We start from the raw sequence: 57671 nt of genomic DNA, 5'->3' as shown, positions 1-57671 counted from the left end.
CGCGCTCGACCGCGTGCATCCGGGCCTCGATCCGCGGCCGGGCGTCGCGCGGCACGTGGCCGATGGCCTCCCAGCGCTCGTTGACCGCGCGGAACGCCGCCCGCGCCGCCTTGAGGTCCGTCACCGGCAGGAGCTTCTCGGCCTCGATGGCCAGCTCCTCCTTGAGCGCGAGGTTCTCCCGCTCCTGCGAGTCACGCTCGTTGAAGACCTCGGTACGGGCCTGGAAGAACTGGTCCTGCGCACCGCGGAAGCGGTTCCACAGGTCGTCCTCGGCCTCGCGCTGCGCGCGGCCCGCGGCCTTCCACTCCGTCATCAGCTCGCGGTAGCGGGCGGCCGTCGGACCCCAGTCGGTGGAGTTCGCCAGCGCCAGCGCCTCCGTGACCAGCTTCTCCTTGACGCGGCGGGCCTCCTCACGCTGCGAGTCCAGCGACGCGAAGTGCGCCTTGCGCCGCTTGGAGAAGACCGAACGGGCGTGGCTGAAACGGTGCCACAGCTCGTCGTCGGCCTTGCGGTCCAGGCGCGGCAGCGCCTTCCAGGTGTCCACCAGGGCGCGCAGCCGCTCGCCCGCGGTCCGCCACTGCTCGCTCTCGGCCAGCCCCTCGGCCTCCGCGACCAGCTCCTCCTTGGCCGCCTTGGCCTCGTCGGTCGCCTTCGCCTTGGCGATCTTGCGCTCCTCGCGGCGCGACTCGACCAGCCCGACGAGGGCGTCCAGCCGCGTGGCGAGTGCCGCCAGGTCGCCCACCGCGTGTGCCTCGGTGACCGACGCCCGCAGGTGCTCGATCGCGGTCAGCGCGTCCTTGGCCGCGAGGTCGGTGGTCCTCACCCGCCGTTCGAGGAGGCCGATCTCGACGACGAGCCCCTCGTACTTGCGCTCGAAGTAGGCCAGCGCCTCATCCGGAGACCCCGCCTGCCACGAACCGACCTCCCGCTCCCCGTCGGCCGTACGCACGTACACGGTCCCCGTCTCATCGACGCGGCCCCATGGGTCGCTGCTCACAGCGCCTCCTCCACGTGATGCCCGGCCGTTGTACGGCTCGCCGGCATCGTTCACAGTTTCCTCCGGTCGGGCTGCGCCCTGACCGGTCCAACGCCAACATAGGCGACCGGCGCCCCGGCTGTCCGCATCCAGCGCACGCGAAATTTACCTCCGGGGCCCGGCTCATCAGGGGTTCACGACTGCTTGACGACCGCCTTGTTGATCACCACGGTCGCGTTCGGCGCGGTGTTCCCCTGGGCGTCGGCGGCTGCCGCCCCCGCGCCCGCGATCTTCTCCAGCACCTTCATGCCGTCGGCGCCGATGGTGCCGAAGGGGGTGTAGGACGCCGGCAGCGGGCTGTCCTTGTAGACCAGGAAGAACTGGCTGCCGCCGGTGTGCGGCTTGCTGGTGTTCGCCATCGCGACGGTGCCCGCCGGGTAGGTGCCCTTCGCGACGGACGGGTCCTTGAGGTTCTCGTCCGGGATCGTGTAGCCCGGACCCCCCTGGCCGGTGCCGGTCGGGTCGCCGCACTGCAGGACGTAGATGCCCTCGGCGGTGAGCCGGTGGCACTTGGTGTGGTCGAAGTAGCCCTTGTCGGCGAGGAACTTGAACGAGTTCACCGTCGACGGCGCCTTCTCCGCGTTCAGCGCCAGCGCGATGTCACCGCAGGTCGTCTGGAGCGTGAAGGTGTACTTCGCGCTCTTGTCGATCGCCATCGCCGGCTCGGACTTCCACTGCTCCTTGCCCGGGGTGCCCGCACCGGGCTTGGCGCACGGGTCCGGTGCCTTGGCGGGCGTCGTGGCCGAGGGCGTGGCACTGGCGGCCGCGTCGGTCTTCGGCTTGTCCTTGCCGTCCAGGCTGCCGGTCGCGTACGCCGTGGCACCCGCGGCGACCACGACGGCCACCACGGCCGCGACCACGGCGTTGCGCCGGCGGGCCTTGGACTGCTCCACGGTCCTGCGCTGCTGCTGCCGCTCGAACTTCTCTCGGGCGAGCTGTCGCCGCCGCTGTTCCTTGGTGACCACTTCGCCGTCTCCCGGTCTTCTGCTTCAGTCTTGACGAAAACGTGTTCTCAACGTGAATCCGCGTGCGGCGAATCTTCGCGCCCCAGCGGGCCCGCAGTCCAGTACCCGCCCGCCACCCGTGCGGTACCCGCGGGCGCCCCTGCCGGGACGATACGGGTTCGCCCCGGCCGCTCCCGCGCCGGTAGGCTCGTGAGCTGCCGACACCTCCGCGGACGACAGAAGGACGAACGTGCTCATTGCCGGGTTCCCCGCCGGGGCCTGGGGGACCAATTGTTATGTGGTCGCCCCCGCCGCCGGTGAGGAGTGCGTGATCATCGACCCGGGTCACCAAGCGACCCAGGGCGTCGAGGACACGCTCGCCAAGCATCGCCTCAAGCCGGTCGCCGTCATCCTCACCCATGGGCACATCGACCATGTGGCGTCCGTCGTGCCGGTCTGCGGGGCCCACGACGTCCCGGCCTGGATCCACCCCCGGGACCGCTACATGATGAGCGACCCGGAGAAGGCCCTGGGCCGCTCCATCGGGCAGCAGCTGCTGGGCGAGCTGACGATCGGCGAACCCGACGACGTCCGGGAGCTGACCGACGGCGCCGCCCTCGGCCTGGCCGGCCTGGAGTTCACCGTCTCGCACGCGCCGGGCCATACGAAGGGGTCGGTGACCTTCAGGCTCCCCGAGTCCTCCGACGTGCCGTCGGTGTTCTTCTCGGGCGACCTGCTGTTCGCCGGCTCCGTCGGACGCTCCGACCTGCCCGGGGGCTCCCCGGACGAGCTGCTGGAGTCGCTGGCACGGGTGTGCCTGCCGCTCGACGACTCGACCGTGGTGCTCTCCGGCCACGGCCCCCAGACGACCATCGGCCGCGAGCGCGCCGCCAACCCCTACCTCGGGGAAGCGGCCCGCGGCTTCGGAGCCGGCTCGCCGGCTCCGCGACGAGGATTGTGACCAGGCTTGCTGTGAGTACCTTCCAGGCCCCTCGGGGCACCTATGACCTGCTGCCGCCGGATTCCGCGACCTTCCTCGCGGTGCGCGAGGCGATCTCCGCGCCGCTGCGCAATTCCGGCTACGGCTACATCGAGACACCCGGCTTTGAGAACGTGGAGCTGTTCGCCCGCGGTGTCGGCGAGTCCACCGACATCGTCTCCAAGGAGATGTACGCCTTCACGACGAAGGGCGGCGACGAGCTGGCGCTGCGCCCCGAGGGCACCGCGTCCGTGCTGCGCGCGACGTTGGAGGCCAACCTGCACAAGGCCGGATCGCTGCCGGTCAAGCTCTGGTACTCCGGCTCGTACTACCGCTACGAGCGCCCGCAGAAGGGCCGGTACCGGCACTTCTCGCAGGTGGGTGCCGAGGCGATCGGCATGGAGGATCCGGCGCTGGACGCCGAGCTGATCATCCTCGCCGACCAGGCGTACCGGACGCTCGGGCTGCGGAACTTCCGCATCCTGCTGAACTCGCTGGGCGACAAGGAGTGCCGTCCGGTCTACCGGGCCGCGCTCCAGGAGTTCCTGGCCGGGCTCGACCTGGACGAGGACACCGTGCGGCGGGCGGAGATCAACCCGCTGCGCGTGCTCGACGACAAGCGCGACGCGGTGCAGAAGCAGCTGGTCGGCGCTCCGGCGCTGCGCGACTACCTGTGCGAGGCGTGCAAGGCGTACCACGAGCAGGTGCGCGAGCTGCTGACGGCGGCGGGCGTGGTGTTCGAGGACGACGAGAAGCTGGTGCGCGGGCTCGACTACTACACCCGCACCACCTTCGAGTTCGTGCACGACGGACTCGGCGCGCAGTCCGCGGTCGGCGGCGGCGGCCGCTACGACGGCCTGTCCGAGATGATCGGCGGCCCCGCGCTGCCGTCCGTCGGCTGGGCGCTCGGCGTGGACCGCACGGTGCTGGCGCTGCAGGCCGAGGGGATCACGCTCGAACTGCCCGCCTCCACCAGCGTGTTCGCGGTGCCGCTCGGCGAGGAGACCCGCCGGGTGCTCTTCGGGGTGGTCACCGAGCTGCGGAAGGCGGGCGTGGCCACGGACTTCGCGTTCGGCGGCAAGGGGCTGAAGGCGGCGATGAAGGCGGCCAACCGCTCGGGCGCCACGTACGCGCTCATCGCCGGTGACCGCGACCTCGCCGAGGGCGTCGTCCAGCTCAAGGACATGGTGTCCGGAGAGCAGACCGCGGTGGCGCTCGACGGGATCGTCGCGGCAGTCCGGTCGCGGCTGGCCTGACGGAGGGCCGAGCACCCGGGCGGGTGCTCGGCCCCTCCACTCCCGCACGGGGGTGGAGCGGGCGGACTCCGGCGGCGTCGGGTCGCAGGTGCCCGGACCACCCCCCGCGTCGGCCGGGAGCACGGTTCGCCCGACGAGCGCGCGGCCCGTTCGGCACGGGTCAGATCAACCCGTGCCGCATCGCGCTGGTGACCGCCGCTGTGCGGTCGTCCACGCCGAGTCTGGCGAACGCGCGCAGCAGGTGGGTCTTGACGGTGCTCTCGCCGATGAAGAGGCGGCGGCCGATCTCCGCGTTCGTGCAGCCCTCCGCGACCAGGCGCAGGACCGCCGCCTCGCGGTCGGTCAGGCGGGGGCGTTCGGGGCGGGTGCGCAGCTGGTCCATGAGGCGGGACGCGACCGAGGGGGCGAGGACGGTCTCGCCGCGGGCGGCGGCGCGGACGGCGTCGGCGAGTTCGGCGCGGGAGGCGTCCTTGAGCAGGTAGCCTGCCGCGCCCGCCTCGACCGCGCGCAGGATGTCGCCGTCCGTCTCGTACGTGGTCAGCACGATCACCCGGCAGGGGAGTCCCGCGGCGGTGATGCGGGCGGTCGCGGCGACGCCGTCGCCGCCCGGCATCCGCAGGTCCATCAGCACGATGCCGGGGAGCAGCCGGGCCGCGAGCGCCTCGGCCTGCGGGCCGCTGTCGGCCTCGCCGACGACCTCCAGGTCGGGTTCGGCGTCGAGCATGCCGCGCAGGCCCTCGCGCACCACGGGATGGTCGTCGGCGAGCAGGACGCGGATCACGCGGGGCTCCTGGTGGCGGTGGCGGGCAGGGGGGCGGTGGGGAGGGTGATGACGACTTCCGTGCCGCTATCCGGCGCGCTGCGCACGTCGGCCGTGCCGCCGATCTCGCCGGCGCGGGCGCGGATCCCCGCCAGACCGTATCCGCCGGAACGGGTGCCGGTGCCGAAACCGCGGCCCTCGTCGCGGACCCGCAGGCACAGCGCCTCGGCCGCGTACTCCAGCGACACGGTGACCGGCGCGGCCGGTCCCGCGTGCCGGCGGGCGTTGGACAGGGACTCCTGGCAGCCGCGCAGGGCCACCACCTCCACGCCGGCGGGCAGCGGGCGGACGGCGCCGGTCACCTCGACGGTGGCCGCCGCGCCGGTCTGCTCGCGGTGGCGGGCCACCAGCCGGCGGACGGCGTCGGGCAGCGAGCTGCCGTCCAGGCCGGCGGGGCCGTCGCCGGTGACCAGGGCGCGGGCCTCGGCGAGGTTCTCGCGGGCGGTGCGGGCCATCAGCGCGAGGTGGCGGCGGGCCTCGTCCGGTGCGCCGGTCATCTCCGACTCGACGACCTGCACGAGCATCAGCAGGCTGGTGAAGCCCTGGGCGAGGGTGTCGTGGATCTCCCGGGACATCCGGGCCCGCTCGGCGAGCGCGCCGCGCTCGGCGGAGAGCCGGGCCACCTCCTCGCGGCTGGCGTCGAGTTCGGCGATGAGGTCGGCGCGCTCCGCGCTCTGCGTGATGATGCGGATGGTCCAGCCGCCGAACGCGGCGGAGAAGGCCAGGGTGACGACGGCGAAGACGGACTGGAAGAAGAGGTCGTGCGCGGCCGGCCGCCACAGCAGCCCCCAGCCCACCACCGGCACCAGGTTGACCACCAGCATCAGGGCCAGCGCCCGGCGCAGGTGCGTCCACAGCAGCATGAAGCACTGCGGGGCGAGGGCGAACGTGGCGAGCCGGGTCTCCCCGACGAGGAAGGCGGGCGGCAGGAACAGCGCCACCGCGCCGGTCAGGTAGAGCAGTGACCGGCGTTCGTCCGCGCCCTCGACGACCAGCGCGGGGCGCCCGACGGCGACGTACCAGGGCACGGAGGCGGTCAGCAGCACCGCGGCGACCGTCCGGAGGCCGGGGCCCGGGGTGGCCGCGCCCAGGATGAAGACGAGGGTGCAGAGGTACACCACCGCGAAGTAGGCGTCCCAGCGCAGGAACCGGTTGTTCCACTCGTCGCCGCCCCGGGCGCTGCCCGCGGTCATCCCTCGTCCCGGCTCTTCCAGCGGAAGGTCATCACACACAGCGCCAATCCTGCGACGCACCAGGCCCCCAGCACCAGGGCGGTCTTTCCGTACTCCCAGGCCCCGGCCTGCTCCAGCACCCGGGCGTGGTCGGGCAGGAACACCCCGCGAAAGCCCTGGCACATCCACTTGAGGGGGAAGAACGCGCCGACGGTGAGCATCCAGTCGGGCACGGTGTCGACCGAGATGTAGACGCCGGAGACGAACTGCAGGACCAGGAAGGGCAGGACGACCACCGAGGAGGCGCTGCGGGAGGACTTGGGGACGCTGCTGATCGCGATGCCGAGCAGGGAGCAGGCGACCACGCCGAGGACCAGGACCCAGCCGAAGGTCAGCCACTTGCCGGCGGAGGCCGGCAGGTCGAGGTCGAACAGGGTGGTGCCGGCGAGCAGCAGCAGGGCGGTCTCGGCGATGCCGGTGACCAGGACCAGCCAGAGCTTGCCGAGGAAGTACGCGGACTTCGGCATCGGGGTGCCGCGCAGCCGGCGCAGCGCCTTCTCGTCGCGCTCGATGGCGATGGAGATGCCCAGCGACTGGAAGCTGGTGGACATCAGGCCCGCGCCGATCATGGCCGACGCGTAGAGCTGGGAGGCGCTGACGCCAGAGCCGTGCAGGTCGTCGCGGAAGATCGACGCGAAGAGCGACATGAGGACGACGGGGAAGGCGAAGGTGAAGACCACCTGGTCGCGGACGCGGAAGAACTGCTTGATCTCCAGGGCGCCGCGGCTCAGGCCGATCCGCCAGGCGCCGGGAAGGCGGCCCGGTCCCGCCGCCGTGGTGGTGCCGGTCGCCGCCGTGGTGGTCATCGTGCGTCCTCCTGGCCGATCAGCCGCAAGTAGACGTCTTCCAGGGTGGTGCGGGTGACCCGCAGGGCGGGTATCTCGCCGTCGAAGCGCCGGATGAGCTCGGCGACGGTCCGGGTGGGGGTGTCGGTCTCGACGCTGCGCGGCCCCTCCCGCGGATCGGTCCAGTGCACGGTGGCCCGGTCCTGGGCCCGGCCGCCCAGGGTCGCCGGGTCGCCGTCCGCCACCACCCGGCCGCCGGCGATCACCGCGAGCCGCCCCGCCAGCGCCTCCGCCTCCTCCAGGTAGTGGGTGGTCAGCACGATCGTGGTGCCCTCCCGGGCCAGCATGCGGATCAGGTCCCAGAACTGCCGCCTGGCGGCCGGGTCGAACCCGGTCGTCGGTTCGTCGAGCAGCAGCAGGTCGGGGGAGCCGATCACCCCCAGCGCCACGTCGAGCCGCCGCCGCTGGCCGCCGGACAGGGCCTTGATGCGGCTGTCGCCCTTCTCCTCCAGGCCGACCAGCCGCACGACCTCCTCCGGGTCGCGGGGGCGCGGGTAGTACCGCGCGAAGTGCCGGACGATCTCGCGGACGGTCAGCTCCGCCGGGGCCGACTCGTCCTGCCAGACGATGCCGACCCGCGAGCGCCAGGCGCGGCCCGCGGTGCCCGGGTCCTCGCCCAGCACCGACACCTCGCCGCCGTCCCTCGTCCGGTGCCCCTGCAGGATCCCGACCGTCGTGCTCTTGCCCGCCCCGTTGGGGCCCAGGATCCCGAACACCTCGCCGCGCCCGATGTCGAGATCGACGCCGTCCACCGCGGTGACCTCGCCGTACCGCTTGCGAAGGCCCCGTACCCGCACCGCTTCGTTTCCCATGCCGCCCAGGCTCCTCCCGGCGGGAGCCGCGGGGGACGACCAGGAGGACACTTTTGTGTCCACCGTTCGATGGACCTCCGGGCACCTGCGGGCCATGTCGCTGGTGCACAATGAAAGTCGCGCGGGCTAACGACGGATCTACGGAACGGCGATATGACGACTTCGGCGCTCGACCAGACGCTCACCGACGGTGACCGCGATACCTCCCGGGGCACCATCGGCACGGGGCGCGCCTACGCGTGGCTGCTGATCATCTGTGGCGCGCTCGGGACGCTCGCGTCCTTCGTGATCACCGATGACAAGTTCAAGCTGCTGGAGGACCCGAACTTCGTCCCGGCCTGCAGCCTGAACCCGATCATCTCCTGCGGCAACATCATGAAGAGCGACCAGTCCCACGCGTTCGGCTTCCCGAACCCGATGATCGGCATGATCGCCTATCCGATCGTGCTCTGCATCGGCGTCGGGCTGCTCGCCGGGGCCCGCTACCGCGGCTGGTTCTGGCTGGGCCTGCAGGCCGGCACCGTGTTCGGCGTCGGCTTCGTGACGTGGCTGCAGTACCAGTCGCTCTACAGCATCAACTCGCTGTGCCTGTGGTGCTGCCTGGCCTGGGCCGTGACCATCGCGCTCTTCTGGTACACCGCCGTGCACAACATCAAGCACGACATCATCAAGGTCCCGGCCGGGGTGCGCTCGGCGGTCCTGGAGTTCCACTGGGTCGTGCCGGTGCTCTGGTACGGCATCATCGTGATGCTGATCCTGACCCGCTGGTGGTCGTACTGGAAGACGCTCGTCTGACCCTCCCGCGCCGCCCCGCCGCACCCGTCGCGGGGTGCGGCGGAGACATGGCCGCTACTGCGGGGTGACGTACGCGCCGCCGATACCGCCGTCCACGAGGAACTCAGCCGCGGTCATGAAGCTGGAGTCGTCGCTGGCGAGGAACGCCACCGCGGCGGCGATCTCCGTCGGCTCGGCGAAGCGGCCCACCGGGATGTGCACGAGCCGGCGGGCGGCGCGCTCCGGGTCCTTGGCGAACAGCTCCCGCAGCAGCGGGGTGTTGACCGGGCCCGGGCACAGCGCGTTGACGCGGATGCCCTCGCGGGCGAACTGCACGCCCAGCTCGCGGGTCATCGCCAGCACCCCGCCCTTGGACGCGGTGTAGGAGATCTGCGAGGTGGCCGCGCCCATCTTCGCCACGAACGACGCCGTGTTGATGATCGACCCCTTGCCCTGCCGCTGCATGTAGGGGAGCACGGCCTTGCAGCACAGGTACACGGAGGTCAGGTTGACGTCCTGGACCCGGCGCCAGGCGTCCAGGCCGGTGGTGAGGATCGAGTCGTCGTCCGGCGGCGAGATGCCGGCGTTGTTGAAGGCGATGTCGACCGAACCGTAGGTGTCGTACGCCGTCCTGAACAGCGCCTCGACCTGCTCGGGGTCGGTGACGTCGACCTTCACGAAGATCCCGCCGACCTCCTCGGCGGCGGCCTTGCCCGACCCCTCGTCGATGTCGGCGACGACGACGTTGGCGCCCTCGGAGGCGAGGCGGCGCGCGGTGGCCAGGCCGATGCCGCTGCCGGCGCCGGTGATGACCGCGGTGCGGCCGACGAGGCGGCGGCAGACTTCGGTGGTGGATGGCTCTGACATGCGCTGCTACTCCTCAGTGCTGATGAAGACGTTCTTGGTCTCGGTGAAGGCGGTGAGGGCGTCGGGGCCCAGCTCCCGGCCGAGGCCGGATTCGCCGAAGCCGCCGAACGGGGTCGCGTAGCGGACCGAACTGTGGCTGTTGACCGACAGGTTGCCCGCCGCGACCCCGCGTGACATGCGGATCGCGCGGCCGAGGTCGCGGGTCCAGATCGAGCCGGAGAGCCCGTAGCGGGTGGCGTTGGCGAGCCGCAGCGCGTCCGCCTCGTCCTCGAAGGGCAGCACGACGGCGACCGGGCCGAAGATCTCCTCGGTGGCGGCGGAGGCGGCGGCGCCGACCGGCGCCAGGACCGTCGGCGGGTACCAGAAGCCCGGCCCCTCGGGGGCGCTGCCGCGGGCCGCCACCGGCAGGTCGCCGGTGACCAGCGAGCGGACCCGCTCGCGCTGGACCGCCGAGATCAGCGGGCCCATCTCGGTGGCGGGGTCCGCCGGGTCGCCGACCCTGACGGCCTCGACCGCCGGGACCAGCAGCTCCAGGAACCGGTCGTAGACCTGCCGCTGGACCAGGATCCGGGTGCGGGCGCAGCAGTCCTGGCCCGCGTTGTCCAGGAAGGACATCGGGGCCGCGGCGGCGGCCCGCTCCAGGTCGGCGTCGGCGAAGACGATGTTGGGGCTCTTGCCGCCGAGTTCGAGGGTGACGCGCTTCACCCGGCGTGCGCACTGCTCCATGATCCGCTTGCCGACGGCGGTGGAGCCGGTGAACACGATCTTCCGCACGTCCGGGTGCTCGACGAGCCGGGCCCCGGCGACCGGGCCGGCGCCGGGCAGCACCTGGAAGAGCCCTTCGGGCAGGCCGGCGGACAGGGCGAGTTCGGCCAGCCGCAGGGCGGTCAGCGGGGTGGTCTCGGCCGGCTTGAGCAGGACGGCGTTGCCCGCCGCGAGTGCCGGGGCGGCGCCCCACGCGGCGATCGGCAGCGGGAAGTTCCACGGGGCGATGACGCCGACGACGCCGATCGGCTCGTGGAAGGTGAGGTCGATGCCGCCGGCGACCGGGATCTGCCGCCCGCTGAGCCGCTCCACCCCGCCGGCGGCGTAGTCGAGCAGGTCGCGGACGTTGCCGGCCTCCCAGCGGGCGTTGCCCAGCGTGTGGCCGGCCTCGCGGACCTCCAGCGCGGCCAGCTCCTCGACGTGCGCGTCGACCTCGGCGGCGAACCGGCGCAGGCCGCGCGCCCGGTCGGCCGGGGCCAGCGCGGCCCACTCCCGCTGGGCCTTGGCCGCCGCGGAGACGGCGGTGTCCACGCCTTCGGGGGTGGTCGCCGCGACGGTGGCGATCACTTCCTCGGTGGCGGGGTTCAGTACCTGGTGGTGCTCGGTCACGACTGCTTCCCTACATCCGCTCGAAGGAGCGGAACCGCTCCCAGTCCGTGACGGCGGTGTCGAACGCTTCCTGTTCGATCCGCGCCATGTTGCCGTAGTGGTCGACGACGTCCTGGCCGAAGGCCTCCCGCGCGATCGGGCTGGCCGCCCACAGCCCGGCCGCCTCCCGCAGAGTGGAGGGCACCTGCTCGTAGTCGGCGGTGTAGGCGTTGCCCGTGCAGGCCTCCGGCAGCTCCAGTTCGTGCTCGATGCCGTACAGGCCGGCCGCGACCATCCCGGCCACGGCCAGGTACGGGTTGACGTCGCCGCCCGGGACGCGGTTCTCCAGGCGCAGCGAGGCGCCGTGCCCGACGACGCGCAGCGCGCAGGTGCGGTTGTCGAGGCCCCAGGCGACCGCGGTGGGGGCGAAGGAGCCCGGCCGGAAACGCTTGTAGGAGTTGATGTTGGGCGCGTACAGCAGGGAGAAGTCGCGCAGGGCGGCGAGCTGCCCGGCCAGGAAGTGCCGCATGAGGGGCGACATCACGCCGTCCTCACCCGCCATGGCGGGGCGCCCCTCCGCGTCCCGCAGGGACAGGTGGATGTGGCAGGAGTTGCCCTCGCGCTCGTTGAACTTCGCCATGAAGGTGAGCGAGGCGCCCTCCTGGGCGGCGATCTCCTTCGCCCCCGTCTTGTAGACGGTGTGCTGGTCGCAGGTGACGAGCGCCTCGTCGTAGCGGAAGACGATCTCGTGCTGGCCGAGGTTGCACTCGCCCTTGGCGGACTCCGGGGTCAGGCCCGCCCCCGCCATCTCGTTGCGGATGCGGCGCAGCAGCGGTTCGACGCGGGAGGTGGCGAGCACCGAGTAGTCGGCGTTGTACTGGTTGGCGGGGGTCAGCCCGCGGTAGCCGCCGTCCCACGCCTGCTCGTAGGTGTCGCGGAAGACGATGAACTCCAGCTCGGTGCCGGCGTGGGCGGTCCAGCCGCGCTCCGCCAGCCGGCCCAGCTGCCGGCGCAGGATCTGCCGGGGCGCGGCGGCCACCGGCTTGCCGTCGTTCCACGCCAGGTCGGCGATGACCAGGGCGGTGCCGTCCTGCCACGGCACGTGGCGCAGGGTGCCGAGGTCGGGGTGCATGGCGAAGTCGCCGTAGCCGCGCTCCCAGGAGGACATCGCGTAGCCGTCGACGGTGTTGAGGTCGACGTCCACCGCGAGCAGGTAGTTGCACCCCTCGGTACCGTGGGCCAGCACCTCGTCGAGGAAGAACGGCGCGGCGAAGCGTTTGCCCTGCAGCCGCCCCTGCATGTCGGCGAAGCCGAGGATGACGGTGTGGACCGTCCCCGCCTCCACCAGGGTGCGCAGCGCGTCGACGGACAGAGGGGGTGTGCGATCTGCCACGAGGGAGTTCCTCTCGGATCGGACGGGAGTACTAAGGTATGGGCTGGAACCATTGATGGGGAAGGGGCCCACGCATGAGCGAGCGTCAAATCTCCGTCGATCCGCTGGCCCCGGTGCTGCGCCCGGTCCGCGGCGGCAACGGTTTCGAGGAGGCGCTGGAACAGCTGCTCCAGGTCGTCCGCCTCGGGCTGGTCCCCGGCGGTGAGCGGCTGCCCGCCGAGCGCGAGCTGGCCGAGCGGCTGCGGATCAGCCGCGTGACGCTGCGCGAGGTGCTGAAGGTCCTGCACGAACAGGGGCTGGTCGAGACCCGGCGCGGCCGGCACGGCGGCACCTTCGTCCGCGAGCGGCCGCCGTCGCACGGCGCGGGCCGGGCGGACGCGGAGCACGAGCTGCGCCGCCGGGCGGCCGGACTGGGCGCCGGCGGCCTGGACGACGTGCTGCGCTTCCGCGAGGTGCTGGAGGTCGGGGCGGCCGGGCTGTGCGCCCGTACCGAGCTGACCGGGGAGCAGGCGGAGCTGCTGCGCCGCCGGCTGCGCGAGACCGGGGACGCTCCCGCCGCCGACTACCGGCGCGCCGACACCCTGCTGCACCTGACCATCGCCGAGCTCTGCGGCTCCCCGTCGCTGGCCACGCAGTACGCGGCGGTGCGCGCCCAGGTCAACGAGCTGCTGGACTGCATCCCCGTCCTGGTGCGCAACCTCGAGCACTCGCAGGGCCAGCACGCGGCGCTCGTCGAGGCCATCCTCGGGGGCGATCAGGAGGCCGCCGCGGCGGTGATGCGCGAGCACGCCGAGGGCACCGCGGCCCTGCTGCGCGGCTTCCTCGCCTGACGCGGGCGGGGCTTGCATCCCGCCGCGCCAACCGAAAAGGTACGAACACAAACCTTTGCAGAAGTCCATGAAGTCCGTTGGGAGGACCGGTCCATGCCCGAGCAGCCGCTGGTCGGCGTCACGACCTACCTGGACACCGCCCGGTGGGGCGTCTGGGAGACCGCCGCCGCCCTCCTGCCGGAGGTCTACCCCCGCATGGTCCGCTCCGGGGGCGGCATCGCCGCGCTGCTGCCGCCGGACGACCCGGACGTCGCGGCCGCGGCCGTCGCCAGGATGGACGCCGTCATCGTCGCCGGGGGCCCCGACGTCGAACCCGCCCTCTACGGGGAGCCGCGCCATCCGCGCACCGGGCCCAGGGCGCACGAGCGCGACCGGTGGGAGCTGGCGGTGCTGCGGGCCGCGATCGACTCCGGCACCCCCGTCCTCGGCGTGTGCCGCGGGATGCAGCTGCTGAACGTGCTGTACGGCGGCACGCTCGTCCAGCACCTGCCGGACACGGTCGGCCACGACGGGCACGCCGTCGAGCCGGGGGTCTTCGGCGAGCACGTCGTGACCCCGGTGCCGGGCACCCTGCTCGCCCGCATCACCCCGGCCCCGTCCAGCGTGCCGACCTACCACCACCAGGCCGTCGGCGCCCTCGGCGCCGGGCTGACGGTGGGCGCGTACGCCGAGGACGGCACCGTGGAGGCGGTCGAGCTGCCGGGGCCGGGCTTCGCGCTGGGCGTGCAGTGGCACCCCGAGATGGGCACGGATCCGCGGCTGGTGCTGGCCCTGCTGGCGGCGGCAGGGGGCGCTGTCACACCCGTGCCATAGGCTCGGAGGAATGGAGCCCGACCTGTTCACCGCAGCCGCAGAGGACCGCCAGGAGAGGGAGCCGGGCAACAGCCCGCTCGCCGTGCGGATGCGTCCGCGCGTCCTGGACGAGGTGGTCGGCCAGCAGCACCTGCTCAAGCAGGGCTCACCGCTGCGCCGGCTGGTCGGGGAGGGCAGCGGCGGCCCGGCCGGACCGTCCTCGGTGATCCTGTGGGGCCCGCCCGGCACCGGCAAGACGACCCTCGCGTACGTGGTCAGCAAGGCCACCAACAAGCGCTTCGTCGAGCTGTCGGCGATCACCGCGGGCGTCAAGGAGGTCCGCGCGGTCATCGAGAGCGCCAAGCGCCAGTCCGGCGGCTACGACCGCGAGACGGTGCTGTTCCTGGACGAGATCCACCGCTTCAGCAAGGCCCAGCAGGACTCGCTGCTGCCCGCCGTCGAGAACCGCTGGGTCACCCTGATCGCGGCCACCACCGAGAACCCGTACTTCTCGATCATCTCCCCGCTGCTCTCCCGCTCGCTGCTGCTCACCCTGGAGCCGCTCAGCGACGACGACCTGCGCGGCGTGCTGCAGCGGGCACTGACCCACGAGCGCGGGCTGGCCGGCGCCGTGACGCTGCCCGCCGACTCCGAGGCCCACCTGCTGCGCATCGCGGGCGGGGACGCGCGGCGGGCGCTGACCGCCCTGGAGGCGGGCGCCGGCTCGGCGATCGCCAAGGGCGAGGCGGAGATCTCCCTCGGCACGCTGGAGGAGTCCGTCGACCGGGCCGCGGTGAAGTACGACCGGGACGGCGACCAGCACTACGACGTGGCGAGCGCCCTGATCAAGTCCATCCGGGGCTCCGACGTGGACGCCACGCTGCACTACCTGGCGCGCATGATCGAGGCGGGGGAGGACCCGCGCTTCATCGCCCGCCGGCTGATGATCTCGGCCAGCGAGGACGTCGGCATGGCCGACCCCACCGCGCTGCAGACCGCGGTCGCCGCGGCGCAGGCCGTCGCGATGATCGGCTTCCCCGAGGCGCGCATCATCCTGTCGCAGGCCGCGATCGCCCTCGCCCTGGCGCCGAAGTCCAACGCGGCCTACCTGGCGATCGACGCGGCGCTGGCCGACGTGCGCAAGGGCCTGGCGGGCCCGGTGCCGCCGCACCTGCGCGACGGGCACTACAAGGGCGCGGCCAAGCTCGGCCACGCCCAGGGCTACCGGTACCCGCACGACCTGCCCGGCGCCATCGCCGCCCAGCAGTACGCCCCCGACGAGGTGCACGGCCGCCGCTACTACGAGCCCACCCGCTACGGCGCGGAGGCCCGGTACGCCGACGTCCTGGACCGCGTCCGGGAGCGCCTGGCCGGGGAGTGACCGGGGAGGGGCCGGGGAGCGCCGGGGTCACGCCCCGTGCAGGTCGTCCGCGCAGGCGCGGGCGGCGTCGAAGAGGGTGTGCATCGCCCGGTGCAACTCCTCGTGGCCGCGCACCGGTTCGGGGAAGTCGAAGCGGGCGTCGAAGGTGCCGTCGGGGTCGGTGAAGCGCACCCGCAGCCCGAACCGGTCCAGCGCCACCGGGACCGCCGTCCGGGCGCCCGCGCACTCGGCGTCCCGGCCGGCGTAGCCGCCGACCAGCCCGCACAGCCACCCCACCTGGTCCTCGTGGGCGGCGGCCAGGTGCTGCAGCAGCTCGGACTCGTGCGGCGCCAGCGGGTCGGCGACGGCGTCGGCGAACTCGTCGGGCTCCACCTGCTCCGCGCCCCACAGGTCGTCGATCGACGCCTCACCGACCTCCAGCCGCAGCAGCGCCGTGCCGGGCACGACCGGCTCGTCGCGCACCGGGGTCAGCCAGCCCGCGATCCACGCACGGCCGCGGATCCGGTGCGGCACCGAGACCGGTGCCACGTCGGTGATCTCCAACACAGCGGTCAGCTCGTCGCCGTCGGCGCGGGTGGCGGCCCGGACGGCGGGGGAGTCGGCCGGGAACAGCAGGAACACGTCGCCCTCGGGGCCGACACTGCGCATCTCGGGCACCATCTGACCGGGCAGTACGGTGGTCATCCCGGGAATGACCAGTACAGCGGAGGGGTTACCCTCGACTAGAGTTCGCGCGCGTTCGGCTGCCGATGGCATCCGGGGCGCATCGTCCACATCGGGGCGCGGCTGACCGTGCGCAGGCATGGGGTTCCCGGGTCGAATCATGCGATCTCCTCAGCTAAGGTAAGCCTTACCTAATTTACATGGAGGATCGTTCCACGTGAACCAGTCGCGTCCCAAGGTCAAGAAGTCGCGTGCGCTCGGCATCGCGCTGACCCCCAAGGCAGTCAAGTACTTCGAGGCCCGCCCGTACCCGCCCGGCGAGCACGGCCGCGGTCGCAAGCAGAACAGCGACTACAAGACGCGTCTGCTCGAGAAGCAGCGTCTGCGCGCCCAGTACGACATCAGCGAAACGCAGATGCGCCGTGCCTACGACCGCGCTCGGAAGGTCGACCTCAAGACAGGCGAAGCGCTGATCATCGAGCTTGAGCGCCGTCTGGACGCGCTCGTCCTGCGGGCCGGTCTGGCCCGCACCATCTACCAGTCCCGGCAGATGGTCGTGCACGGTCACATCGAGGTGAACGGCCGCAAGGTCGACAAGCCCTCCTTCCGCGTGCGCCCCGACGACGTCGTCATGGTCCGCGAGCGCAGCCGCGAGAAGACCCCGTTCCAGGTCGCCCGCGAGGGTGGCTGGGCCGGCGAGGGCGAGACGCCGAAGTACCTGCAGGTCAACCTGCAGGCCCTGGCCTTCCGCCTGGACCGCGACCCGAACCGTCGCGAGATCCCGGTGATCTGCGACGAGCAGCTCGTCGTCGAGTACTACGCCCGCTGATCCGGCGAGGCCACCCGTACGCTCAGCCCGCCGTCTCCCCGCCGCCCACGGCAGGGGAGGCGGCGGGTTCGTGCGTACGGGGCCCGGCCGGCCGCGCCCCGGGGCCGAGCCGCCCCGGCGGCTGCTCCGCCGGCGCGGCGTGCAGCGCCCGCTCCACCGCCGCGTCCAGCCCGAACCGGCCGCCCTCCGCCAGAGCCGCCTCGTAGGCGCCGTCGCCCAGGGCCGACCGGACCCGCTGCTCGCACAGCTCGTGCGGCGCGTTGAAGTACTGCGAACCGAACAGCCGCAGGCCCACCGAGCGCCAGACGCGGCCCGCCGCGCCCTGCAGCACCGCCGCCTCGTACGGCGCGCCCTCGCCCTCGGTGATCAGCGCCAGCAGCTCGATGGCGAGCACGGCGCCGACCAGGTCGTGGAAGGCGTGGTCGATGACCAGGCACTCCTCCACCAGTTCCCGCGCGCGGGCCGGCTCCCCGGCGAGCCAGGCCGCGTACCCCAGCACGTAGAGCGCGTAGGCCAGGGTCCAGCGCTCCCCGTGGTCGTGGCAGATGTCGCGGACCTCCTCGCTCAGCGCCACCGCCCGCTCCAGGTCGCCCCGGAAGGCGACCGCCATCGCCAGCTCGACCTGCGCCATCAGCACGTTGCTGTTCAGCTCGCCGATCTCGCGGTAGGCGTCCAGCGCCGTCCCGATCAGCTCCTCGGCCCGCCCGATGTCGTCCGACAGCAGCGCCAGGCACCCCAGCCGGTGCACCGCGTACGCCGAGGCCGGAGCGTTGCCCGTCAGCGCGGCCTCGTCGCGGCACTCCTGCAGCACACCCAGCGCGCACACCGGATCGCCCTGCAGCACGGCCACGTACCCGTACACCCACATCGCCTTGGCCCGCGCCTCGGCGTGCGAGGTCTCCAGCTCCAGCGCCCTGGCCAGCCACAACCGGCCCTCGGACAGCCGCCCGCAGCCCACCCAGTAGAACCACAGGGTGGCGGCGAGGTACTGGCCCACGTGCGGATCCTCGAAGCCGCTGAGGCTGAACTCCAGCGCCAGCCGCAGATTGGGCAGGTCCGCCTCGACCCGGGCGGCGACCTCGGCCTGCCGGGGGCTGAACCAGTCCAGCTCGCACCAGGTCGCCAGCCCCAGGTACCAGTCGCGGTGCCGGCGCTGCATGCGCGCCGTGTCGTCCAGCGCCTCCAGCCAGCCGGCCCCGTACTCGCGGACCGTCTCCAGCATCCGGTAGCCGACGCCCTCCTCGCACGCCACGACCGACTGCGCCACCAGCTGGGCGACGGTCTCCAGGACGTCCTCGGCGGGCAGGTCGGGGCTGGAGCACACGTACTCCGCGGCCTCCAGGTCGAACTGCCCGGCGAAGACCGAGAGCCGCGCCCACAGCAGCCGTTGGGCGGGCGTGCACAGCTCGTGGCTCCACCCGATCGCGGTCCGCAGCGTCTGGTGGCGGGACGGGGCGGTGGGGTCACCGCCGGTCAGCAGCCGGAAGCGGTCGTCGAGGCGCTCCAGCACCTGGTCGACGGAGAGCGCCCGCAGCCGGCCCGCCGCCAGCTCCAGCGCCAGCGGGATGCCGTCCAGCCGCCGGCACAGCTCCAGGGCCGCGCCCCGGTCGGCCGGGCCGAGCGTGAACCCCGGCAGCACGGCCGCCGCCCGGTCGGTGAAGAGCCGGACGGCGTCGCCGTCCGCGGCCGTGACCGGCAGCGGCGCCAGCGCGACGGTGTGCTCGCCGGTGATGCCCAGCGGCCGGCGCGCGGCGGTCAGCACCCGCAGGCCGGGCGCCCGGCGCAGCAGCTCCGCGACGAGGTCCGCGCACTCGCGCACCACGTGCTCGAAGCCGTCCAGCACCAGCAGCAGTTCGCGCTCGGCCAGTTCCTCGGCGAGCGCGGTCCGCGGCGGCCGTCCGGTGTGGTCGGCCAGCCGCAGCGCCTCGGCCACGGTGTGGTCCAGCAGCTCCGCGTCGTGCAGGGCGGACAGCTCGACGAACCACACCCCGTCGGGGAACCGGTTCTTCACCTGCTGGGCCGCGCGTGTCGCGAGCCGGGTCTTGCCGACCCCGCCGACTCCGGTGATGGTGACCAGCCGCGCGCGCTCCAGCAGACCGCCGAGGGCCGCGAGTTCGGCGGCCCTCCCGACGAAGCTGTTCAGCTCGGCAGGGAGGTTTCCCGCTGTGTCCATGGTCTACGGAGCGTACGGGGTGGTGAGCGGAACGTACAATCACGCCTCCTCCCGGCGTTCGGGGTACTACCCTGCGACGCTGCCGCCGCGCCGGGAACGCGGTACGAACGCCGAGGCCGGGCGCGATAGGGTCGGGAGCTGATTGTTGGTCGTGCGGCGGTGACGGTGAGGGAGAGCGGCAACGTGTCGGGTGGAGAGGTGGCCGGCCTGATCGTGGCCGTCTTCTGGGCGATCCTGGTGTCGTTCCTGGCGGTGGCGCTGGTCCGGCTGTCGCAGACGCTGCGCAGGACCACCGAGCTGGTCGCGAGCGTCACCGAGCAGGCGGTCCCGCTGCTCGGCGAGGCGACCTCCGCGCTCCGCTCGGCGCACACCCAGCTCGACCGGGTCGACACGATCACCGCGGACGTCGCCGAGGTGACCGCCAACGCCTCCGCGCTCTCCTCGACCGTGGCCTCCACCTTCGGCGGGCCGCTGGTCAAGGTCGCCGCCTTCGGCTACGGAGTGCGGCGCGCGGTAGGCCTGCAGGCCAGAGGTGCGGGGAAGGCGGGGGAGACCCCGACCGTCGTGGCCGGCAAGGTGCTGCCGGCCGCCCGGCGCGGCAGCAGACGCAACCGTTCGAAGGGCTGACACACCATGTTCCGCCGCCTGTTCTGGTTCTTCTCCGGCGCCGCCGCGGGCGTCTGGGCCACCACCAAGGTCAACCGCGCGGTGCGCAGGCTCTCTCCGGACAGCCTCGCCGCGACGGCGGCCGACAAGGCGCTCGAAACCGGCGCCCGCCTGCGGCTCTTCGCCCAGGACGTGCGCGCCGGGATGACCGAGCGCGAGATCGAACTCAAGGACGCGCTGGGCCTGGAGGCCGCCGCGGGCGACCTCCCCGAGCAGCACCGGGCCGCGCTGGACGCGCCCCGGCCGCGCCCCCAGCAGCTGAAGACGTACAAGCAGTCGCACAAGCAGTCGTACAACCGGAAGGACGATCACTGATGGAGTCGGCAGAAATCCGCCGCCGCTGGCTGCGCTTCTTCGAGGAGCGCGGGCACACGGTCGTGCCCTCGGCGTCCCTCATCGCCGACGACCCCACGCTGCTGCTGGTCCCGGCGGGCATGGTCCCGTTCAAGCCGTACTTCCTCGGCGAGGTCAAGCCGCCCTTCGCGCGCGCCACGAGCGTGCAGAAGTGCGTGCGCACCCCGGACATCGAAGAGGTCGGCAAGACCACCCGGCACGGCACGTTCTTCCAGATGTGCGGCAACTTCTCGTTCGGCGACTACTTCAAGGAAGGCGCCATCAAGTACGCCTGGGAGCTGCTCACCAGCTCCGTGGCGGACGGCGGCTACGGCCTGGAGCCCGAGAAGCTCTGGGTGACGGTGTACCTGGACGACGACGAGGCCGCGCGCATCTGGCGCGAGGTCGTGGGCGTGCCCGCCGAGCGGATCCAGCGCCTGGGCAAGGCCGACAACTACTGGTCCATGGGCGTGCCCGGACCGTGCGGCCCCTGCTCCGAGATCAACTACGACCGGGGCCCGGAGTTCGGCGTCGAGGGCGGCCCGGCCGTCAACGACGAGCGCTACGTGGAGATCTGGAACCTGGTCTTCATGCAGTACGAGCGCGGCCCCGGCCAGGGCAAGGACGACTTCGAGATCCTGGGCGAGCTGCCGTCGAAGAACATCGACACCGGCCTCGGCCTCGAACGCCTCGCGATGATCCTGCAGGGCGTGCGGAACATGTACGAGACCGACACCCTGCGCGTGGTGATGGACACCGCGACCGAGCTCACCGGGGTCCGGTACGGCGCCGAGCACGGCACCGACGTCTCGCTGCGCGTCGTCGCCGACCACATGCGCACCTCCGTGATGCTCATCGGCGACGGGGTCACCCCCGGCAACGAGGGCCGCGGCTACGTGCTGCGCCGCATCATGCGCCGCGCCATCCGCAACATGCGGCTCATGGGCGCGACGGGGCCGGTCGTCGGCGAGCTCGTCGACACCGTCATCAAGACGATGGGCGAGCAGTACCCGGAGCTGGTCACCGACCGCAAGCGGATCGAGACCGTGGCGCTCGCCGAGGAGGTCGCCTTCCTCAAGGCGATCAGCGGCGGCACCAACATCCTGGACTCCGCGGTCAGCGAGACCAAGGCCGCCGGGGGCACCGTCCTCTCCGGCGACAAGGCGTTCCTGCTGCACGACACGTGGGGCTTCCCGATCGACCTCACCCTCGAGATGGCCTCCGAGCAGGGCCTCACGGTGGACGAGGAGGGCTTCCGCCGCCTCATGAAGGAGCAGCGGGACCGCGCCAAGGCCGACGCCCGCGGCAAGAAGCAGGGCCACGCCGACCTGTCGGCCTACCGCGAGGTCGCCGACCGCTCCGGCACCACCGAGTTCACCGGCTACAGCAACAACCAGAACGAGGCCACCGTCGTCGGGCTGCTCGTCGACGGCGTCCCGTCGCCCGCCGCGCACGAGGGCGACGAGGTCGAGGTCGTCCTGGACCGCACCCCCTTCTACGCCGAGGGCGGCGGCCAGCTCGCCGACACCGGCCGGATCCGCATCGACACCGGCGCGATCATCGAGGTCCGCGACGTGCAGCAGCCGGTGGCCGGCGTCAGCGTGCACAAGGGCGTCGTGCAGGTCGGCGAGGTCACCCTCGGCGCCGGCGCGCTCGCCCAGATCGACCTGGTGCGCCGCCGGGCCATCGCCCGCGCCCACAGCGCGACGCACCTGACGCACCAGGCGCTGCGGGACGCGCTCGGCCCCACCGCCGCCCAGGCCGGCTCCGAGAACTCCCCGGGCCGCTTCCGCTTCGACTTCGGCTCGCCCGCCGCCGTTCCCGGCACGGTCCTCACCGACGTCGAGCAGAAGATCAACGAGGTGCTGGCCCGGGAGCTCGACGTGACCGCCGAGGTCATGAGCATGGAAGAGGCCAAGAAGCAGGGCGCCATCGCCGAGTTCGGCGAGAAGTACGGCGACCGGGTCCGCGTGGTCACCATCGGCGACTTCTCCAAGGAGCTGTGCGGCGGCACGCACGTCGGCAACACCGCCCAGCTCGGGCTGGTCAAGCTGCTCGGCGAGTCGTCCATCGGCTCCGGGGTGCGCCGCGTCGAGGCCCTGGTCGGGGTGGACGCGTACAAGTTCCTGGCCCGCGAGCACACGGTCGTCGCCCAGCTCACCGAGCTGGTGAAGGGCCGTCCCGAGGAGCTCCCCGACAAGATCTCGGGCATGCTCGCCAAGCTCAAGGACGCGGAGAAGGAGATCGAGCGCTTCCGCGCCGAGAAGGTCCTCCAGGCCGCCGCGGGCCTGGCCCAGGGCGCCCAGGACATCAAGGGCGTGGCCCTGGTCACCGGCACCGTGCCGGAGGGCACCGGCGCCGACGACCTGCGCAAGCTGGTCCTGGACGTGCGCCAGCGCGTCGGGACCGCCGGCCGGGCCGCCGTCGTCGCGCTGTTCACCGTGGCAGGCGGCCGTCCGCTCACCGTCATCGCCACCAACGAGGCCGCCCGCGAGCGCGGCGTCCGGGCCGGCGAACTGGTCAAGGCCGCGGCCAAGACCCTCGGCGGCGGTGGCGGCGGCAAGGACGACGTCGCCCAGGGCGGCGGCCAGAACCCGGCCGCCGTGGACGAGGCCGTCGCCGCGGTCCAGCGCCTGGTCGAAGAGAAGGCCTGACGGTGCGCAGGGGCAGGCGCATCGCCGTCGACGTCGGGGACGCCCGGATCGGGGTCGCCTCGTGCGACCCCGACGGGGTCCTCGCGACGCCGGTCGAGACGGTACCGGGGCGGGACGTCCCGGCGGCGCTGCGCCGCCTCGCGGCGATCATCGAGGAGTACGAGCCGATCGAGGTGGTCCTCGGGCTGCCGCGCTCGCTGAGCGGCAACGAGGGCCCCGCGGCGGTCAAGGTCCGGGCGTTCGCGCTGGATGTGGCGAAAATCATCGCCCCCGTCCCGGTGCGCCTGGTGGACGAGCGGATGACCACGGTCACCGCCACCCAGGGGCTGCGCGCTTCGGGCGTCAAGGCCAAAAAGGGCCGTGCGGTGGTGGATCAGGCAGCCGCGATCGTCATCCTGCAGAGCGCCCTGGAGACCGAACGGGTGTCGGGAAAACCAGCGGGGGAGAGCGTCGAAGTGGTCAGCTGATCGCGGTACGGTAACGTTCCGCGCGACACGGCGGCGCCACTTGGCGCCGCCCGTTTCGCAAGGGGCGGCCAGTTTCGGACGAAGCGATCGCCCCGCGTACCGACGCGTACCAAGGGGATCGATGACCGACTATGGCCGGGGCCAAGGCTCCGAACCGTGGCATCCCGAGGACCCGCTCTTCGGTGACCAGGGATACCAGCAGCAGGACGCCTGGGACCCCTATGCCACGGGGCAGCAGCCGCAGTACCCGTACAACGGTCAGCAGGCCCCCCAGCAGCAGTACCCGCAGCAGGAGCAGCAGCCCCAGCACCAGCAGTACCCGCACCAGCAGCAGTACCCCCAGCAGCAGGGGCAGTACGGGCAGCAGGAGCAGTACCAGCAGCAGGGCTACCCGCAGCAGCAGCAACAGCAGTATCCGCAGCAGGGCCACCCGCAGCAGCAGGGCCACCAGCAGCAGGGGCACCCCCAGCAGTACAACGACTGGGACACCTCCGGGGTTTCGTCCGCCCCGTACGGTGCCAACCCCGGCGACCCGTACGGCGGCCAGCCGCCCGCCGATCCCTACGGCCAGCAGCCCGACTTCTACGGCCAGGGCGGCTACCCGCCCCCGCAGCAGCCGCAGCACCGGCAGCCGGAGCAGCACCAGCCGGAGCAGCAGCCCCAGCAGCCGATGCGCTCCGCGCCGGAGAACACCGGCGACTGGGAGGCCGAGTCCGAGCCCGAGACGCACGCCTTCTTCGCCGACGACACCGACGAGGCGGAGCCGGAGGAAGAGGCCCCGGCCGGCCGCGGCGGCCGCAAGCGCGGCGGCAAGAGCGGCAAGAAAGAGGGCAAGAAGCGCCGCAGCGGCTGCGCCTGCCTGGTCGTCCTGCTGGTCCTCGGCGGCGGCGTCGGCGGCGTCGGCTACTTCGGCTACCAGTTCTACGAGAGCCACTTCGGCGCGGCCCCCGACTTCTCGGGCGAGGGCACCGGAGACGTCCAGGTCGAGATCCCGAAGGGCTCGACGCTCACGGACATGGGCAACATCCTCAAGACGGCGGGCGTGGTGAAGAGCGTCGACGCGTTCACGGCGGCCGCCGGCAAGAACCCCAAGGGCAAGAGCATCCAGGCCGGCATCTTCCTGCTCCACAAGGAGATGTCGGCGGCGTCGGCGGTCACGATGATGACCGACCCGAGCAAGCAGAGCGCGATCATCATTCCCGAGGGCCGGCGGGCCACCGAGATCTACGAGGCCATCGACAAGCGCCTCGGTGCCAAGGCGGGCACCACGCTGGCCGCCTCGAAGGGCGCCGACCTGGGCCTGCCCGCGTGGGCGCAGGGCAACGTCGAGGGGTTCCTCTTCCCCGCCAAGTACAGCGTCGGCAAGGCCACCAAGCCGGTCGACCTGCTCAAGGCGATGGTCAAGCAGGCCGAGGCCGAGTACGCCAAGGACAACATCGAGGTCGAGGCGAGGAAGGTCAACAAGACGCCTCTGCAGATCGTCACCATCGCCAGCCTCATCCAGGCCGAGGCCCAGCAGGACGACGAGTTCGGCAAGGTCTCGCGGGTCATCTACAACCGGCTCGACAAGGACATGGCACTGGGCTTCGACTCGACGATCAACTACGCCATGGGCCGCTCCACGCTGAACACGTCGACCAAGGACACCAAGTTCCCGTCGCCGTACAACACCTATCTCCACAAGGGGCTGCCGCCCGGTCCGATCGGCAACCCGGGGCACCAGGCGATCGACGCTGCGCTGCACCCGACGGCGGGCAACTGGCTGTACTTCGTGACGGTCAAGGAGAACGACACCCGCTTCACCGACAGCTACACGGAGCACCAGAAGAACGTCCAGGAATTCAACAAGAACAAGAGCAGCGGCTGATGCCAGTACCACGTCGCGCCGGAGTCCTCGGATCGCCGATCGCCCACTCGCTCTCCCCGGTGCTGCACCGCGCCGCGTACGCCGAGCTCGGGCTCGACGGGTGGCGCTACGACCCCTTCGAGGTGGACGAGGCGGCGCTGCCCGGGTTCCTCGACAATCTGGGCGCGCCGGAGTGGGCCGGGCTGTCGCTGACGATGCCGCTCAAGCGGGCCGTGTTCCCGCTGCTCGACGAGGTCAGTGACACCGCGGCCGCCGTCGAGGCGGTGAACACCGTGGTGTTCACCGCCGACGGGCGCCGCACCGGTGACAACACCGACATCCCCGGCATGGTCGCCGCCCTGCGCGAGCGCGGGGTGGCCGCCGTCGAGTCCGCCGCCATCCTCGGCGCCGGCGCCACCGCCTCGTCCGCGCTGGCCGCGCTCGCCCGGATCTGCTCCGGCGAGGTGACCGTGTACGTGCGCAGCGCCGCCCGCGCCGCCGAGATGCGCGAGTGGGGCGAGCGGCTGGGGGTGCGGGTGCGCACCGAGGAGTGGGCCGACGCGGCGAAGGCGTTCGACGCGCCGCTGGTGATCGCCACCACCCCGGCGGGCGCCACCGACGGCTTCGCCGCGTCCGTGCCGCAGCGGCCGGGCGCGCTCTTCGACGTCCTCTACCACCCGTGGCCGACCGCGCTCGCGGCCGCCTGGACGGACCGCGGCGGCGAGGTCGTCGGAGGTCTGGACCTCCTGGTGCACCAGGCCGTGCTCCAGGTGGAGCAGATGACCGCCCGCACCCCGGCCCCGCTCGCAGCGATGCGCGCCGCCGGCGAGGCGGCCCTCGCCCTCCGCTAGCGTCCGCGCGCGTCGGGTGGCCCGCAGGTTTCGCGGGTGCGTCCACAAGCTGGACCGGGGGCGGGGGGTCGCTCCGGGCGTGGGAGGATCGGTGGTGGCGGGCCAGGGCCGCGCACCCGGCCGTGCCGTCGACATTCGGACGTTCTAGGCGCGAGCAAGAGGAGCACCGTTGAGCAGGTTGCGCTGGCTGACCGCGGGGGAGTCGCACGGCCCCGCACTCGTCGCGACGCTGGAGGGGCTGCCCTCCGGCATCCCCGTCACCACGGCGATGGTGGCGGACGCGCTGGCGCGCCGGCGGCTGGGTTACGGCCGCGGTGCCCGGATGAAGTTCGAGCAGGACGAGGTCACCTTCCTCGGCGGCGTTCGGCACGGCCTGACCATGGGCAGCCCCGTCGCCGTCATGGTCGGCAACACCGAGTGGCCCAAGTGGGAGCAGGTCATGGCGGCCGACCCCGTCGACCCGGAGATCCTGGCGGGCCTCGGGCGCAACGCGCCGCTGACCCGCCCGCGCCCCGGTCACGCGGACCTCGCCGGCATGCAGAAGTACGCGCTGGACGAGGCCCGGCCGGTCCTGGAGCGCGCCAGCGCCCGGGAGACCGCCGCCCGCGTCGCGCTGGGCGCCGTCGCCCGCTCCTACCTCAAGGAGACGACGGGCATCGAGATCGTCAGCCACGTCGTGGAGCTGGCCGCGGCCAAGGCCCCGTACGGGGTCGTGCCGCTGCCCTCCGACGAGGCGCTGCTCGACGCCAACCCGGTGCGCTGCCTGGACCCCGAGGCGAGCGAGGCGATGGTCGCCCAGATCGACCAGGCCCACAAGGACGGCGACACGCTCGGCGGCGTCGTCGAGGTACTGGCGTACGGCGTCCCCGTCGGGCTCGGCAGCCACGTGCACTGGGACCGCAGGCTGGACGCGCGGCTCGCCGCCGCCCTGATGGGCATCCAGGCGATCAAGGGCGTCGAGGTCGGCGACGGCTTCGACCTGGCCCGGGTGCCCGGTTCGCAGGCGCACGACGAGATCGTGCCGACCGCCGACGGCATCCGCCGCTCCACCGGCCGCTCCGGCGGCACCGAGGGCGGGATGAGCACCGGTGAGCTGCTGCGCGTGCGGGCGGCGATGAAGCCCATCGCGACCGTGCCGCGCGCGCTGGCCACCGTCGACGTCGTCACCGGCGAGGTCGCGGCCGCCCACCACCAGCGCTCCGACGTCTGCGCCGTGCCGGCCGCCGGCATCGTCGCCGAGGCGATGGTCGCGCTGGTGCTGGCCGACGCCGTCGCGGAGAAGTTCGGCGGCGACTCGGTCGGCGAGACCCGCCGCAACGTCGAGGGGTACCTGAAGAACCTGGCGATCCGGTGACCGGGCCGCTGGTCGTCCTCGTCGGCCCGCCCGGCGCGGGCAAGACCACCATCGGCATGCTCCTCGCGGCCCGGCTCGGCACCGACTACCGCGACACCGACGCGGACGTCGCGCAGACGGCCGGCAAGTCGATCCCGGAGATCTTCATCAACGACGGTGAGGACCACTTCCGCAAGCTGGAGCTGGCCGCCGTCACCGACGCCCTCGCCGAGCACACCGGCGTCCTGGCGCTCGGCGGCGGGGCGATCATGTCGCCGGCCGCCCGCAGCCTGCTGCGCGGCCGCCCGGTGGTCTTCCTTGACGTCGGGGTCAACGACGCCGTCAAGCGGGTCGGCCTGGACGCGCCGCGTCCGCTGCTCGCCGTCGCCCCGCGCCAGCAGTGGCGCGAGCTGATGGAGAAGCGCCGCCCGCTGTACACCGAGGTCGCCCGCGCGGTCGTCTCCACCGACGGCCGCACCCCCGAGGACGCCGCCGAAGCGGTCCTCGACGCACTGGAGTTGAAGGACGCATGAGCGAGAACCCCATCCGGATCGCGATCGCCGGCACCGCCGGCACCGAGCCGTACGAGGTGCTGGTCGGCCGGCAGCTGCTGGCCGAGCTGCCCGCGCTGATCGGGCCCGCCGCCAAGCGGGTCGCCGTGCTGCACCCGGAGGCGCTGGCCGCCACCGGCGAGGCGCTGCGCGCGGACCTCGCCGAGCAGGGCTTCGAGGCCATCGCGATCCAGCTGCCGAACGCGGAGGAGGCCAAGACCGTCGAGGTCGCGGCCTACTGCTGGAAGGCGCTCGGCCAGACCGGCTTCACCCGCACCGACGTCATCGTCGGCGTCGGCGGCGGCGCCACCACGGACATCGCGGGCTTCGTGGCGGCGACGTGGCTGCGCGGGGTGCGCTGGATCGCCGTCCCCACCACCGTGCTGGGCATGGTGGACGCGGCGGTCGGCGGGAAGACCGGCATCAACACCGCCGAGGGCAAGAACCTGGTCGGCGCGTTCCACCCGCCGACCGGGGTGCTGTGCGACCTCGCGGCGCTGGACTCGCTGCCGCCCAACGACTACATCAGCGGTCTCGCCGAGATCATCAAGGCCGGCTTCATCGCCGACCCGGTGATCCTGGACCTGATCGAGTCCGACCCGGCCGCGGCCCGTACGCCGCAGGGCGAGCACACCGCCGAGCTGATCGTGCGCTCCATCCGGGTCAAGGCCGACGTGGTCTCCGCCGACCTCAAGGAGGGCGGCCTGCGCGAGATCCTGAACTACGGGCACACCCTCGCGCACGCCATCGAGAAGAACGAGCGCTACAACTGGCGGCACGGCGCCGCGGTCTCCATCGGCATGGTCTTCGCCGCCGAGCTGGGCCGGCTCGCCGGCCGGCTGGACGACGCGACCGCCGACCGGCACCGCACCGTCCTGGAGTCCGTGGGGCTGCCGCTGACCTACCGCGGCGACCAGTGGCCGAAGCTGCTCGACACCATGCGCGTCGACAAGAAGTCCCGCGGCGACCTGCTGCGCTTCATCGTGCTCGACGGCCTGGCCAAGCCCACCGTCCTGGAGGGCCCGGACCCGGCCGTCCTGGTCGCCGCCTACGCCGAGGTCTCCAAGTGACCCGCCGCGTCCTGGTGCTGAACGGGCCGAACCTCGGCCGGCTCGGCTCCCGGGAGCCCGACGTGTACGGCGCCACCTCGTACGCCGGCCTCGTCGAGGCGTGCACCTCCCTCGGCAAGGAGCTCGGCTTCGACGTCGAGGTCCGGGAGACCAACGACGAGGGCGAGCTGATCCGCTGGCTGCACGAGGCGGCCGACGGGCGGCTCCCGGTCGTCATCAACCCCGGTGCGTTCACGCACTACTCGTACGGGATCCGGGACGCGGCGGCGCAGCGCACCGCCCCGCTGATCGAGGTGCACATCTCCAACCCGTACACCCGCGAGGAATTCCGCCACACCTCGGTGATCGCGGCCGTCTCCACCGGCACGGTCGCGGGCTTCGGCATCGGCTCGTACCGGCTGGCGCTGCGCGCCCTGGCGGAGGAGATCGGCGACTGACCCCGCCGCCCGGGCACCTGTGCCGCTCCCCGGCCGTTCACACAAGACCCGCCGGGGACGGTACGGTTCGGTTCGAACGGTCCGTTCTCGGCCGTCACGGAAGCAGAACCTCCGGCACGAGATGGAGTGGGACGGGATGCAGCACGCTGTGGGGGCACCGCAGCCCGGCCGGCCGGGGCCCCAGCCGGCCCCCAGCACCACCGGCCACTTCCCGCTGCCCGCCGCGGGACCGGTGCAGCTGCCCGCCGCCTCCGGCGGCCAGCAGCCGGCCGGCGGGCCCGGGCCCGTCGCGGTCCTGCTGATCGGCGCGGCCGGGGCCGGCAAGACCACCATCGCCCGGCACTGGGCCGACCACCGCGGTGCGCCGACCGCGCACATCAGCCTCGACGACGTCCGCGAGTGGGTCCGCTCCGGCTTCGCGGACCCGCAGGCGGGGTGGAACGAGCACTCCGAGGCGCAGTACCGGCTGGCCCGCCGCACCTGCGGCTTCTCCGCCCGGAACTTCCTGGCCAACGGCATATCGTGCATCATCGACGACGCGGTCTTCCCGGACCGGCCGGTCGTCGGCCTCGGCGGCTGGAAGCGGCACGTCGGCCCCGGCCTGCTGCCCGTGGTCCTGCTCCCGGGCCTGGACGTGGTCCTCGCCCGCAACGCCGCGCGCAACGGGAACCGGCGGCTGTCCGACGAGGAGGTCGCCCGGATCCACGGCCGGATGGCCGGCTGGTACGGATCGGGGCTGCCGATCATCGACAACTCGCAGCTCGACGTGGTCGCCGCCGCCGCCGCGCTGGACCGGGTGGTGGCCCGCAGCGTCCAGGGCCCGCCCGTCTGGTAGCCCCGGGCCCGGCCCGATGCCGGGCGACCGGCGGCCCCGCCCCCGGTCGGACGCGCTCGGGCGGCCCCCCGCAGAGCCCGCACGTACGCTCGCGACATGTCCGACGTGCACGCAGCCCGCAGAGAACGCCTGCGCGACCGATGCGCGGCGGCGGGAGCGGCGGCGGCGCTGGTCTCCCGCCCCGCGAACGTCCGCTACCTGGCCGGCTGCGCGCCGCCCGGCGCGGTCCTGCTCGTCGGCCCCGGTGACCAGGACGCGCTGGTCCGCCGCCGCCCCGCCGCGGGCGACCTGTCCGAGGGGCAGCCGCCGGACGGCGTGCGGACCGTGGTCCTGACGGGGGCGGACGACGACCCGGTGGTGACCGCGGCCGGGCTGGTCCTCGACCGGCGGGGCGACACCCTGGCCGTCGAGGAGCACCATCTGACCGTCGCGCGGCACCGGGCGATCGGCTCGGTCGCGCCCGGCCTGCGGCTGAGCGACCTCGCCGGAGCCGTGGAGCAGCTGCGGGTGGTCAAGGACGAGCAGGAGATCGCCTCGATCCGGATCGCCGCCGAACTCGCCGACCAGGCACTCGGCGAGCTGCTGGAGTCGATCCTGATCGGCAGGACCGAGCGCCACCTCGCGCTGGAGCTGGAGCGGCGGCTGATCGACCACGGCGCGGACGGCCCGGCCTTCCCCACGTGCGTGGGCACCGGGCCGCACTCCGGGGCCGCCCGGCACGTGCCCACCGACCGGCGCGTGGAGGAGGGCGACTTCCTCACCGTCCGGCTCGGCGCCAGCTACCGCGGATACCGCTGCGAGGTCGGCCGCACCTTCGTCGTGGGGACTTCTCCCGCCGACTGGCAGATCGAGCTGTACGAGCTGGTCTTCGCCGCCCAGCGGGCCGGCCGCGAGGCGCTCGCACCCGGTGTGGCCTGCCGTGATGTGGACCACGCGGCACGCTCGGTGCTGGCCGCGGGGGGCTACGGGCAGGCCCTCGGAGAGGTGACGGGGCACGGTGTGGGACTCGAAATCGACGAGGACCCTCGGCTGTCACCTGCGGCCATGGGTAAACTGGACGCTTGCGTGCCGGTCACCGTCGAACCGGGGGTCCACCTTCCGGGCCGCGGCGGTGTCCGCATCGACGACACACTCGTCGTACGTCCTGTGACGGACGGCGGGCCCGAGCTACTCACCATTACGACCAAGGAACTGCTCGCCCTGTGAAAGGGCGTGCCCCCTCGGTCTCCGAAGCTGCACTTTCAGGAGATTCCGCAACCGTGGCATCCACGAACGACCTCAAGAACGGCCTCGTGCTCAAGCTCGACGGCGGCCAGCTCTGGACCGTTGTCGAGTTCCAGCACGTCAAGCCCGGCAAGGGCCCCGCCTTCGTCCGCACGAAGCTCAAGCACGTGCTGTCCGGCAAGGTCGTCGACAAGACCTTCAACGCCGGCATCAAGGTCGAGACGGCCAACGTCGACAAGCGCGGTATGCAGTTCTCCTACAAGGACGGCACCGACTTCGTCTTCATGGACACCGACACCTTCGACCAGGTGTACATCACCCCCGAGGTCGTCGGCGACGCCGCCAACTACCTCCTCGAGGGCTTCGAGGCCGTCGTCGCGATGTACGAGGGCGCTCCCCTCTACATCGAGCTCCCGGCCTCGGTCGAGCTGGTCATCGAGTACACCGAGCCGGGCGTCCAGGGCGACCGGTCCACCGGTGGCTCCAAGCCGGCCCGCCTCGAGACCGGCTACGAGATCGGCGTCCCGCTCTTCATCACCACCGGTGAGAAGATCAAGGTCGACACCCGTTCGGGTGACTATCTCGGCCGGGTGAACAGCTAACGTGGCTGCTCGGAACAAGGCCCGCAAGCGCGCCTTCCAGATCCTCTTCGAATCGGATCAGCGGGGTGTCGACCCGAAGACCGTTATGGCGGACTGGATCCGGCTCGCCCGGACCGACGACCGGCAGCCGCCGGTCACCGAGTACACCATGCAGCTGGTCGAGGGGTACGCCGCCAACGCGCCCCGCATCGACGAGCTGCTCGCGACCTACTCGGTGGGCTGGACGCTCGACCGCATGCCGGTCGTCGACCGGAACGTCCTGCGGCTCAGCACCTACGAGCTGATCTGGGAGGACGAGGTCCCGGACGCGGTCGTGCTGGACGAGGCGGTCCAGCTCGCCAAGGAGTTCTCCACGGACGAGTCGCCGGCCTTCGTCAACGGGCTGCTGGCCCGTCTGAAGGACCTCAAGCCGACCCTGCGGCGCTAGGCCGCGTCCTAGCGCCACCCCGCACCGCGCAGGCCCGCAGCAGAAGGTGAACAATCTTCTGCTTCGGGCCTGGTGCGTTTCCCGGGCCGTGGCCTAGTTTCGCTCGCATGTCCGATCAGGAGCTCGACCAGGAGATCATCGACCGGCTGACGGAGCTGCGGTCCGGGGACCTGCCGGTGCGCGGCGGCCGCACCATGGCGTACGTCTACGACGCCGGGCTCGACGGCCTGGAGGACCTCGCGGACCGCGCCCAGGCCGCCTTCGGCGGGGTCAACGGCCTGGACATGACGGCCTTTCCCAGCGTGGTGGCGCTGGAGAACGACATCGTCGGCCGGGCGGCCGAACTGCTCGGCGGCGACGCCGCCACGGCCGGCACCTTCACCAGCGGCGGCACCGAGAGCTGCCTGCTGGCCGTGCTGACCGCCCGCGAGCACGCCCGCCGCACCCGGGGCGTCACCGCCCCGGAGCTGGTGCTGCCGGCCACCGCGCACGCCGCCTTCCGCAAGGCGGCCGCCCTGTTCGGGCTGGCGGTCGTGCCCGTCCCGGTGGACCCGGTCACGTTCCGCGCCCGCCCCGAGGCCATGGCGGCGGCGATCACCGACCGGACGGCCCTGGTCGTGGTCTCGGCGCCGTCCTACGCCCACGGGGTGATCGACCCCGTCGCCCCGATCGCCGCCGCGGCGGCCGCCCGCGGGGTGCTGTGCCACGTCGACGCCTGCATCGGCGGCTGGTACCTGGCGCACCTGCCCGCCGCGCTGCCCCGGCCGCCCGCCTTCGACCTGGCGGTCCCCGGCGTCACCTCGCTCGCGGTGGACCTGCACAAGTACGCGTACACGCCCAAGGGCGCCTCGGTGCTGCTCTTCCGGGACGCCGAGCTGCGCCGGCACGGCTGGTTCGCGGACGCCTCCTGGCCCGGCTACCCGGTGGTCAACGCCACCTTGCAGGGCACCAAGTCCGCCGGGCCGCTGGCCGCCGCCTGGGCGGTGCTGCGGCGGATCGGGCCCGCGGGCTACGCGGAGCTCTCCGCGCGCGTGCACGAGGCGGTACAGGCCCTCGTCGGGGGCATCGGCCGGATCGACGGGCTGCGGGTGCTCGGCACCCCGCAGGCCTCACTGGTCGCGGTGGCCTCCGACGACCCGGGTCTTGACCCGTTCGTCGTCGCCGACGAGATGCGGCTGCGCGGGTGGTTCCTGCAGCCGCAGCCCGCCTTCGACGGCTCCCCGCCCAACCTGCACCTGACGGTCACGGCCGCGGTGGCGTCGCCCGAGCGGATCGCGCTGCTGCTGGAGGAGCTGGGCGCCGCCGTGTCACGGGCCCGCGAGCTGGGGCCCGCCACCGTGGACGCGGGGATCGCGGGGCTCGCCGCCCAGCTCGACCCCGACACGCTCGGCCCCGGGGAGATCGCCCTGGCCCTCCAGCTCGCGGGTGTCTCCGCGGACGGCGCGCTGCCGCAGCGGATGGCTCCGGTACTGGCCGTACTGCAGGCGCTGCCGCCCCGGCTGACCGAACGGCTGCTGCCGGAGGTCATCGGCCGGCTCTTCCGGGCGCGGACTGGGCCGTACGGGTGACGCGGGCGGCCGGCGGGTCCTCGCGGACCCCGCGCAGGCCGCCGGAAACAGAACCGCCCGGGGCGGTGTCCTTGCGGGCACCGCCCCGGGCGGGACGTTTCTGCAATGCAGTTGCTCAGCTGTCCTCATGGGCGACCGCGCGGCGCGCGTCCGCGTCGAGGACGCCCCAGCCGATGAGCTGCTCGGTGAGGACCGAGGGCGACTGGTCGTAGATCACGGCCAGCGTGCGCAAGTCGTCCTGGCGGATCGACAGCACCTTGCCGTTGTAGTCCCCGCGCTGGCTCTGGATCGTGGCGGCGTAGCGCTGCAGCGGACCGGCCTTGTCCGGCGGGACCTGGGACAGGCGCTCCAGGTCCAGCACGAGCTTCGGCGGCGGCTCGGCGGCTCCGCCCGGCGTGGTGCCGGGCAGCAGCTCCTGGACCGGGACTCCGTAGAAGTCAGCCAGCTCGGCCAGTCGCTGTACGGTCACGGCGCGGTCGCCACGCTCGTACGAACCGACGACGACGGCCTTCCACCGACCCTGGGACTTCTCCTCGACCCCGTGGAGGGAGAGACCCTGCTGCGTGCGGATGGCGCGGAGCTTGGCTCCGAGCTGTTTGGCGTAATCGCTGGACATAAGGCTCCCCGGACGGAAACTCGGTGACTCACTGTGAGGTTACGCAGCGTAATTTGACTTCGTCAAGCCGAATGGTCCGGACCGGTCCCCCCGCGCCGGGCGGGCGTCCGATTCGTACCGGTGTGCTCATCCTGCGGGCGACCGCCCGAGAACGCGACCTGCGCGCCTGGTAACGTGGGGATGTATCCCTGGCGTCCTTTAAGACCCGTCCCGTGAGGCGGGGAAGGAGAGCCCTTCATGGCTGAAGACCGCAGTACATCCGCACGCCCGGTGCTCGAGGCACCGGACATCGCACGGGTCCTGACCCGCATCGCCCACGAGATCGTCGAACGCGCCAAGGGCGCCGACGACGTGGTGCTCCTCGGCATTCCCACCCGCGGCGTCTTCCTCGCCCGCCGGCTGGCCGACAAGCTCGCCGACATCACCGGCCGCAAGGTCCCGGTCGGGTCGCTCGACATCACCATGTACCGCGACGACCTGCGGCTGCACCCGGCCCGCGCGCTGGCCCGCACCGACATCCCCGCCGACGGCGTCGACGGCCGGCTGGTCATCCTCGTCGACGACGTGCTCTTCTCGGGCCGCACGATCCGCGCCGCCCTCGACGCGCTCAACGACATCGGCCGGCCGCGCGCCGTGCAGCTCGCCGTCCTGGTCGACCGCGGCCACCGCGAACTGCCGATCCGGGCCGACTACGTCGGCAAGAACCTCCCCACCTCGCTGCGCGAGACCGTCAAGGTCCACCTCACCGAAGAGGACGGCCGTGACACGGTCCTCCTCGGCGTGCGCGAGGGCTCCCCGGCGGACGAATAGCGCAGGCACGACCCGGACCCCGCGGGGGTCCGGGCACGCGAGCATGCCCTCCGCCGCCCCAGCACACCCCCTTCGGAGTGACCCGATGAAGCGCCACCTGATCTCGGCCGCCGACCTCACCCGCGACGACGCCATCCTCGTGCTCGACACCGCCGAGGAAATGGCCCGCGTGGCCGACCGGCCGATCAAGAAGCTGCCGACGCTGCGCGGACGCACCGTCGTCAACCTGTTCTTCGAGGACTCGACCCGCACCCGCATCTCCTTCGAGGCCGCCGCCAAGCGGCTCTCCGCCGACGTCATCAACTTCTCCGCCAAGGGCTCCTCGGTCTCCAAGGGCGAGTCCCTGAAGGACACCGCGCTGACCCTGGAGGCGATGGGCGCCGACGCCGTCGTCATCCGGCACGGCTCCTCCGGTGCCCCGCACCGGCTGGCCACCTCCGGCTGGATCGGCGGCTCGGTCGTCAACGCCGGCGACGGCACCCACGAGCACCCCACCCAGGCGCTGCTCGACGCTTTCACCATGCGCCGCCACCTGGCGGGCGCGAAGGACGGCGGCCCCACCTTCCACCAGGGCCCGGGCGACGGGAGCGGCCGGGACCTGGCCGGCCGCCGGATCACGATCGTCGGCGACATCCTGCACAGCCGCGTCGCCCGCTCCAACGTCCTGCTGCTCAACACGCTCGGCGCCCACGTCACCCTGGTCGCCCCGCCCACCCTGCTGCCGATCGGCGTCGAGACCTGGCCGTGCGACGTCTCGTACGACCTGGACGCGGTGCTCGCCAAGTCCGACGCCGTGATGATGCTGCGGGTGCAGAGCGAGCGGATGAACGCCGCGTTCTTCCCCACCGAGCGCGAGTACTCCCGCCGCTACGGCCTGGACGGCGCCCGGATGGCCGCCCTGCCGGAGCACGCCATCGTCATGCACCCCGGCCCGATGAACCGCGGCATGGAGATCACCGCCGAGGTCGCCGACTCCGGGCGCTGCACCGTCGTGGAGCAGGTCGCCAACGGCGTCAGCATCCGGATGGCCGTCCTGTACCTGCTGCTCGGCGGGAACGAACCCGCCATCACCACAGCCGCCCCCGCCGCCCGCACCGAGGAGAACGACCCGTCATGAGCAAGACCCTTATCCGAGGCGCCAAGGTGCTCGGCGGCGACCCGCAGGACGTCCTGATCGACGGTGAGACGATCGCCGCCGTCGGCACCGGCCTGGACGTGCCGGCCGACGCCACCGTCGTCGAGGCCGCCGGCCTGGTCCTGCTGCCGGGCCTCGTCGACCTGCACACCCACCTGCGCGAGCCGGGCCGCGAGGACTCCGAGACGGTGCTGACCGGCACCCGCGCCGCCGCCGTCGGCGGCTACACCGCCGTGCACGCCATGGCCAACACCTTCCCGGTCGCCGACACCGCCGGCGTCGTGGAGCAGGTCTGGCGGCTGGGCCGCGAGTCCGGCTACTGCGACGTGCAGCCGGTCGGCGCCGTCACCGTCGGCCTGGAGGGCAAGCAGCTCGCCGAGCTCGGCGCGATGGCCGACTCCGCCGCCGGAGTGCGGGTCTTCTCCGACGACGGCAAGTGCGTCGACGACGCGGTGATCATGCGCCGCGCGCTGGAGTACGTGAAGGCCTTCGACGGCGTCGTCGCCCAGCACGCCCAGGAGCCCCGCCTCACCGAGGGCGCCCAGATGAACGAGGGCATCGTCTCCGGCGAGCTGGGCCTGCGCGGCTGGCCGGCGGTGGCCGAGGAGTCGATCATCGCCCGCGACGTGCTGCTCGCCGCGCACGTCGACTCCCGCGTGCACATCTGCCACCTGTCGACGGCCGGCTCCGTGGAGATCGTCCGCTGGGCCAAGTCCAAGGGCTGGAACGTGACGGCCGAGGTCACCCCGCACCACCTGCTCCTGACCGACGAGCTGGTCCGGTCCTACAACCCGGTCTACAAGGTCAACCCGCCGCTGCGCACCGAGGCCGACGTGCTGGCGCTGCGCGAGGCACTGGCCGACGGCACCATCGACTGCGTCGCCACCGACCACGCCCCGCACCCGCACGAGGACAAGGACTGCGAGTGGGCCGCAGCCGCCATGGGCATGGTGGGCCTGGAGACCGCGCTGTCCGTCGTCCAGCAGACAATGGTCGACACCGGCCTGCTCGACTGGGCCGGCGTCGCCGACCGCATGTCGGCGCGGCCCGCCGTCATCGGCCGGCTGGCCGGCCACGGCCGCCCGGTCGCCGCGGGCGAGCCCGCCAACCTCACCCTGGTCGATCCGGCTTACCGTGGAACGGTGAACCCCGCGGGCTTCGCCTCCCGCAGCCGCAACACCCCGTACGAGGGCCGCGAGCTGCCGGGCCGGGTGATCGCCACCTTCCTGCGGGGCAGGGCGACGGTCGTGGACGGGAAGCTCGCGTGACATCTCTGACTCTTGTGCTGGCGGCGGACCAGAGGTCCCAGCAGGTCACCGACTGGTCCTCACGGATCGGCTGGATCGTGGGCCTGGGCCTGTTCGTGGCCCTCGTCTACTGGCTGATGCGGGAGGGCTGGAAGTGGCGCGGCACCCTGCAGGGCGGCCTGCCGGACCTGCCCCCGGCCCCCGAGGACGGCGCCGAGCCGCTGCTGACCCTGCGGGGCCGCTACTTCGGCAGCACCACCGCCGGGCAGTGGCTGGACCGCGTCGTCGCCCACGGCCTGGGAGTGCGCAGCGCGGCCGTCCTCACTCTGACGGAGCAGGGCGTGCGGGTGGAGCGGACCGGCGCGCCGGACTTCCTCGTCCCCACCGCCGCCCTGCGCGGCGCCCGGCTCGACAAGGGCATCGCCGGCAAGGTCCTCACCGAGGGCGGACTGCTGGTGATCACCTGGGAGCACGGCGGCCGGCTGATCGACTCCGGCTTCCGCTCCGAGCACGCCGCTGAGCACGCGGGCTGGGTCGACGCCGTCGGGTCCATGTCCTCACCATCAGCAGCAGCATCCGGGGCCGCGGCATCCGCAGCCGGCGACCCCGACACCGACCAGCACCCCGGCGACAGCGCGGTCGCCGCCCCGCACCATCAGGAAGGCCCACGATGACGACCTCCACCCAGCGGGCAGACAGGACCCCCGCCGTACTCGTCCTGGAGGACGGCCGGATCTTCCGCGGCCGGGCCTACGGGGCAGTGGGGGAGACCTTCGGCGAGGCCGTGTTCTCCACCGGCATGTCCGGCTACCAGGAGACGCTGACCGACCCGTCGTACCACCGCCAGGTGGTCGTCATGACCGCCCCGCACATCGGCAACACCGGCATCAACGACGAGGACGCCGAGTCGGCGCGCATCTGGGTCGCCGGCTACGTGGTCCGCGACCCCGCCCGGGTCCACTCCAACTGGCGCGCCCGCCGGACCCTGGACGAGGAGCTCGTCAACCAGGGCGTCGTCGGCATCAGCGGCATCGACACCCGCGCCCTCACCCGCCACCTGCGCGAGCGCGGCGCCATGCGGGTCGGCATCTTCTCCGGCGACGCGGTCGGCACCGACGCGGACCTGGTCGCCAAGGTGCTGCGGGCGCCGCAGATGAAGGGCGCCGACCTGTCCGCCGAGGTCGCGACCAAGGAGGCGTACACCGTCCCGGCGATCGGCACCAAGCGCTTCACCGTGGCCGCGATCGACCTCGGCATCAAGTCGATGACGCCCCAGCGGATGGCCGAGCGCGGCATCGAGGTCCACGTGCTGCCCGCCACCGCGAGCGTCGAGGACATCTACGCCGTCGCGCCCGACGGCGTGTTCTTCTCCAACGGCCCCGGTGACCCCGCCACCGCCGACCACCCGGTCGCGCTGATGCGCGCGGTGCTGGAGCGGAAGACCCCGCTGTTCGGCATCTGCTTCGGCAACCAGATCCTGGGCCGCGCGCTCGGGTTCGGCACCTACAAGCTCAAGTACGGCCACCGCGGCATCAACCAGCCGGTCCAGGACCGCACCACCGGCAAGGTCGAGGTGACCGCGCACAACCACGGCTTCGCCGTCGACGCGCCGATCGACACGGTCTCCGACACCCCCTACGGCCGGGCCGAGGTCAGCCACGTCTGCCTGAACGACAACGTGGTCGAGGGCCTCCAGCTGCTCGACCAGCCGGCGTTCAGCGTCCAGTACCACCCCGAAGCGGCCGCCGGCCCGCACGACGCCGCGTACCTGTTCGACCGCTTCACGTCTCTGATGGAGGGCCAGCGTGCCTAAGCGCACCGATATCCAGTCCGTCCTGGTCATCGGCTCCGGCCCGATCGTCATCGGCCAGGCAGCGGAGTTCGACTACTCCGGCACCCAGGCCTGCCGGGTGCTGAAGTCCGAGGGCCTGCGGGTCATCCTCGTGAACTCCAACCCGGCCACGATCATGACCGACCCCGAGATCGCCGACGCCACCTACATCGAGCCGATCACGCCGGAGTATGTCGAGAAGATCATCGCCAAGGAGCGCCCCGACGCGCTCCTGCCGACCCTCGGCGGCCAGACCGCGCTCAACACCGCGATCTCCCTGCACGCCAACGGCGTCCTGGACAAGTACAACGTCGAGCTGATCGGCGCCAACGTCGAGGCGATCAACAAGGGCGAGGACCGCGAGCTCTTCAAGGGCGTCGTCGCGGCCGTCAACGCCAAGATCGGCTACGGCGAGTCCGCCAGGTCCGTCATCTGCCACACGATGGACGACATCATCGCGGGCGTGGACACCCTCGGCGGCTACCCCGTCGTCGTCCGCCCCTCCTTCACCATGGGCGGCGCCGGCTCCGGCTTCGCCCACGACGAGGAGGAGCTGCGCCGCATCGCCGGCCAGGGCCTGACGCTCTCGCCGACCACCGAGGTGCTCCTGGAGGAGTCCATCCTCGGCTGGAAGGAGTACGAGCTGGAGCTGATGCGCGACCGCAACGACAACGTCGTGGTCGTCTGCTCCATCGAGAACTTCGACCCGATGGGCGTGCACACCGGCGACTCCATCACCGTCGCCCCGGCGCTGACGCTGACCGACCGCGAGTACCAGAACCTGCGGGACGTCGGCATCGCGATCATCCGCGAGGTCGGCGTCGACACCGGCGGCTGCAACATCCAGTTCGCGATCAACCCCGAAGACGGCCGCGTCATCGTCATCGAGATGAACCCGCGGGTCTCGCGCTCCTCGGCGCTCGCCTCCAAGGCCACCGGCTTCCCGATCGCCAAGATCGCCGCCCGGCTCGCCGTCGGCTACACGCTCGACGAGATCCCCAACGACATCACCGAGAAGACCCCGGCGTCCTTCGAGCCCACGCTCGACTACGTCGTCGTCAAGGTGCCGCGCTTCGCCTTCGAGAAGTTCCCGGCGGCCGACGCGACCCTCACCACGACCATGAAGTCGGTCGGCGAGGCGATGGCCATCGGCCGCAACTTCACCGAGGCGCTGCAGAAGGCGCTGCGCTCGCTGGAGAAGAAGGGCAGCCAGTTCGCCTTCACCGGCGAGCCCGGCGACAAGGACGCGCTGCTGGCCACGGCCGCGGTGCCGACCGACGGCCGGATCAACACGGTCATGCAGGCCGTCCGCGCCGGCGCGACCCCCGAGGAGATCTTCGACGCGACGAAGATCGACCCGTGGTTCACCGACCAGCTCTTCCTGATCAAGGAGGTCGCCGACGACCTGGCGGCCGCCGACAAGCTCGGCCCGGAGCTGCTCGCCGAGGCCAAGCGGCACGGCTTCTCCGACGTCCAGATCGCGGAGATCCGCGGCCTGCGCGAGGACGTCGTGCGCGAGGTCCGGCACGCGCTGGGCGTGCGCCCGGTCTACAAGACCGTCGACACCTGCGCCGCCGAGTTCGCCGCGAAGACCCCGTACTTCTACTCGTCCTACGACGAGGAGTCCGAGGTCGCCCCGCGCGAGAAGCCCGCCGTGATCATCCTCGGCTCCGGCCCCAACCGCATCGGCCAGGGGATCGAGTTCGACTACTCCTGCGTCCACGCCTCCTTCGCGCTGAGCGAGGCCGGGTACGAGACCGTGATGGTCAACTGCAACCCCGAGACCGTCTCCACCGACTACGACACCTCCGACCGGCTCTACTTCGAGCCGCTCACCCTGGAGGACGTCCTGGAGATCGTGCACGCCGAGACGCTGGCCGGCCCGATCGCGGGCGTCATCGTCCAGCTCGGCGGCCAGACCCCGCTCGGCCTGGCGCAGGCGCTCAAGGACAACGGGGTGCCGATCGTCGGCACCTCGCCCGAGGCCATCCACCTCGCCGAGGACCGCGGCGCCTTCGGCCGCGTGCTGGCCGAGGCCGGCCTGCCCGCCCCCAAGCACGGCACCGCGACCACCTTCGACGAGGCCAAGGCCATCGCCGACGAGATCGGCTACCCGGTCCTGGTGCGCCCGTCGTACGTGCTCGGCGGCCGCGGCATGGAGATCGTCTACGAGGAGGCCCGGCTCTCCTCGTACATCGCCGAGTCGACCGAGATCAGCCCGACCCGCCCGGTCCTGGTCGACCGGTTCCTCGACGACGCCATCGAGATCGACGTCGACGCGCTCTACGACGGCACCGAGCTGTACCTCGGCGGCGTCATGGAGCACATCGAGGAGGCCGGCATCCACTCCGGCGACTCCGCCTGCGCGCTGCCCCCGATGACGCTCGGCGGCCACGACATCAAGCGGCTGCGGGCCTCCACCGAGGCCATCGCCAAGGGCGTCGGCGTCCAGGGCCTGATCAACATCCAGTTCGCGCTCGCCGGGGACATCCTCTACGTCCTGGAGGCCAACCCGCGCGCCTCGCGCACCGTCCCCTTCACCTCGAAGGCGACCGCGGTGCCGCTGGCCAAGGCCGCCGCCCGGATCTCGCTCGGCGCGACCGTCGCCGAGCTGCGGGCCGAGGGCATGCTGCCGAAGACCGGCGACGGCGGCACCCTGCCGCTGGACGCGCCGATCTCCGTCAAGGAGGCCGTGATGCCGTGGAGCCGCTTCCGCGACATCTACGGCCGCGGCGTCGACACCGTCCTCGGCCCGGAGATGCGCTCCACCGGCGAGGTCATGGGCATCGACTCGGTCTTCGGCACCGCGTACGCCAAGTCCCAGGCCGGCGCGTACGGCGCGCTGCCCACCAAGGGCACCGCGTTCATCTCGGTGGCCAACCGCGACAAGCGCAGCCTGGTCTTCCCGGCCCGCGCGCTGGCCGAGCACGGCTTCGAGCTGCTCGCGACCTCCGGCACCGCCGAGGTGCTGCGCCGCAACGGCATCCACGCCACCGTGGTGCGCAAGCAGAGCGAGGGCACGGGTCCCGACGGTGAGCCGACCGTGGTGCGGCTGATCCACGACGGGAAGATCGACCTGATCGTCAACACCCCGTTCGGCACCGGCGGCCGCCTCGACGGCTACGACATCAGGACCGCCGCCGTCTCCCGCGGGGTGCCGTGCCTGACGACGGTGCAGGCGCTCGCCGCCGCCGTCCAGGGCATCGACGCGCTCAACCGCGGCGACATCGGCGTCAGATCGCTGCAGGAGCACGCGGAACGCCTGAACGCCTCCCGCGCGGAGGGGTAGCGCCAGGAGGGGGACACCGGCCGGTGTCCCCCTCTCCATGTGACCGCCTCCCCGCACCGTCCCGTAGAAGGCTCAGCATGTACTCCCTCCTGTTCAAGATGCTCTTCCGGCGCATGGACCCCGAGCGGGCGCACCACCTGGCGTTCGGCTGGATCCGGCTCGCCGCCCGCGTCCCGGTCCTGCGGACCTTCGTGGCGGCCGTGCTCGCGCCCCGCCACGAGGAGCTGCGCACCGAGGCCCTGGGCCTGCGCATGCACGGCCCCTTCGGGCTCGCCGCCGGCTTCGACAAGAACGCGGTCGCGATCGACGGCATGGCGATGCTCGGCTTCGACCACGTCGAGATCGGCACCGTCACCGGGCAGCCGCAGTCCGGCAACCCCAGGCAGCGGCTCTTCCGGCTGGTCCGGGACCGCGCGCTGATCAACCGCATGGGCTTCAACAACGAGGGCTCCGCGGCGGTCGCCGCCCGCCTCGCGGCCCGCAGCCCCGCCTTCAGGACCACCGTGGGCGTCAACATCGGCAAGACCAAGGTGGTCCCCGAGGCCGAGGCCGTCGCGGACTACGTGACCTCCACCGAGCGGCTCGCCGCCCACGCGGACTACCTCGTCGTCAACGTCTCCTCGCCCAACACCCCGGGCCTGCGCGACCTGCAGGCCGTCGACCAGCTGCGGCCGCTGCTGACCGCCGTGCGCGAGGCCGCCGACCGCACGGTCACCACGCGCCGGGTGCCGCTGCTCGTCAAGATCGCCCCCGACCTGGCCGACGACGACATCGACGCCGTCGCCGACCTCGCCGTGGAACTCGGCCTGGACGGCATCATCGCCACCAACACCACGATCGCCCGCGACGGCCTGGGGCTGACCTCGGACCCGGCGCTGGTCAAGGAGACCGGCGGCCTGTCCGGCGCCCCGCTGCGGGCCCGCTCGCTGGAGGTCCTGAGCCGGCTGTACGCCCGCGTCGGCGACCGCCTCACCTTGGTCGGCGTCGGCGGCGTCACCACCGCCGACGACGTCTGGGAGCGGATCCTGGCCGGCGCAACCCTGGTCCAGGGGTACAGCGCCTTCATCTACGAGGGCCCGTTCTGGTGCCGCGCCCTCCACAAGGGACTCGCGGCCCGGCTGGCCGCGAGCCCGTACGCCACCCTCGCCGACGCCGTCGGCGCCGACCACCGGAAGGCGGGCTCATGACCGTGGAGAACCTGGAACCCTTCGGCGCGCGCCTGCGCCACGCGATGGACAGCCGCGGGCAGCTGTGCGTCGGCATCGACCCGCACGCGGCACTGCTGACCTCCTGGGGCCTGAACGACGACGTGGCCGGCCTGGAGCGCTTCACGCGCACCGTGGTCGAGGCCCTCGCCGACCGGGTCGCCGTCCTCAAGCCGCAGAGCGCGTTCTTCGAGCGCTTCGGCTCCCGGGGCATCGCCGTGCTGGAGCGGGCCGTCGCCGACGCCCGCGCCGCGGGCGCGCTGGTGCTGATGGACGCCAAGCGCGGCGACATCGGCTCCACGATGGCCGCCTACGCCGCCACGTTCCTCGACAAGGACTCCCCGCTCTTCTCGGACGCGGTCACCGTCAGCCCGTACCTGGGCTTCGGCTCGCTGCGCCCGGCGCTGGACGCGGCGCGGATCTCCGGCGCCGGCGTCTTCGTGCTGGCCCTGACCTCCAACCCGGAGGGCGCGGAGGTCCAGCGGGCCACCGCGGCGAACGGGAAGTCGCTCGCCCAGGTGATGCTCGACCACATCGCGGCCGAGAACGCCGGCGAGCGGCCGCTCGGATCCGTCGGCGCGGTGGTCGGCGCCACGCTCTCCGAGGCGGGCGCGGAGCTGGACGTCAACGGCCCGCTGCTGGCCCCCGGCATCGGCGCCCAGGGCGCGACGCCGGCCGGGCTCCCCGCGCTCTTCGGGTCCGCGGTCGGGAACGTCCTGCCGAGCGTCAGCCGCGACGTGCTGCGGCACGGTCCCGACGCGGCCGGACTGCGGGACGCGGCGGCCCGGTTCGCCGACGAGGTCCGTGCCGCCGTGGCGGGTTGAGCGCCGAAGGCTCCCTTCCGGACGCCCGTTCGGCGTCCGAAGGGGGCCGCAAGGGCGGCAACCGGTGCCCATATGTCCCAAAAATCCCAGCGGATCGAGTCTGACCAGGACTTTTCGTCTGTTCTCGCTGACTTGAGGCGCCGTGACCGCTAGTCTCCGACGAGAGCGAGCACGCAAGTGCTTCGTTCGTTGCCCTGCAGGTGAGGGCAACTGGGTTCCACTACCGGTCCGTATCCGACAGTTCGATATCCGAGGTGACGTAGGCGTGGCTCTTCCGCCCCTTACCCCTGAACAGCGCGCTGCCGCGCTCGAGAAGGCCGCCGCGGCTCGCCGGGAGCGCGCCGAGGTCAAGAATCGGCTGAAGCACTCCGGCGCTTCGCTGCACGAGGTGATCAAGTCGGGCCGAGAGAACGATGTCATCGGCAAGATGAAGGTCTCTGCCCTCCTGGAGTCCCTGCCCGGCGTGGGCAAGGTCCGCGCCAAGCAGATCATGGAGCGGCTCGGCATCTCCGAAAGCCGCCGTGTACGGGGGCTCGGCTCCAACCAGATCGCATCTTTGGAGCGTGAGTTCGGCGGCGGCGCCGCCTGACGGTCCCCAGCACCTCCGGGAACCGGGATAATCGCTTCATGGCTGCAACATCCCGGGGGACGTCCCCCGTGCCCCCGGACGTACGTCCGCGGCTGACCGTGCTCTCCGGCCCCTCAGGGGTCGGCAAGAGCACGGTCGTCGCTCATATGCGCAAGGTCCACCCCGAGGTATGGCTCTCGGTGTCGGCCACCACCCGTCGGCCACGCCCCGGCGAGCAGCACGGAGTGCACTACTACTTCGCCGACAACGACGAGTTCGACAAGCTCGTCGCCAACGGTGAGCTGCTGGAGTGGGCCGAGTTCGCGGGCAACCGCTACGGCACCCCGCGCAAGGCCGTGCTGGACCGGCTCGAAGCCGGCGAGCCCGTGCTGCTGGAGATCGATCTGCAGGGTGCCCGGCTGGTCCGCCAGTCGATGCCCGAGGCGCAGCTCGTCTTCCTCGCCCCGCCGAGCTGGGACGAGCTGGTCCGCCGGCTCACCGGCCGGGGTACCGAATCGCCCGAGGTGATCGAGCGGCGGCTGGCCGCGGCCAAGATCGAACTGGCGGCCGAGTCCGAGTTCGACATCACCCTTGTCAATACCTCCGTCGAGGATGTAGCGCGTGAGCTGCTAGCCTTGATGAGAGTTGTATGATCCACTTCCATTCTTTTCCACAAGCAAGTAGGGGTAGGTAGAGAATGTCCTCTTCCATCACCACGCCCGAGGGCATCATCAACCCGCCGATCGACGAGCTGCTCGAGGCCACGGACTCGAAGTACAGCCTGGTGATCTACGCGGCCAAGCGCGCGCGCCAGATCAACGCGTACTACTCCCAGCTCGGTGAAGGCCTGCTGGAGTACGTCGGCCCCCTGGTGGACACCCACGTCCACGAGAAGCCGCTGTCGATCGCGCTGCGCGAGATCAACGCGGGACTGCTGACCTCCGAGGCCATCGAGTCGGCCGGCTAGCAGCAGACCCATCCTTGTCACCACGGGCCCGGCAGCACCGCTGCCGGGCCCGTGGTGTGTGATGGACGCAAGACCAACCCTTTCTCGGCGGGAGTGACGATGGGCCAGCCACAGGTCGTCCTGGGGGTGAGCGGCGGTATCGCCGCCTACAAGGCGTGCGAGCTGCTGCGGCGGCTCACCGAGTCCGGGCACGGCGTCCGCGTGGTGCCCACGGAGTCGGCGCTGCACTTCGTCGGCGAGGCCACCTGGTCGGCGCTGTCCGGCAACCCGGTGTCGACCCGGGTGTGGGACGGCGTCCACGAGGTCCCGCACGTGCGGATCGGCCAGCACGCCGACCTCGTGGTGGTCGCCCCGGCCACCGCCGACCTGCTCGCCAAGGCCGCGCACGGCCTCGCCGACGACCTGCTCACCAACACGCTGCTCACCGCGCGCTGTCCGGTGGTCTTCGCGCCGGCGATGCACACCGAGATGTGGGAGCACCCCGCCACCCAGGAGAACGTCGCCACCCTGCGCCGCCGGGGCGCGATCGTGATCGAACCCGCCGTGGGCCGGCTGACCGGCGTGGACACCGGCAAGGGCCGGCTGCCCGACCCCGCCGAGATCTTCGAGGTCTGCCGCCGGGTGCTCGCCCGCGGCCCGCGCGGGCTCGCCGCCGACCTCGCCGGGCGGCACGTGGTGATCAGCGCCGGCGGCACCCGCGAGCCGCTGGACCCGGTGCGCTACCTGGGCAACCGCTCCTCCGGCAAGCAGGGGTACGCGCTCGCCCGCACGGCGGTCGCCCGCGGCGCCCGCGTCACCCTGGTGGCCGCCAACACCGGCCTCGCCGACCCGGCCGGCGCCGACGTGGTGCGCGTCGGGACGGCCGTGCAGCTGCGCGAGGCGGTGCTGAAGGCCGCCGCGGACGCCGACGCGGTCGTCATGGCGGCGGCCGTGGCGGACTTCCGTCCCGCGCACTACGCCGAGGGCAAGATCAAGAAGAAGGACGGCCAGGAGCAGCCGCCCCTGGAGCTGGTCCGCAACCCCGACGTGCTGGCCGAACTCGCAACACAACGTTCACATCCGGGCCAGGTCGTCGTCGGCTTCGCCGCCGAGACCGACGACGTGCTGGCCAACGGCCGGGCCAAACTGGCCCGCAAGGGCTGTGACCTGCTGGTTGTCAACGAGGTCGGCGATCACAAGGCGTTCGGTTCCGAGGAGAACGAGGCCGTGGTGCTCGGCGCCGACGGCAGCGAGACCCCGGTACCGTACGGTCCCAAGGAGGCCCTCGCCGACCAGGTGTGGGATCTCACGGTCGCCCGGTTGACGTGAATACGTCCTTCCGGGTGTACCAAAACCGGACCTGTGCGGCATTCCGCCCCGGAAACGTGGCGGATCGTCGTACTGCGGCCCGTCGTGTCGCAGGTCACGGCATATCCAAGTACCGAGATGGCTTGTCGGTCCGGCCGAAGCGACCGATAAACTAGCCAGGGATCGCCGGGCGCAGCCCCGCGCGTCCCACCCCATGATCAGCCAGCAGCCGCTGCAACCCCAGGGAGCAAAGTGTCCCGCCGCCTGTTTACCTCGGAGTCCGTCACCGAGGGACATCCTGACAAGATCGCTGACCAGATCAGCGACACGATCCTCGACGCCCTCCTCAAGGAGGACCCGACCTCCAGGGTCGCGGTCGAGACGCTGATCACCACCGGCCAGGTGCACGTCGCCGGTGAGGTCACCACCAAGGGATACGCGGACATCGCGACCCTGGTGCGCAACAAGATCCTCGACATCGGCTACGACTCGTCCAAGAAGGGCTTCGACGGCGCCTCGTGCGGCGTCTCGGTGTCCATCGGCGCGCAGTCGCCCGACATCGCCCAGGGTGTGGACACCGCTTACGAGCAGCGGGTCGAGGGCGACGAGGACGAGCTCGACAAGCAGGGCGCCGGCGACCAGGGCCTGATGTTCGGCTACGCCTGCGACGAGACCCCGGACCTGATGCCGCTGCCGATCCACCTGGCGCACCGGCTCGCGCGCCGCCTGTCCGAGGTCCGCAAGAACGGGACCATCCCGTACCTGCGCCCGGACGGAAAGACCCAGGTCACCATCGAGTACGACGGCGACAAGGCCGTCCGCCTCGACACCGTGGTCGTCTCCTCGCAGCACGCCTCGGACATCGACCTGGAGTCGCTGCTCGCTCCGGACATCCGCGAGTTCGTCGTGGAGCACGAGCTCAAGGCGCTGCTCGACGACGGCATCAAGCTGGAGACCGAGGGCTACCGCCTGCTGGTGAACCCGACCGGTCGCTTCGAGATCGGCGGCCCGATGGGCGACGCCGGCCTCACCGGCCGCAAGATCATCATCGACACCTACGGCGGCATGGCCCGCCACGGCGGCGGCGCCTTCTCGGGCAAGGACCCGTCCAAGGTCGACCGCTCCGCCGCGTACGCCATGCGCTGGGTCGCCAAGAACGTCGTGGCCGCGGGCCTGGCCTCGCGCTGCGAGGTCCAGGTCGCCTACGCGATCGGCAAGGCCGAGCCGGTGGGCCTGTTCGTCGAGACCTTCGGCACCGCCTCCGTGGACAGCGAGAAGATCGAGCAGGCCATCGCGTCGGTCTTCGACCTGCGCCCGGCCGCGATCATCCGCGACCTGGACCTGCTGCGTCCGATCTACTCCCAGACCGCCGCGTACGGCCACTTCGGCCGCCCGCTGCCGGACTTCACCTGGGAGCGCACCGACCGCGTCGAGGCGCTGCGCGCCGCCGCCGGTCTGTAGGACCCGCACCCGCACCACGCGCACGGCCCCGGACCTTCGCGGTCCGGGGCCGTCGCGCTGTCCGAGGCGTCTGGTAGGACTGGGGCTGTGAGCAGCGAGGACGAGCGGGAGAAGGCACCGGCGGGGGAGCAGCTGGCGCTCATCCGCGAGTCCGTGCGCAAGGCGAAGGAGCCGAAGGCCCGGCGCGGCACGTGGCGCGGCGCGGACCTCGCCGAGGGGCTGCCCGTCGCCCGCGTCCTGGTCGACAAGGGCGTGCTGCACCTGGACAAGTACTTCGACTACGCGGTGCCCGCCGCGATGGACGCCGACGCGCAGCCCGGCGTCCGGGTCCGGGTCCGGTTCGGCGCCGGGGCGCACAACGTCGTCAGCGGCCGCCGCGAGGGCGGCGGCCTGATCGACGGGTTCGTCGTCGCCCGGCTCACCGAGTCCGACTACAAGGGCCCGCTCGCCGCCATCGCCCAGGTGGTCTCGCCCGAGCCGGTGCTCGGCCCGGCCCTGCTGCGGCTGTGCCGCGCGGTCGCCGACCGGTACGCGGGATCGCTCGCCGACGTGATCCAGCTCGCCGTGCCCGCCCGGCACGGGAAGGTGGAGAAGCAGCCGTCCCCCGAGCCGCCCGCCACCCCCGCCCCGCCGGAGCCCGGCACCTGGTCGCGCTATCCGACCGGCCCCGCGCTGCTGCGTGCCCTGGGCCGCGGCGACTCCCCGCGCGCGGTGTGGACCGCGCTGCCGGGGCCGCACTGGCCGGCCGAGCTGGCCGCGGCCATGGCCGCCACCCTCGCCTCCGGCCGCGGCGCGCTCGCGGTGCTGCCCGACGGGCGGGCCGCCGCCCGGGTCGACGCGGCGCTCACCGCGCTGCTCGGCGCGGGCCACCATGTCCTGCTCACCGCGGACTCCGGTCCCGAGGCGCGGTACCGGCGCTGGCTGGCGGTCAGCCGCGGCGCCGTCCGGGCCGTCGTCGGCACCCGCGCCGCGATGTTCGCGCCCGTGCAGGACCTCGGCCTGGTCGCGCTGTGGGACGACGGGGACTCCAGCCACGCCGAGCTGCACGCTCCGATGCCGCACGCCCGGGATGTGCTGCTGCTGCGGGCCACGGAGGAGCGAGCCGGCTTCCTGCTCGGCGGCCACATCCGCACCGTCGAGGGCGCCCAGCTCGTCGAGACGCAGTGGGCGCTGCCGGTGGACGCGGCCCGCGACGCGGTCCGGGCGGCGGCGCCGCTGGTGCGCACCATCGGCGACGGCGACCAGGCGCGGGACGGGGCGGCCCGCGCCGCCCGGCTGCCGAGCCTCGCCTGGCAGGTGGCCCGCGAGGCACTGCAGCACGGCCCCGTCCTCGTCCAGGTGCCGCGCCGCGGCTACGTGCCGCGGCTGGCCTGCGAACGCTGCCGGGAGCCCGCCCGGTGCGGCAAGTGCGCGGGACCGCTGGAGCTGGCGGACGGCACCAGCGTGCCGCAGTGCGGATGGTGCGGGCGCCCCGAGGCGGCGTGGCACTGCCAGGAGTGCGGCGGGTTCCGGCTGCGCGCCCAGGTGGTCGGCGCCCGGCGCACCGCTGACGAACTCGGCCGGGCCTTCCCCAAGGTCCCGGTCCGCACCTCGGGCCGGGACGGGATCCTCGGCGCCGTCACCGCCACGCCCGCGCTGGTGATCTCCACCCCTGGCGCGGAGCCGGTCGCGGAGGGCGGCTACGCGGCCGCGCTGCTGCTCGACGGCTGGGCGCTGCTGAACCGGCCCGACCTGCGAGCGGGGGAGGAGGCGCTGCGCCGCTGGACGGGCGCCGCCGCGCTGGTCAGGCCCGCCGCCGAGGGCGGCACGGTACTGGTGCTCGCCGAGCCGACGCTGCGGCCGGTCCAGGCGCTGGTGCGCTGGGACCCGGCCGGGCACGCGGCCCGCGAACTGGCCGAGCGGGCCGAACTGGGCTTCCCGCCGGTCTCCCGGATGGCCTCGGTGACCGGCAGCCCGGCGGCGGTGGCCGGACTGATCGAGCTGGCGCGGCTGCCCGAGGGGGCCGCCGTGCTGGGGCCGGTCCCGGTGCCCGCAGACCGGCCGGGCGGACCGCGCCGCCCCGGCGCCGCCCCGGCGGGGGAGCACTGGGAGCGGATGCTGATCAGGGTCCCGCCGGGCAGCGGGGCCGCGCTGGCCGCCGCCCTCAAGGCGGCACAGGTGGCCCGTACGGCGCTCAAGCAGACCGATCAGGTCCTGGTGCGCATCGACCCGCTGGACATCGGCTGACCGGCCCTCCGGGGCGTCCGCCGGGCCGCTGCCCGGTGCGTCCGCCGGGCCGGGGCACGGCGCCGCCCCGGCGCCCGACCTGTCGGCGTGGCGGGCGGCGGGGCGGCTGGTGACGTGCTGCGGGGGGTGTCGCGGTGGGTGCCGGGGGCCGGGTCAGCCGTTGCGCGGGCCGGGCAGCGCGCCGGGAAAGGCGTCCTCCCGGACGTTCAGCGGCACCATTCCCGGTGCGTGTCCCTGGCCCGGCACCTGCTGCGGCAGCGGCCCGTGGGGCGCGGACACGTGGTCCGGCACCGAGCGCGCCGCCGGGACACCGGCCATCGGGGGAGCGGACGCCGCGGCGTGCACCCCGGCGGTGTCCGAGTGCGAGGACTCGTCCTCGCCGCCGCTGACGGCATGGCGGCGCGCCCCGTACCGCCGGTGCACCGCCTGTTTCGTCACCCCCAGGGCGGAGCCCACCGCGTCCCAGGAGAACCCCAGCGAGCGGTCGAACTCCACCGCCGCGGTGACCAGGGTCTCCACGCTGTCGCGGAGCTCCTGGGCGAGGCGCACGGTGGGGGCGGGGGCGCGTCCGTAGACGACGAACCCGGCGGCGGGACCGCTGCGCCGCGGTCGGTACACGTTGCCCAGCTGGGCGGTCAGGGTCCGCAGCGCGTCCACCTGTCGGCGGACCCTTTCGATGTCCCGCACCAGTAGGTGCAGGCTTGCCCGGGCCTGGGCGTCATGGGTTGCGTGGTCGGGCATCAACAAGCCTCTCCAACCGGCGATGATGGGGATAGGGCCGTCTCCGTGGCGTCCCGGCCCCTTTTCGGTCAATCTCGTTTGACCAACGCTCCAGCGGGCCATGGAGTCACGCATCGGGGGGCGTGCTGATGTTTCCGGGGGCTCGTACGACCGCGTGCACCCCCGAACGGGTCCGCCCCTAGAATTGGACGGCCCCCGGCCACCGCCGGGAAGCGCCCCCGCGCCGCCGCCGGCCGGGGTGCCCCTCTCCGTCCGACCACGGGAGCCCCGCAGCCGTGTCCGTCACGCCCATCCGCCTCTTCGGCGACCCGGTGCTGCGCATGACGGCGCAGCCTGTCACCACCTTCGACAAGGAACTGCGCACCCTCGTCCAGGACCTGACCGAGACCATGCAGGCGGCGCCCGGTGCCGGCCTCGCGGCCCCGCAACTGGGCGTCTCGCTGCGGGTCTTCACGTACTTCGTCGACGGCGAGCTGGGGCACCTGGTCAACCCGGACCTCACGTTGAGCGAGGAGGAGCAGGACGGCCCGGAGGGCTGCCTGTCGCTCCCCGGGCTGAGCTACGACTGCGTCCGCGCCTACGGCGTCGTCGCCAGGGGCTTCAACATGTACGGCGACCCGGTCACCATCGAGGGCACCCAGCTGCTGGCGCGCTGCATCCAGCACGAGACCGACCACCTCGACGGCATCATCTTCATCGACCGCCTCGACACCGAGCAGCGCAAGGCCGCGATGAAGGCGATCCGGGAGGCGGACTGGGCGGACCTGGGCGTGCCGCAGGTGAAGGTCTCCCCGCACAGCACGTTCGGCGGCGCGCAGTGAGCCCCGCCGCCCGCCCCGCCGTCCCCGCCGGCCCTACCCCCTGCCACCGAGAGGCACAGAACCCACGATGAGGCTCGTCTTCGCAGGCACCCCCGAGGCCGCCGTCCCCGCGCTGGAGGCGCTGCTGGCGTCCGACCGGCACGAGGTCGTCGCCGTCGTCACCCGGCCCGACGCGACCGCGGGACGCGGCCGCAAGCTGGTCTCCAGCCCGGTCGCCCAGCGCGCCGAGGCGGCGGGCATCGAGGTGCTCAAGCCCGTGAAGCCGCGGGACGAGGACTTCCTCGCCCGGCTCCGGGAGATCGCCCCGGACTGCTGCCCGGTCGTCGCGTACGGGGCGCTGCTGCCCAAGGTCGCCCTGGAGGTCCCCGTCCACGGCTGGGTCAACCTGCACTTCTCGCTGCTGCCCGCCTGGCGCGGCGCGGCCCCCGTGCAGCACGCGGTGATGGCCGGGGACGAGGTGACGGGCGCCTCGACGTTCCTCATCGAGCAGGGGCTGGACTCCGGCCCGGTCTACGGCGTCGTCACCGAGGACATCCGGCCCACCGACACCAGCGGCGACCTGCTCACCCGGCTCGCGCACAGCGGCGCCGGACTGCTGACCGCGACCATGGACGGCATCGAGGACGGCCGCCTGGTGCCGCGGACCCAGCCGGTCGAGGGCGTCACCGTCGCCCCCAAGATCACCGTCGAGGACGCGGCGGTGGACTGGAGCGCTCCGGCGCTCCGCGTCGACCGGCTGATCCGCGGCTGCACCCCGGCGCCCGGCGCCTGGACGCTGCTGGACGGTGAACGGTTCAAGCTCGGCCCGGTCACCCTGCTGCCCGGTCGCGAGGACCTCGCGGACCTGGCCCCCGGCGAGCTGTCCGTCGCCAAGAACGTGGTGTACGCGGGCACCGGCAGCCACGCGGTGGAACTGGGCGAGGTGCAGCAGCAGGGCAAGAAGCTGATGCGCGCCGCCGACTGGGCGCGCGGCGTCCGGCTCGCGTCGGGGACCCGGCTGGGGTCGTAGCCCGGAGCGCTGGGCCCGCAGCCGTCGGCCCCCCGCGCCCCGCCCGGGTGGGCGGGCGCGGGGGCGGCGGCCGTACGCTTTGTTCACGCCCTGTGCGCGGGAGGGGCCCTCCCGCCGCGCGCGGGCGGCACCTTCTTCCGACCGAGTCCGGAGCACATTGATCGTGAACGACCAGCCGCGCAGCCGACCGCAGAGCACCTCGCAGGGGAAGCCGCAGGGCAGGCCCAAGGGCAAGCCCTACCGCAGGCCCCAGCGGGACCCGGTCCGCATCCTCGCCTTCGAGGCGCTGCGGGCGGTCGACGAGCGCGACGCGTACGCCAACCTGGTGCTGCCCTCGCTGCTGCGCAACGCCGAGGCGGAAGCGGTCAAGAAGGGCGGCGAGTTCGACCGCCGGGACGCGGCGCTCGCCACTGAGCTGGTCTACGGCACGCTGCGCCGCCAGGGCACCTACGACGCGGTGATCGCCGCCTGCGTCGACCGGCCGCTGCGCGAGGTCGACCCGCCGGTGCTGGACGTGCTCGCGCTCGGCGCCCACCAGCTGCTCGGCACCCGCATCCCGCCGCACGCGGCCGTCTCGGCCACCGTCGAGCTGGCCCGCTGCGTGCTGGGCGACGGCCGGGCCCGCTTCGTCAACGCGGTGCTCCGCAAGATCGCCGCGCAGGACCTCGACGCCTGGGTCGCCCAGGTCGCCCCGCCCTACGACGACGACGCCGAGGCGCACCTCGCCGTGGTCCACTCGCACCCGCGCTGGATCGTCTCCGCGCTGTGGGACGCGCTCGGCGGCGGCCGGGCCGGTATCGAGGACCTGCTGGAGGCCGACAACGAGCGGCCCGAGGTGACGCTGGTGGCGCGCCCCGGCCGATCGACCCCCGAGGAGGTGGCCGCCTCGCTGCCGGAGGAGGCGACCGAGCCCGGCCGCTGGTCCCCGTACGCCGTCCGGCTCGCCGAGGGCGGCGACCCGGGCGCCGTGGACGCCGTCCGCGAGGGCCGGGCCGGGGTCCAGGACGAGGGCAGCCAGCTGGTCGCCGCCGCCCTGGCGGCCGCTCCGCTGGACGGCCGGGACGAGCGCTGGCTGGACGGCTGCGCGGGCCCCGGCGGCAAGGCCGCCCTGCTCGCCGCGCTCGCCGCGCAGCGCGGCGCCCTGCTCGTCGCCTCGGAGAAGCAGCCGCACCGGGCCCGGCTCGTGGAGCGCACGCTGGCCGGCAACCCCGGCCCGTACCAGGTGATCGTCGCGGACGGCACCCGTCCCGCGTGGGCCGAGGGCTCCTTCGACCGGGTGCTCGTCGACGTGCCCTGCACCGGTCTGGGGGCGCTGCGCCGCCGCCCCGAGGCGCGCTGGCGCCGCAAGGCCGAGGACGTGGCGGGCTTCGCGACGCTCCAGCGCGGGCTGCTCACCGAGGCGCTGCGCGCCGTCCGGGTCGGCGGCGTGGTCGGCTACGCCACCTGCTCGCCGCACCCGGCGGAGACCCGCGCCGTCGTCGAGGACGTACTGCGGGGCCGCGGCACGGACGAGCCGCTGACCGCCGAGTGGATCGACGCCCGCCCGCTGATGCCCGGCGTCCCGGCCGTCGGCGACGGCCCGGACGTCCAGCTCTGGCCGCACCTGCACGGCACCGACGCGATGTACCTGGCCCTGCTGCGCCGCACCGCCTGAGCCGCCGGGCCCCGGGCCCGCCCTCCTCCGTCGATGCCGTCGATGCCGTCGACGCTGTCGACCGTCTCAGTCGACGGAGGAGCGGGTCCGGGCGCCGATGAGGGCGCCGCCGGCGAGGTCGGGACCGCCCTGGGCGGGCACCGCGGACGCCCTGGGGCGGGCTCCCCGGTCGTGCGACGGCTCCTCCTCGGCGTCCCACCGCGCGGTGGTCCGCACGCAGCAGAAGACGACCGAGGCCGTCGCCAGGAGCAGCAGCGGCCCGAAGACCCACGGGGTCTCGGCCATCCGCACCGGCAGCCAGCGGTACGACGCCAGCATCGCGGCGAAGACCGCCGTGCCGAAGCCGACCAGCCGGATCCCCGACCGCTCCCAGCCGCGGTCGTGCGCGCGCAGCGCGGCCTCGATCGTGTAGGCGAACACGACGCCGCCGATGATGTCGGCTCCGTAGTGGTAGCCGAAGCCCAGCGTCGCGCCGAGGGTGGCGATGAGCCAGAACGTGCCCGCGTGCCGCAGGCTGCGCGGACCCTTGCGGGAGTGGATGAAGATCGCGGTGGCCCACGCCGTGTGCAGGCTGGGCATGCAGTTGCGCGGGGTGATCCCGTCGAACGGGACCGGGTGCGGGACGCCGATCGGCACGGGGGTGTGCGGCCACAGGTCGGCCACCTCCCAGTGCGCGCCGCCGGTGCCGTACGCGAAGACCGGTCCGACCACCGGGAAGAGCATGTAGATGGCCGGCCCGAGCAGGCCGATCAGCAGGAAGGTGCGTACCAGGTGGTGGCGCGGGAAGCGGCGCGTGGCCCCGACGTTGCGCAGTTGGTAGAGCGCGACGAGGACGGCGGCCACCGGAAGCTGGATGTAGACGGCTTCGAGGATGAAGTGGCCGACCGGGCCGGTGGCCTCGACGGCCCGGCCCGCCAGCCACGACGGGTTGCCCAGCGCGTGGTCGGCCGTCGCCACGTACGGGTCGAGCACCGTCGGGCGGGTCTTCGACGTGATCAGCAGCCAGATGTCGCCGGTCTTGCGGCCGGTCACCAGCAGCAGCCCCAGCCCGACGCTCTTCAGCAGCAGGACGCGCTCGCGGCCGGTGCGGTGCGTGACGGCGATGACGCCGTAGGCCAGGAGCACCCACAGCGCGCCGTTTCCGAACATCATCTTGAAGTCGAACGTCCACCGCACCAGGAAGAAGACGAGGTCGATGCCGAGGGCGACCCCGAGTCCGATGAGGCGCTGCCGCCAGGTGAGCACCAGCATCATCAGCGCCATGCCGGCGTACAGCAGCGGCCCGGACTTGGGTGCGAAGAGCACTTCGCGCACCTGGTTGGTGATCGGTCCGCGCAGGCCGTAGTGGCGCGCGGTGATCTCCAGGGTGATGAGGAACCCGAGGGCCACCACGCTCACGGCGGTCCACAGGACCGCCCGCGGCCGGCGCCACGCGGTGAGCAGGATGCTGAGGTTTTCACGCGAAAACACTTGTGACGGTATGAAAGTCAATTGTTTGGCCGATGTGTTAGGTGTTAGTCAAACAACTCACCCTTCGTGCTGGTTCAGCAGCGTTTCCGGTGAAGGAAGGACGATCAGGGCCATCGTCGTGAGCCCGATCATGCTATCGGAGCGGCGCGGGCGAATCCCGTCAGGACCGCTGCGCGAGGTTCTCCCGCTGGTGGCCGGGGGTGCGGGAGGATCCCGGGGCGTCCAGCTTGCTGGGCCACCAGATGTGGTGGCCGAGGTCGAGGGTGATCGCGGAGACCAGGATCGAGCGGACGACGAAGGTGTCGAGCAGGACGCCGAAGGCGACCGCGAACCCGATCTCGGCGAAGCCGACCAGCGGCAGGGTGCCCAGTGCCGCGAACGTGCCGGCCAGCACCAGCCCCGCGGACGTGATCACGCCGCCGGTCGCCGCCAGGCCGGTGAGGGTCCCGGTGCGGGTGCCGGAGTGGGTGGTCTCCTCGCGGATCCGGGTCATCAGGAAGATGTTGTAGTCGATGCCCAGCGCCACCAGGAAGACGAAGACGAAGAGCGGGAACGCGGTGTCCTCGCCCTCGAACCCGAACAGGTGGTGGAAGGCGAACGTGCTCACCCCGAGCGCCGCCGCGAACGAGAGCACGACGGTCGCGATGAGGACCAGCGGCGCGACCAG

52 protein-coding genes and 2 pseudogenes (2 of these 54 only partly in view) are annotated in these 57671 nt (G+C 72.8%); 39 read left to right on the top strand and 15 right to left on the bottom strand.

The features are described 5' to 3' along the window. Positions 1-997, bottom strand: partial view of a DUF349 domain-containing protein gene (locus ABZ721_RS04040; RefSeq protein ID WP_358786970.1) — the 5' portion only. The gene continues 233 nt to the left of window position 1, outside the view; the window shows 997 of its 1230 coding nt (coding positions 1-997); the start codon lies at positions 995-997; its stop codon lies beyond the left edge, outside the window. A 173-nt stretch (positions 998-1170) separates the two neighbouring features. Then, on the bottom strand, positions 1171-2001 hold the full coding sequence (locus ABZ721_RS04035) for a peptidylprolyl isomerase (protein ID WP_358786969.1): 831 nt from the start codon (positions 1999-2001) through the stop codon (positions 1171-1173). 229 nt (positions 2002-2230) lie between these two features. Here ABZ721_RS04035 and ABZ721_RS04030 point away from each other — a divergent pair, with 229 nt between their 5' ends. Together ABZ721_RS04030 and hisS are read left to right on the top strand one after the other, a co-directional pair. Beyond that, on the top strand, positions 2231-2941 hold the full coding sequence (locus ABZ721_RS04030) for an MBL fold metallo-hydrolase (protein WP_358786968.1): 711 nt from the start codon (positions 2231-2233) through the stop codon (positions 2939-2941). 11 nt (positions 2942-2952) lie between these two features. Further along, positions 2953-4215: a histidine--tRNA ligase gene (gene hisS, locus ABZ721_RS04025; RefSeq protein WP_358786967.1), complete on the top strand. Its 1263-nt coding sequence runs from the start codon at positions 2953-2955 to the stop codon at positions 4213-4215. A 160-nt stretch (positions 4216-4375) separates the two neighbouring features. On the opposite strand, the pseudogene ABZ721_RS04020 reads toward hisS, so the two are convergent. From ABZ721_RS04020 to ABZ721_RS04005, 4 genes and pseudogenes are all read right to left on the bottom strand, one after another. Then, positions 4376-5066, bottom strand: a pseudogene (locus ABZ721_RS04020) (response regulator transcription factor). A 22-nt stretch (positions 5067-5088) separates the two neighbouring features. Next, positions 5089-5610: pseudogene (locus ABZ721_RS04015) on the bottom strand (sensor histidine kinase); the annotation flags it as partial. Between the two features lie 614 nt (positions 5611-6224). Further along, positions 6225-7073 carry an ABC transporter permease gene (locus tag ABZ721_RS04010; protein WP_358786966.1) on the bottom strand — a complete coding sequence of 283 codons (849 nt, stop codon included), beginning with the start codon at positions 7071-7073 and terminating at the stop codon, positions 6225-6227. Then, a complete protein-coding gene (locus ABZ721_RS04005; RefSeq protein WP_358786965.1) occupies positions 7070-7924 on the bottom strand; it encodes an ABC transporter ATP-binding protein in 855 nt (284 codons plus the stop codon). Before ABZ721_RS04005 ends, ABZ721_RS04010 begins: the two co-directional genes overlap by 4 nt. Positions 7925-8077: 153 nt before the next feature. On the opposite strand from ABZ721_RS04005, the gene ABZ721_RS04000 reads away from it, so the two are divergent. Continuing rightward, complete coding sequence (locus ABZ721_RS04000) at positions 8078-8719, top strand: vitamin K epoxide reductase family protein (RefSeq protein ID WP_358786964.1); 642 nt, start codon at positions 8078-8080, stop codon at positions 8717-8719. Between the two features lie 54 nt (positions 8720-8773). Here the strand turns inward: ABZ721_RS04000 and ABZ721_RS03995 are convergent, their stop codons facing one another. The 3 genes from ABZ721_RS03995 to ABZ721_RS03985 are packed head-to-tail and all read right to left on the bottom strand — an operon-like array spanning position 8774 to position 12311. Further along, a complete protein-coding gene (locus ABZ721_RS03995) occupies positions 8774-9565 on the bottom strand; it encodes a 3-oxoacyl-ACP reductase (RefSeq protein WP_358786963.1) in 792 nt (263 codons plus the stop codon). Between the two features lie 6 nt (positions 9566-9571). Beyond that, the gene (locus ABZ721_RS03990) at positions 9572-10939 is read right to left on the bottom strand and encodes an aldehyde dehydrogenase family protein (protein ID WP_358786962.1); all 1368 of its coding nucleotides are present in this window, start codon (positions 10937-10939) and stop codon (positions 9572-9574) included. Positions 10940-10949: 10 nt separating this feature from the next. Next, positions 10950-12311, bottom strand: coding sequence for a glutamine synthetase family protein (locus ABZ721_RS03985; RefSeq protein WP_358786961.1), 1362 nt, complete (start codon positions 12309-12311; stop codon positions 10950-10952). Between the two features lie 74 nt (positions 12312-12385). On the opposite strand from ABZ721_RS03985, the gene ABZ721_RS03980 reads away from it, so the two are divergent. The 3 genes from ABZ721_RS03980 (at position 12386) to ABZ721_RS03970 (ending at position 15314) form a co-directional block, all read left to right on the top strand. After that, positions 12386-13141, top strand: coding sequence for an FCD domain-containing protein (locus tag ABZ721_RS03980; protein ID WP_358786960.1), 756 nt, complete (start codon positions 12386-12388; stop codon positions 13139-13141). A gap of 93 nt (positions 13142-13234) precedes the next feature. Next, the gene (locus ABZ721_RS03975) at positions 13235-13954 is read left to right on the top strand and encodes a gamma-glutamyl-gamma-aminobutyrate hydrolase family protein (RefSeq protein ID WP_358786959.1); all 720 of its coding nucleotides are present in this window, start codon (positions 13235-13237) and stop codon (positions 13952-13954) included. Positions 13955-13964: 10 nt separating this feature from the next. Beyond that, the gene (locus ABZ721_RS03970; RefSeq protein ID WP_358786958.1) at positions 13965-15314 is read left to right on the top strand and encodes a replication-associated recombination protein A; all 1350 of its coding nucleotides are present in this window, start codon (positions 13965-13967) and stop codon (positions 15312-15314) included. 27 nt (positions 15315-15341) lie between these two features. Here ABZ721_RS03970 and ABZ721_RS03965 read toward each other — a convergent pair whose 3' ends face one another. Beyond that, positions 15342-16070: a DUF2470 domain-containing protein gene (locus ABZ721_RS03965; RefSeq protein ID WP_358786957.1), complete on the bottom strand. Its 729-nt coding sequence runs from the start codon at positions 16068-16070 to the stop codon at positions 15342-15344. A 124-nt stretch (positions 16071-16194) separates the two neighbouring features. On the opposite strand from ABZ721_RS03965, the gene rpsD reads away from it, so the two are divergent. After that, positions 16195-16806: a 30S ribosomal protein S4 gene (gene rpsD / locus ABZ721_RS03960; protein ID WP_138352618.1), complete on the top strand. Its 612-nt coding sequence runs from the start codon at positions 16195-16197 to the stop codon at positions 16804-16806. Positions 16807-16828: 22 nt separating this feature from the next. Here the strand turns inward: rpsD and ABZ721_RS03955 are convergent, their stop codons facing one another. Then, positions 16829-18979 carry an AAA family ATPase gene (locus ABZ721_RS03955; protein WP_358786956.1) on the bottom strand — a complete coding sequence of 717 codons (2151 nt, stop codon included), beginning with the start codon at positions 18977-18979 and terminating at the stop codon, positions 16829-16831. Positions 18980-19162: 183 nt separating this feature from the next. Here ABZ721_RS03955 and ABZ721_RS03950 point away from each other — a divergent pair, with 183 nt between their 5' ends. From ABZ721_RS03950 to ABZ721_RS03880, 15 genes are all read left to right on the top strand, one after another. Then, positions 19163-19606 carry a DUF948 domain-containing protein gene (locus tag ABZ721_RS03950; protein WP_358786955.1) on the top strand — a complete coding sequence of 148 codons (444 nt, stop codon included), beginning with the start codon at positions 19163-19165 and terminating at the stop codon, positions 19604-19606. Between the two features lie 6 nt (positions 19607-19612). After that, on the top strand, positions 19613-19960 hold the full coding sequence (locus ABZ721_RS03945) for a DUF6167 family protein (protein ID WP_358786954.1): 348 nt from the start codon (positions 19613-19615) through the stop codon (positions 19958-19960). Continuing rightward, positions 19960-22632, top strand: coding sequence for an alanine--tRNA ligase (gene alaS / locus ABZ721_RS03940; protein WP_358786953.1), 2673 nt, complete (start codon positions 19960-19962; stop codon positions 22630-22632). The genes ABZ721_RS03945 and alaS overlap by 1 nt, the downstream gene beginning before the upstream one ends. 2 nt (positions 22633-22634) lie before the next feature. Next, the gene (ruvX, locus tag ABZ721_RS03935) at positions 22635-23099 is read left to right on the top strand and encodes a Holliday junction resolvase RuvX (protein WP_358786952.1); all 465 of its coding nucleotides are present in this window, start codon (positions 22635-22637) and stop codon (positions 23097-23099) included. A 121-nt stretch (positions 23100-23220) separates the two neighbouring features. Continuing rightward, the gene (mltG, locus tag ABZ721_RS03930) at positions 23221-24966 is read left to right on the top strand and encodes an endolytic transglycosylase MltG (RefSeq protein ID WP_358786951.1); all 1746 of its coding nucleotides are present in this window, start codon (positions 23221-23223) and stop codon (positions 24964-24966) included. After that, complete coding sequence (locus ABZ721_RS03925; RefSeq protein ID WP_358786950.1) at positions 24966-25796, top strand: shikimate dehydrogenase; 831 nt, start codon at positions 24966-24968, stop codon at positions 25794-25796. The genes mltG and ABZ721_RS03925 overlap by 1 nt, the downstream gene beginning before the upstream one ends. A 169-nt stretch (positions 25797-25965) precedes the next feature. Continuing rightward, the gene (aroC, locus tag ABZ721_RS03920; RefSeq protein ID WP_358786949.1) at positions 25966-27150 is read left to right on the top strand and encodes a chorismate synthase; all 1185 of its coding nucleotides are present in this window, start codon (positions 25966-25968) and stop codon (positions 27148-27150) included. Then, positions 27147-27662, top strand: coding sequence for a shikimate kinase (locus ABZ721_RS03915; RefSeq protein WP_358786948.1), 516 nt, complete (start codon positions 27147-27149; stop codon positions 27660-27662). The genes aroC and ABZ721_RS03915 overlap by 4 nt, the downstream gene beginning before the upstream one ends. After that, the gene (gene aroB, locus ABZ721_RS03910) at positions 27659-28750 is read left to right on the top strand and encodes a 3-dehydroquinate synthase (RefSeq protein ID WP_358786947.1); all 1092 of its coding nucleotides are present in this window, start codon (positions 27659-27661) and stop codon (positions 28748-28750) included. Before ABZ721_RS03915 ends, aroB begins: the two co-directional genes overlap by 4 nt. Further along, entirely contained in the window at positions 28747-29187 is a 441-nt protein-coding gene (aroQ, locus tag ABZ721_RS03905; RefSeq protein WP_358786946.1) for a type II 3-dehydroquinate dehydratase, read from the top strand. Before aroB ends, aroQ begins: the two co-directional genes overlap by 4 nt. A 136-nt stretch (positions 29188-29323) precedes the next feature. After that, a complete protein-coding gene (locus tag ABZ721_RS03900; RefSeq protein ID WP_358786945.1) occupies positions 29324-30022 on the top strand; it encodes an AAA family ATPase in 699 nt (232 codons plus the stop codon). A 96-nt stretch (positions 30023-30118) separates the two neighbouring features. After that, entirely contained in the window at positions 30119-31228 is a 1110-nt protein-coding gene (locus tag ABZ721_RS03895; protein WP_358786944.1) for an aminopeptidase P family protein, read from the top strand. A gap of 53 nt (positions 31229-31281) precedes the next feature. After that, positions 31282-31848, top strand: coding sequence for an elongation factor P (gene efp, locus ABZ721_RS03890; protein ID WP_138352605.1), 567 nt, complete (start codon positions 31282-31284; stop codon positions 31846-31848). A gap of 1 nt (position 31849) precedes the next feature. Then, positions 31850-32275 (top strand): transcription antitermination factor NusB, encoded by a 426-nt coding sequence (gene nusB, locus ABZ721_RS03885; RefSeq protein WP_358786943.1) that lies wholly within the window; start codon positions 31850-31852, stop codon positions 32273-32275. Positions 32276-32382: 107 nt separating this feature from the next. Then, positions 32383-33843, top strand: a complete 1461-nt coding sequence (locus tag ABZ721_RS03880) for an aminotransferase class V-fold PLP-dependent enzyme (protein WP_358786942.1) — start codon at positions 32383-32385, stop codon at positions 33841-33843. A gap of 115 nt (positions 33844-33958) precedes the next feature. Here ABZ721_RS03880 and bldD read toward each other — a convergent pair whose 3' ends face one another. Next, complete coding sequence (gene bldD / locus ABZ721_RS03875) at positions 33959-34459, bottom strand: transcriptional regulator BldD (protein ID WP_277437295.1); 501 nt, start codon at positions 34457-34459, stop codon at positions 33959-33961. Positions 34460-34696: 237 nt separating this feature from the next. Between bldD and pyrR the strand changes: the two genes are divergently transcribed. From pyrR to ABZ721_RS03805, 14 genes are all read left to right on the top strand, one after another. Then, positions 34697-35269 carry a bifunctional pyr operon transcriptional regulator/uracil phosphoribosyltransferase PyrR gene (gene pyrR / locus ABZ721_RS03870; RefSeq protein WP_358786941.1) on the top strand — a complete coding sequence of 191 codons (573 nt, stop codon included), beginning with the start codon at positions 34697-34699 and terminating at the stop codon, positions 35267-35269. An 85-nt stretch (positions 35270-35354) separates the two neighbouring features. Then, entirely contained in the window at positions 35355-36386 is a 1032-nt protein-coding gene (locus ABZ721_RS03865; RefSeq protein ID WP_358786940.1) for an aspartate carbamoyltransferase catalytic subunit, read from the top strand. Next, entirely contained in the window at positions 36383-37672 is a 1290-nt protein-coding gene (locus tag ABZ721_RS03860; RefSeq protein ID WP_358786939.1) for a dihydroorotase, read from the top strand. Before ABZ721_RS03865 ends, ABZ721_RS03860 begins: the two co-directional genes overlap by 4 nt. Beyond that, positions 37669-38325 carry a hypothetical protein gene (locus tag ABZ721_RS03855; RefSeq protein ID WP_358786938.1) on the top strand — a complete coding sequence of 219 codons (657 nt, stop codon included), beginning with the start codon at positions 37669-37671 and terminating at the stop codon, positions 38323-38325. The genes ABZ721_RS03860 and ABZ721_RS03855 overlap by 4 nt, the downstream gene beginning before the upstream one ends. After that, positions 38322-39464, top strand: coding sequence for a glutamine-hydrolyzing carbamoyl-phosphate synthase small subunit (gene carA, locus ABZ721_RS03850; protein ID WP_358786937.1), 1143 nt, complete (start codon positions 38322-38324; stop codon positions 39462-39464). The genes ABZ721_RS03855 and carA overlap by 4 nt, the downstream gene beginning before the upstream one ends. Beyond that, positions 39457-42771, top strand: coding sequence for a carbamoyl-phosphate synthase large subunit (carB, locus tag ABZ721_RS03845; RefSeq protein ID WP_358786936.1), 3315 nt, complete (start codon positions 39457-39459; stop codon positions 42769-42771). The genes carA and carB overlap by 8 nt, the downstream gene beginning before the upstream one ends. 77 nt (positions 42772-42848) lie before the next feature. Beyond that, the gene (locus ABZ721_RS03840) at positions 42849-43958 is read left to right on the top strand and encodes a quinone-dependent dihydroorotate dehydrogenase (protein ID WP_358786935.1); all 1110 of its coding nucleotides are present in this window, start codon (positions 42849-42851) and stop codon (positions 43956-43958) included. Continuing rightward, positions 43955-44800, top strand: a complete 846-nt coding sequence (pyrF, locus tag ABZ721_RS03835; protein WP_358786934.1) for an orotidine-5'-phosphate decarboxylase — start codon at positions 43955-43957, stop codon at positions 44798-44800. The genes ABZ721_RS03840 and pyrF overlap by 4 nt, the downstream gene beginning before the upstream one ends. A 265-nt stretch (positions 44801-45065) precedes the next feature. Next, a complete protein-coding gene (locus tag ABZ721_RS03830; RefSeq protein ID WP_138352594.1) occupies positions 45066-45389 on the top strand; it encodes an integration host factor in 324 nt (107 codons plus the stop codon). A 38-nt stretch (positions 45390-45427) separates the two neighbouring features. Continuing rightward, entirely contained in the window at positions 45428-46021 is a 594-nt protein-coding gene (gene gmk, locus ABZ721_RS03825) for a guanylate kinase (protein ID WP_358786933.1), read from the top strand. A gap of 44 nt (positions 46022-46065) precedes the next feature. Next, positions 46066-46335, top strand: coding sequence for a DNA-directed RNA polymerase subunit omega (gene rpoZ, locus ABZ721_RS03820; protein WP_138352592.1), 270 nt, complete (start codon positions 46066-46068; stop codon positions 46333-46335). Positions 46336-46434: 99 nt separating this feature from the next. Continuing rightward, on the top strand, positions 46435-47643 hold the full coding sequence (gene coaBC / locus ABZ721_RS03815; RefSeq protein WP_358786932.1) for a bifunctional phosphopantothenoylcysteine decarboxylase/phosphopantothenate--cysteine ligase CoaBC: 1209 nt from the start codon (positions 46435-46437) through the stop codon (positions 47641-47643). 231 nt (positions 47644-47874) lie between these two features. Then, a complete protein-coding gene (gene metK, locus ABZ721_RS03810; protein WP_358786931.1) occupies positions 47875-49083 on the top strand; it encodes a methionine adenosyltransferase in 1209 nt (402 codons plus the stop codon). 87 nt (positions 49084-49170) lie between these two features. After that, complete coding sequence (locus ABZ721_RS03805; protein WP_358786930.1) at positions 49171-51309, top strand: primosomal protein N'; 2139 nt, start codon at positions 49171-49173, stop codon at positions 51307-51309. A gap of 153 nt (positions 51310-51462) precedes the next feature. Here the strand turns inward: ABZ721_RS03805 and ABZ721_RS03800 are convergent, their stop codons facing one another. Beyond that, positions 51463-52050, bottom strand: coding sequence for a hypothetical protein (locus ABZ721_RS03800; RefSeq protein ID WP_358786929.1), 588 nt, complete (start codon positions 52048-52050; stop codon positions 51463-51465). A 275-nt stretch (positions 52051-52325) separates the two neighbouring features. On the opposite strand from ABZ721_RS03800, the gene def reads away from it, so the two are divergent. The 3 genes from def (at position 52326) to ABZ721_RS03785 (ending at position 55534) form a co-directional block, all read left to right on the top strand. After that, positions 52326-52871, top strand: coding sequence for a peptide deformylase (gene def, locus ABZ721_RS03795; protein WP_358786928.1), 546 nt, complete (start codon positions 52326-52328; stop codon positions 52869-52871). Positions 52872-52938: 67 nt separating this feature from the next. Continuing rightward, entirely contained in the window at positions 52939-53880 is a 942-nt protein-coding gene (gene fmt / locus ABZ721_RS03790; protein WP_358786927.1) for a methionyl-tRNA formyltransferase, read from the top strand. A gap of 268 nt (positions 53881-54148) precedes the next feature. Continuing rightward, positions 54149-55534: a transcription antitermination factor NusB gene (locus ABZ721_RS03785; protein WP_358786996.1), complete on the top strand. Its 1386-nt coding sequence runs from the start codon at positions 54149-54151 to the stop codon at positions 55532-55534. Between the two features lie 66 nt (positions 55535-55600). Here ABZ721_RS03785 and ABZ721_RS03780 read toward each other — a convergent pair whose 3' ends face one another. Together ABZ721_RS03780 and ABZ721_RS03775 are read right to left on the bottom strand one after the other, a co-directional pair. Continuing rightward, positions 55601-57004 carry a phosphatase PAP2 family protein gene (locus ABZ721_RS03780; protein ID WP_358786926.1) on the bottom strand — a complete coding sequence of 468 codons (1404 nt, stop codon included), beginning with the start codon at positions 57002-57004 and terminating at the stop codon, positions 55601-55603. A gap of 160 nt (positions 57005-57164) precedes the next feature. Then, a protein-coding gene (locus ABZ721_RS03775) for an MMPL family transporter (RefSeq protein ID WP_358786925.1) crosses the window boundary here: on the bottom strand, positions 57165-57671 show its 3' end. 1647 nt of this gene lie beyond the right edge of the window; only the last 507 of its 2154 coding nucleotides appear in the window; its start codon lies off the right edge, out of view; the stop codon is at positions 57165-57167.

This window comes from Streptomyces sp. NPDC006733 (assembly GCF_040636125.1).
Lineage (GTDB): Bacteria > Actinomycetota > Actinomycetes > Streptomycetales > Streptomycetaceae > Actinacidiphila.
The sequence above is the reverse complement of the archived record's forward strand: the minus strand, read 5'-3'. Positions and strand labels throughout refer to the sequence as shown.

Bases quoted from the DNA above. Each gene is read 5' to 3' on its own strand.
- ABZ721_RS03925 (WP_358786950.1), top strand. From the start codon at position 24,966: ATGCCAGTACCACGTCGCGCCGGAGTCCTCGGATCGCCGATCGCCCAC.
- aroB (WP_358786947.1), top strand. From the start codon at position 27,659: ATGAGCGAGAACCCCATCCGGATCGCGATCGCCGGCACCGCCGGCACC.
- carA (WP_358786937.1), top strand. From the start codon at position 38,322: ATGACGACCTCCACCCAGCGGGCAGACAGGACCCCCGCCGTACTCGTC.
- ABZ721_RS04010 (WP_358786966.1), bottom strand. From the start codon at position 7,073: ATGACCACCACGGCGGCGACCGGCACCACCACGGCGGCGGGACCGGGC.
- ABZ721_RS03970 (WP_358786958.1), top strand. From the start codon at position 13,965: ATGGAGCCCGACCTGTTCACCGCAGCCGCAGAGGACCGCCAGGAGAGG.
- ABZ721_RS04005 (WP_358786965.1), bottom strand. From the start codon at position 7,924: ATGGGAAACGAAGCGGTGCGGGTACGGGGCCTTCGCAAGCGGTACGGC.
- pyrF (WP_358786934.1), top strand. From the start codon at position 43,955: ATGACCGTGGAGAACCTGGAACCCTTCGGCGCGCGCCTGCGCCACGCG.
- gmk (WP_358786933.1), top strand. From the start codon at position 45,428: ATGGCTGCAACATCCCGGGGGACGTCCCCCGTGCCCCCGGACGTACGT.
- ABZ721_RS03945 (WP_358786954.1), top strand. From the start codon at position 19,613: ATGTTCCGCCGCCTGTTCTGGTTCTTCTCCGGCGCCGCCGCGGGCGTC.
- coaBC (WP_358786932.1), top strand. From the start codon at position 46,435: ATGGGCCAGCCACAGGTCGTCCTGGGGGTGAGCGGCGGTATCGCCGCC.
- alaS (WP_358786953.1), top strand. From the start codon at position 19,960: ATGGAGTCGGCAGAAATCCGCCGCCGCTGGCTGCGCTTCTTCGAGGAG.
- ABZ721_RS04000 (WP_358786964.1), top strand. From the start codon at position 8,078: ATGACGACTTCGGCGCTCGACCAGACGCTCACCGACGGTGACCGCGAT.
- ABZ721_RS03865 (WP_358786940.1), top strand. From the start codon at position 35,355: ATGAAGCGCCACCTGATCTCGGCCGCCGACCTCACCCGCGACGACGCC.
- pyrR (WP_358786941.1), top strand. From the start codon at position 34,697: ATGGCTGAAGACCGCAGTACATCCGCACGCCCGGTGCTCGAGGCACCG.
- ABZ721_RS03860 (WP_358786939.1), top strand. From the start codon at position 36,383: ATGAGCAAGACCCTTATCCGAGGCGCCAAGGTGCTCGGCGGCGACCCG.
- mltG (WP_358786951.1), top strand. From the start codon at position 23,221: ATGACCGACTATGGCCGGGGCCAAGGCTCCGAACCGTGGCATCCCGAG.
- ABZ721_RS03840 (WP_358786935.1), top strand. From the start codon at position 42,849: ATGTACTCCCTCCTGTTCAAGATGCTCTTCCGGCGCATGGACCCCGAG.
- ABZ721_RS03900 (WP_358786945.1), top strand. From the start codon at position 29,324: ATGCAGCACGCTGTGGGGGCACCGCAGCCCGGCCGGCCGGGGCCCCAG.
- bldD (WP_277437295.1), bottom strand. From the start codon at position 34,459: ATGTCCAGCGATTACGCCAAACAGCTCGGAGCCAAGCTCCGCGCCATC.
- ABZ721_RS03895 (WP_358786944.1), top strand. From the start codon at position 30,119: ATGTCCGACGTGCACGCAGCCCGCAGAGAACGCCTGCGCGACCGATGC.
- ABZ721_RS03975 (WP_358786959.1), top strand. From the start codon at position 13,235: ATGCCCGAGCAGCCGCTGGTCGGCGTCACGACCTACCTGGACACCGCC.
- ABZ721_RS03965 (WP_358786957.1), bottom strand. From the start codon at position 16,070: ATGCCATCGGCAGCCGAACGCGCGCGAACTCTAGTCGAGGGTAACCCC.
- ABZ721_RS03980 (WP_358786960.1), top strand. From the start codon at position 12,386: ATGAGCGAGCGTCAAATCTCCGTCGATCCGCTGGCCCCGGTGCTGCGC.
- rpoZ (WP_138352592.1), top strand. From the start codon at position 46,066: ATGTCCTCTTCCATCACCACGCCCGAGGGCATCATCAACCCGCCGATC.
- fmt (WP_358786927.1), top strand. From the start codon at position 52,939: ATGAGGCTCGTCTTCGCAGGCACCCCCGAGGCCGCCGTCCCCGCGCTG.
- ABZ721_RS03955 (WP_358786956.1), bottom strand. From the start codon at position 18,979: ATGGACACAGCGGGAAACCTCCCTGCCGAGCTGAACAGCTTCGTCGGG.
- ABZ721_RS03800 (WP_358786929.1), bottom strand. From the start codon at position 52,050: ATGCCCGACCACGCAACCCATGACGCCCAGGCCCGGGCAAGCCTGCAC.
- ABZ721_RS03880 (WP_358786942.1), top strand. From the start codon at position 32,383: ATGTCCGATCAGGAGCTCGACCAGGAGATCATCGACCGGCTGACGGAG.
- ABZ721_RS03995 (WP_358786963.1), bottom strand. From the start codon at position 9,565: ATGTCAGAGCCATCCACCACCGAAGTCTGCCGCCGCCTCGTCGGCCGC.